Here is a 57671-nt window from a genome sequence, read left to right as displayed (position 1 = left end):
ATGGTGGATATCCTGATGCGTCGCCGCCAGAACAACCCGCTGCTGACCGGGGAAGCCGGGGTCGGGAAAACGGCCGTCGTTGAAGGGCTGGCGCTGCGTATTGCCGACGGCGACGTTCCGGAGCCGCTGCAAAATATTCAGCTGTGGCTGCTGGATATCGGCATGCTGCAGGCAGGCGCAGGCATGAAAGGCGAGTTCGAGGCCCGTCTGCAGGCGTTAATCAATGAAGTGCAGTCCAGCGCCACGCCAATTATTCTGTTTATCGATGAGATCCACACCCTGATTGGCGCAGGCGGTCAGCAGGGGACCGGCGATGCGGCGAACCTGCTGAAGCCTGCCCTGGCGCGCGGACAGCTGCGCACCATTGGTGCCACCACCTGGGCGGAATACAAAGAGTACATCGAGAAAGACCCGGCGCTGACCCGTCGTTTCCAGACGGTGCAGGTCCACGAGCCGGACGAAGCGAAAGCCATTCTGATGCTGCGCAGCACCGTGTCGCCGCTGGAGACGCACCACCAGGTGCTGCTGCTCGACGAAGCGGTCAGCGCGGCGGTGAAGCTGTCGCATCGTTACATCCCGGCGCGTCAGCTGCCGGATAAAGCCGTTGCGCTGCTCGACACCGCCTGCGCCCGCGTTGCGGTCAGCCAGAGCGCGCCGCCTGCGCAGCTGGAAGACTGCCTGCGCCACCTTGCCGCGCTGGACGTGGAGATTGAGATCGCTGAGCGCGAAGCGCGCGTGGGAGCCGGCGACGCCGAGCGCGTGACCGCTTTACTCGCCGAACGCGACGCGTATGAGACAAAACGCGAAGCCCTGGCCCAGCGCTGGGAAGAAGAGCGCAGCCTGGTGCAGGAGATTATCCGCCTGCGCGCGGCGCTGTTCGCGGCGGGCGATGACGATAGCGCCGAGCTGCGCGGCCAGCTGGCGGAACAGCAGCAGGCGCTGAACGCCCTGCAGGGCGATGAGCCGCTGCTGTTTGCGGCTGTGGATGAAAACGTGGTTGCCGCGGTGGTCTCTGACTGGACCGGGATCCCGCTGGGCCGGATGGTGAAAAACGAGATCGACGCGGTACTCAACCTCGCCGACACGCTGAACCAGCGCGTTATCGGCCAGCGTCACGGTCTGGATCTCATTGCCCGCCGCGTGAAAACCTCGCGGGCGAAGCTGGACGATCCCAACAAACCGGTGGGCGTCTTTATGCTGTGCGGCCCGTCCGGGGTCGGTAAAACCGAAACCGCGCTGGCGCTCGCGGAATCCCTGTACGGCGGCGAGCAGAACGTTATCACCATCAACATGAGTGAGTTCCAGGAAGCGCACACCGTTTCCACCTTAAAAGGTGCGCCTCCGGGGTACGTAGGGTATGGTGAAGGCGGCGTGTTGACCGAGGCCGTGCGCCGCCGCCCGTACAGCGTGGTGCTGCTGGACGAAATTGAAAAAGCGCACCCGGACGTCCACGAGATCTTCTTCCAGGTCTTTGATAAAGGCTGGATGGAAGACGGCGAGGGGCGCCACATCGATTTCCGGAACACCATCATTATTCTGACCTCCAACGTCGGCACCGACCTGATTAGCGCCATGTGCGCCGATCCGGAGCTGATGCCGGAGCCTGATGCGTTAAGCGGCGCCCTGCGCCAGCCGCTGCTGGAGGTCTTCCCACCGGCGCTGCTGGGCCGCCTGCTGGTGGTGCCGTACTACCCGCTCAGCGACGAGATGCTGGGGCAGATTGTTCGCCTGCAGCTCAAGCGCATTCAGCGTCGTCTGGAAGAGAATCACAGCATTATTTCTGAATTTGACGACAGCGTAGTGGAACAGATTGTTCAGCGCTGTACCGAGGTGGAGTCCGGCGGTCGCATGGTGGATGCTATTCTGACCAACACCTTGCTGCCTCAGATGAGCCAGATCTTACTTACCGCCAGCCGCAGCGACGAGCAGTACCGACGTCTGCACGTCACCTGCGAGCAGGGCGAGTTTCACTGTCAGTTTGCCGCGTAATAATCATCAAGAGAACTGTAAAAGATGACGGATAATGATAACAATCGGACTGTCCCAAACGCGCTCCCGGTCGGGTACCGCTTCAACGAGTTTGAAATCAAAGAGGTGATCGGCGGCGGCGGTTTTGGCATCGTCTATCGCGCGTGGGATCACCAGCTCGAACGCACTATCGCTATCAAAGAATTTATGCCTTCCTCGCTCGCCGTGCGCGGCGACGACATGACCCTTGTGCTGCGCAGCGAGCGCTTTGGCAAAGCGTTTTCCGCAGGCCTGAACAGCTTTATTCAGGAGGCGCGTCTGCTGGCGCGCTTTAACCACCCGAACCTGCTGCACGTCCTGCGTTTCTGGGTGCAAAACGACACGGCCTACATGGGGACGCTGTTTTACAGCGGGACCACGCTTTCGCGCCTGCGCGAGGAAAAGCCGGAGCTGATCAACGAGGCCTGGATCCGCCGCACGCTGCCGATGCTGTTCGGTGCGATCAAGACCATCCACAACGAAGGCTATCTGCACCGCGACATCTCGCTGGATAACATTCAGATCCAGGATAACGGCCTGCCGGTGCTGCTTGATTTCGGCTCCGCGCGCCGCACCATCGGTAACCTCTCCGATGAAACGGAAACCATGCTGCGCCCGGGCTTTGCGCCGATCGAGCAGTACACCGACGATAACGAAAGCGAGCAGGGCCCGTGGACGGATATTTACGCCCTCGGCGCGGTGCTGCGTACCCTGATTGTGGGGTCTCCGCCGCCGGTCAGCGTGGTGCGCTCGATTCAGGATACCTGCAAACCGCTGGTGGAAATCATGCCGCAGGGCTATTCCATTCCGCTGCTGCAGGCCATCGACCGCGCGCTGGCGCTGCACATGGAGGACCGTCCGCAGTCAATCGACGAGTTCGCCGCGCTGATAGAGATGCCGGTCGCAGGGATCAACGACGTGCTGACGGCGAAAAAGCCCGGCACGATGCTGGTTCCGGTCGAAGACGAAAAACCGGCTTCGCTGCTCGACTGGCGCCGCTACAAGATCCCTGGCATGGTTGCCGCAGGCGTGCTGGTGGGTATTGTCGCCGGGGCGATGCTGTTCAGCGGCGGTAACGATGCTCCCGAGCAGGCAGCACAGGCACCGGCAGAGACGCGTTCGACTGAAACCGCCGCACAGGCGCCGGACGTGAAGCCGGAAACGGCGAAGGTTAACGAGCAGGCGACGGCCCAGCAGACTCCGCCGCCTGTGGAGAGCCCTGTTGCGCTGGTCTATATCCGCATCCTCGACGGCGAAACGCTGAAAGTGAACGGCGAGCCAAAAGCGCTGCGTCCGGCGACCAACGGCTATGCATCGCTCAAGCTGCCGGCCGGTGAGGTGAAGATTGAACTCCAGGGCAACGGAAGAACGCGTGGCCAGACGCTGGATATCACCAAGCCGGGCACCTGGCTGGTGAACCCTTAGAATTACGCTCAGTCACAGATGCGAACCTCTTTTCTGAATCGCATAAGCTAGATGGAATAAAGATTATGCTCAACCGAATTACCGTTCAGCTCCCGGTGGAGGGGCTTCTGTTCTGGAAACTGACGGGCCGCGAGGCGATGTCCGAGTCGTTCGCGCTGACGCTGACCGTGCTCGGCACGGACGCGCGCATTGACCGCAGCAAGCTGCTGGGCCAGCCGGTCACGGTGACCATCCCGACGCAGAACCTGCTGACGTCCCGCTATGTTAACGGCAAAATTACCCGCGTGGCGGTCAGCGCCGTCGAACTGACGGGCACCCGCTATGCGGTGTACCAGCTGACGGTTGAGCCGGACCTGTGGCCGATGAAGCGCGACCGTAACCTGCGTATCTTCCAGGGGCAGACGGTGCCGCAGATTGTCAAAACCCTGCTTGGCGAGCATCAGGTCAACGTTGAGGATAAGCTCACCGGCAGCTACCGGGTGTGGGACTACTGCGTGCAGTATCAGGAGTCGAGCCTGGACTTCATCAGCCGCCTGATGGAGCTGGAGGGGATTGCCTATCACTTCAGCCACGAGGCGGACAAACACACCCTGGTGCTCACCGACGCCGCCACGCAGCATCAGCCGTTCAGCGGCTATGAGGTTATTCCTTACCATCAGACGCCGTCAGGCGGCAGTACGGACGAAGAGGGCATCAGCCAGTGGGCGCTGGAGGACAGCGTGACGCCGGGAATTTACAGCCTCGACGACTATGACTTCCGCAAGCCGAACGCGTGGCTGTTCCAGGCCCAGCAGAACCCGGCGTCGCCGAAGCCGGGCAGCATCGACGTGTACGACTGGCCGGGTCGCTTTGTGGACAAAGGCCACGGGGAGTTTTATGCCCGCATCCGCCAGGAGCGCTGGCAGGTGGAGCATCAGCAGATTCAGGCCACCGCCACGGCGGCGGGGATTGCGCCAGGGCACACCTTCACCTTAACCAACGCGCCGTTCTTCAGCGACAACGGCGAGTATCTGGTGACGGCGGCGGGTTACCACTTCGAAGAGAACCGCTACGCCAGCGGCGAGGGGGAAACCATTCACCGCACCGATTTTACGGTCATCCCGTCGGCGGTGGTGTACCGTCCGGCGCAGACCACGGCGTGGCCGCGCACCTACGGCCCGCAGACCGCGAAAGTGGTGGGGCCGAAGGGCGAGAGTATCTGGACGGACAAATACGGCCGCGTGAAGGTGAAGTTTCACTGGGACCGCCTGGCGAAGGGCGATGACACCAGCTCCTGCTGGGTGCGCGTGTCGAGCGCGTGGGCGGGCCAGGGCTACGGCGGGGTGCAGATCCCGCGCGTCGGCGATGAGGTGGTGGTGGACTTTATCAACGGCGATCCGGATCGTCCGATTATTACCGGGCGCGTGTACAACGACGCGAGCATGCCGCCGTGGGCGCTGCCTGCCGCGGCGACGCAGATGGGCTTTATGAGCCGCACGAAAGACGGTTCAGTCGACAATGCCAACGCCCTGCGGTTTGAGGATAAAGCGGGCGCAGAGCAGGTGTGGATCCAGGCCGAGCGCAACATGGACACCAGTGTTAAGAACGATGAAACGCACAGCGTCGGCGGGGCGCGCAGCCATTACGTGAAGAAAAATGAACTGCACCGCGTGGAAGCGAACCAGACCCAGGCCGTGAAAGGTGGAACCGAGATCCTGACGGGGAAAGGCAAGCTGGATGCAGCGGTGGAGCAGTATGTGATTGCTTCCGGGACGAAGCTGCGGCTGGTCTCCGGTGAAAGCGCGATTGAACTGAATGCTAACGGCAAGATTAACCTGATCGGCAAAGAGTTTAACTTCTTCGTGGAAGGGGATGGGTATATCACCACGGGCGGTAAGCTGCACCTGAATACGTCGGGAACCAAGCCGGGCACTACAGCACCGGGTTCTGGGCATAAAGGGGATATTGATGCGGCGGTGCAGGAGAAATTTGCGCCGGGAAAGGAGAGTAAGGCTGGTGTGGCTGCCAGCGCACCTGCCGAAACTTCTAAAAACGCTACGCCTCAAGCATCCAATGTTCCTTCAAGCGGATATGGAAAGGATGTTGATAGTCTTGTCGATAAATCACCTACTATGAAAAATGACATAGCTACGTTAAAGAAACGAGGCTGGACATTTGAAGAAGGTGAAGCAGGCAAGGGGACGTTTGCCAATCGTCAAAAGCGCGTTATTACCGTTGATAAAAATGAGCTCGGTAACCCGAATGCAGTCGTTCAGTCTCTGTCACATGAAAGTGGTCACGCTTTATATGAACCCAACATTGATTTTTCTTCGCGCGACGCCTATCTGAACAGCACACTCAGTGATGAAGGCGCTGCAACGTTGAACAATATCCGGGTCCAACGCGAAATCATAGCCAACAAGGGCGGGGATATCGGTATTGCGGGCAATCCGGTAAATCAGACACAATATAATCGTATCTATGATTCTCTCGAACGTGGGGCTATAAAGGAAAGTGAAGCGCGTACGCAGATAGGCCGTATCTTTGGCAAAGGCGAACAAACGTCCACCACGGGGCAATATTACGAAGATTATTATGGCGGTTGGTATGATAAAAATTATCCATAGTCTAAAAACGGGTGCGGTGCTTGCGGCTTTATTAACGACGGGAATGGCAGGAGGTAACATGCAGAAACAGGATCTTTGGCAGTTCATTGCAAAAATGAGCGCATCACTCAAAACGTTGTCCGTTAACAGTCTGGATAACGCTCCGTTGTCATTCAGGCTAACGAAACAGAATGAATATATCAATTTCTACAATGCCGACGATATCAAACTGGCGGATGGAACGAACATTACTGCAATTGATTTACGTTTAAGTAAAGAAAGTGACGGTATGGCACCGTTACTGAATTTTTCACCGTCCGGCCAGTGCATCACTCTCGACACTGTTAAAAAACATTATCCGCAACTGACGTTAACTGATTATCCACGAGGCCGTTCGGAGAACGAAGTGACCAGTTATACAGCGCCAAAGGATATGAATGGACAAAAGGTAAGCTTCAGTTTCACGGTAAAAAAACCTGACTGCTTGGGTGGGGTCGCAATTAGCGCTGACTAAAAATGCTTATTTCATTACTCACCGCTTTTTAAAGTGGTGAGTAGCATAATATTTATCCAGCAAATGACGATTAACGTGAAAAAACGCCTTTCTGTCTCTCTTTTTTTTACTCTCATGTCTACCTTTCTGAGCAGTTATGAAGTAGTGGCTCAGACTATGCCGCCCATTCTGGCTAAAGAGGATTTTTCTCTGCAGATAAAAGACCAGATTGTGGCACTGGGCGATAGATGGACTTCTGAGGTTGCGCGTAAAATTGCAGTTTCTGTGGAAGGTAGTTTTGTCGGTGAGGTTCCTTTTGACGGAACGAACTATAAATTCTACCAGCATCAGAAGACTGGTTTAAAAATATTCAGTTCCAATCTCTGGTGGGATAAAACCGAGCGAAGTGTTGACGATTATATTGTGGCGCAGATAACGCTAACTACTCCGGATGGCAAAACAGTTCGCGGGATCCATATTGGTTCAACAATAAATGAACTTGATAAAGCTTATGGTGGTGGCCATGTCGAAAATGACTCCGGGGAGCAGTGGGTTTCGTATGAATTGGGTAAGAAATTACTCTCTTTTGAGGTTAAGGACAGTAAGGTTGTAAAAATAACAATGAATTACGATAATGGTTCTTCAGAGTGACTTATGACCAAAAAATATCTTGCAGTCGTATTGTTCACCGCTTTATTGACAGGCGTCGTTGAAACGTCAACAGCGCTTGAATTATCGCAATACAATAAGCTTGATACGGTAAGTCGCATCGTTAACGATAGCGAAGTGAAAGACAATCTCAGGAAGACGCTGGGAAATCATTACCAGACCTTTATTGATAACTTTGATGTCTTCGGTGAACCGCATACCACCACAGGTGGAGGATTGTTTGTCGAAGGCTGGCTAAAGGATCTCTACCAGGAGAATGCGTCAGCGCTGGTCATCAATCCTGACGGCAAAATCTTTGCGGCCTGGGTGGTTCCGGAGTCGGACGTTATTCATTACCAGTCTTCTGATAATAGCCCGGTTATTCATGCCGATATTCAGCAATGGGCCGCCAGATTCAATGCGATGCATTTTGCAACGAACAGCCAATCAGGCCTCGCGTTTGACGGAGAATGGGCTGGCGAATACGAGAACGACTCAACGTTAACCCTGCGGTTAGCTGAATCAGGCAACCATATCACCGGGACTTATTGCTATATCACCCAGAGAGGAAATCGCATAGATTGCCCGGAAGATGATGAGCGTAATCTTAGCGGTACGATCGCAGGCAATCGTGCCAACGTTGAGTTCAACTCATTGTTTGGCGACGTAGGCGGACGGGCTGTTCTGGAAATAAAGGGGAGTGAAATGGAATGGCGCTTAGTTACTCCTCCTCATAAAGGAAATTATTATGCTCCGCTGCGTTATACGTTACGTAAAGCCGCTTCGGTTCATAGCGCTGAAACCAGAAATCTCGACACCGAAACGTTCTCTATTTCGCTGATAAATACGTGCGGTCATTTTGATAGCGAATGTGACCAGATGGCTTATCTCGGCGTGCGTAAAAGCGATAACAGTACGATCTCCTTAAGGGGAAAAACGTTGCACGACTTCGCAGGTAAAATAATCGGCTCAACGTACAAGAATGGCGAGACCGTTTACACCGTGACGTATGCACCCGCGAAATTGGTTGTCAGCAAAGGCAGCCATGTTTTAGTCGAACAGTCAGGTCAATGGCGTAAATAATAAAACAGCCAGCCAGAGGGCCAGCATGGATTGCCCTTTTTGTTTCTCACAATATTAATCATCCCGAGTTCACTTATGAAATACACCCTCCAGGAAGGTTCGTTTTCCCTTTTTCCTGCTGCCTGGCAGGATAACAGCATGAATATTATTCGCGATGACGAAAGCGGGCTGTCCGTGGTGGTCAGCCGCGGCGTTATCCCCGATGGGGGCGACTATGAACAAGAGTTCCACCGCCAGTGGGATGTGCTGCGTCCTCAGATGGGCGAAATTGCCCAGAGCGAATTCCGGAACGTAAAAGCCGGGCCTGACGGAAAAATTAACGGACTGGAAGTTGAGACCACCTTTGACCGTAACGGGCAGCGCCTGTGGCAAAAACAGCTGGCCGTGCAGACGCCGGGTAAACCGGTATTGATGATTTTTACCCTCTCGGCACTCAGGGCATTCACCGAAGAGGACGAGGTGCGCTGGAGCGCGCTTAAGCAGAGTCTGACGCTAAACGACAACCGGAATGTGTAAGGCATGAGCGATAACAACGCGGCCCGTAAGGGCGACGAGATTATTCACTCCAGCATTTTTGCTGACATCACCAGCATTGTGGCGGAAGGTGCCGCCTATGCGGTGATCGGCGCGGCGGTAGGCGCAGCAGCAACCGTAGCGGCGCCATTGCTGGGGGCGGGGGCAGCCGCAGCGGGCGTGGCAGCAATTGGATCCAGCTGTCTGTTAAGTGGGATTATCGGTGGCGTGCTGGCGAACGTCGCGGGGATCACCGACGATATCAGCAACGCCGCTGAGGGGTTAGGTAATGCGCTTTTCCCGCCGTCGCCCGCGGGTAAAATCACTACCGGTTCCAGTAACGTTCTCACCAACGCAATCCCCGCCGCGCGCGCGGCAGGCACGCTGACGCCCGCCGATACGCCGTCTCCTGAGCCGCAGTCGCCGGGCAGCTTTGCCGATTACGCGGGCATGCTGCTTTCCGCAGCCGGACAGTTTGGCAGCGAAATGTGGCAGCCGAGCGTGGCCTCTGCCGCCGCGGGAACCTCGCCGCTGGAAGAAGACAAGGTGGCGTGCGAAAAGCACTCCGGGCCGCAGTATCTGGCGGAAGGCTCTAAAAGCGTCTTCATCAACGGGCAGCCCGCGGTGCGCGCCAAAGATCGCACCACCTGCGAAGGCACCGTTTCCGACGACGTCTCCCCGAACGTGATCATCGGCGGCGACACGCTCACGGTTCGCGATATCAAAAGCGGTAAAACGCCGGGTCTGGCGCTGGGGATGATTGCGCTCTCACTGCTGCGCGGGCGTCCGGGTAAGATCCTGAAAAACATGCCCTGCGCGCTGGCGGCGGCCGGCGGCGGGATGCTGGCCGATATGGCAGTGAATGCGGTGTTTGGCTCCTCGCACCCGGTTCACGCCGCCACCGGCGTGAAGGTGCTGAATGACGACGACGAGCTCGACTTCTCGCTGCCGGGGCGCTTTCCGCTTCGCTGGCAGCGCAGCTACAACAGCCTGACCACCCGGGAAGGGCTGTTCGGTCTGGGCTGGGCAACCACCTTTGACAGCTATCTCACGCTGGAAGACAACAACGCCACCTGGTTCGACGAAACCGGGCGCGAGCTGAGCTTCGAGCTGCCGCCGGTCGAGCGCGCGTTTTACAGCATCAGCGAAGGCATTATCATCCGCCGCAATGAGAACGGCGACGTGGCGATTGCCGACGATGACGGCGCGGTGTGGCGTCTGTATAAACCGACCCGGGCGAATCCATCTATCCTGCGTCTGGCCTCCCTCAGCGACGAATACGGCAACGCGCTGCTGACGGAGTGGGACGAGCACGGCAGGCTGGTCGGCCTTCACGACGAGCCGCGGGCGATAGACGTCACCCTGCGCTACGAAGATGAACGTTTCCCGCAGCGCGTTACCGCAGCCAGCCATTTCGACGGCAGCCAGACATGGCCGCTGATGCAGTGGGGCTACGACGCGCGCGGCCAGCTGGCGAGCGCGACGGATGCCTCCGGCGTGGTGACGCGTGAATACCGCTATAACGAGCACGGGCTGATGGTCTGGCACCGGATGCCGGGCGGTCTGGAGAGCGAATACCGCTGGAAAAAATTCGATCACTGGCGCGTGGTGGAAAACCGCACCAGCACCGGCGACGGGTGCCGCTTTAGCTACGATTTAGCCGCCGGGCTGACGACCGTCGAGCACTACGACGGCCAGACGCGCCGCCACTACTGGAACGCGCAGAATCTGATTGTCCGCTACGTTGACGAGCGCGGTGAAAACTGGCGCTACGAGTGGGACGAGAACGAGCTTCTGACGCGCCGCATCGATCCGCTCGGCAATGCCGTTACCTTCGTCTACGACGAGATGGGCAACCGGGTTCAGGAGATCGATGCCGACGGCAATACCCGCACCACCGCCTGGCTGGAGCACCGCGCGCTTCCCGCGGCCATTATCGAAGCCGACGGCAGCGCCACCCGGTTCTGGTACGACGAACATCACGGGCTTAAGCGCGTGGTGGACCCGATGGGGCAGACCACGCAGCTACGCCGGGACGAGTTCGGCCAGGTCGTTGAAGAGGTCGATGCCGCCGGAAACAGCCGCTACCAGGAGTACAACGAGGCCGGGCAGATTGTTCGTTCGACGGACTGTTCCGGGCGTATTACCCTCTACCGCTACCATCCGCTGGGCTGGCTGCTGGCCGAGACTGGCGCCGACGGGGAAGAGACGCGATATCGCTACGACGCCGCAGGGCGTCCGGTGCAGCTCGATCGCCCGGAAGGCTGGACGGAATCGCTCAAATGGAACGAACGCGGCCTGCCGGTGAAGCATGCGGGCGCCGACGGTAAGGAAAGTGAGTTCAGATACGATGAGGCAGGGCGATTAACCGCGACGCGTAATACCCAGGGTGAAGAGGTCCGTCGCCGCTGGGACAGCCGCGGGCGTCTGATTGCCCTGGAAAACGAAAACGGCGAAGCGTATCAGTTCCGCTGGGGCGCGGACTCGCTGCTGCTGGAAGAGGTGGGGCTCGATGGCGTAGCCTCGCAGTATCGCTATGACGCCTGCGGACGCACGATAGCACGCACGTTTGCCACCGGTCATCCTGAGGCCATCACCCATGCCTTCGCCTGGAGCGCGAGCGGCCAGCTGGTCGCCCGCACCACGCCGGAGGGGCAGACACGCTATCACTACACGCCGTCCGGGCTGTTAAGCCGGATTGGGCTGCATCCTGCGCTTGCAGCCGACGCGTGGACCACCGCGGCAGAGCAGGAGCTGGCCTTTGAGTATGACGCGCTTGGTCGCGTGACGCGCGAGGCGGGCGAGCACGGCGAGCTGGCGTGGGAGTATGACGCGCTGGGCAACCGGACCTCTATCACGCTTCCCGATGGCCGCGAGCTCAAGCAGTTTTACTACGGCAGCGGGCATCTGCTCAGCATTGCTCTCGATAAGCTGTCGGTCTCCGACTTTACCCGCGACGAACTCCACCGGGAGACCAGCCGCACTCAGGGGCTGCTGACCACCCGCAGCGAATACGATCGTCTTGGGCGACTGCATCGCCGGGACGTCTTTACCGGCAATGCCCAACGCCCGTCGCCGCGCCGCTGGTCCCGCCGCTGGGATTACGACTACCGCAATAACCTGGTGCGGGAAGAGCGGGACGATAACCCGTTCAGCTGGTACCGCTGGCAGTACGACAGCGCCGGGCGCCTGCTCGTTCAGGACGGGACGCTGCCCGGACAGGAGCAGTGGCGCTGGGACGCTGCCGGTAACCCGCTCGAAGGTTCTGCTGAGAAGGTCACGCACAACCGCCTGACGCAGATGAACGGCATTCGCTGGCGCTATGACATCCACGGCCGCACCGTTGAGAAGGATAATGGCCAGACCCGCTGGCACTACCGCTACGACGGTGAACATCGCCTGACGGAGGTTATCAGCCAGCCGCGGGACCGCAACAAGCCGCAGACGCAGGTCAGCTTCCGCTACGATCCGCTCGGGCGACGCATCAGCAAAACGCGACGCCAGATGCTGGGCGGCCAGCCAACCGGCAAGCCGGTTACCACCCGGTTTGTCTGGGAAGGGTTCCGCCTGCTGCAGGAGTTGCACGGGGATGTGCCGCTCACCTACGTCTACAGCGATCAGGACAGCTACGACCCGCTGGCGCGCATTGACGGCGTGGAAGCGCCGGAGATCTTCTGGTTCCACTGCCATCCCAACGGCACTCCGGAGCGGATGACGGATATCGAAGGGCAGGTACGCTGGGAAGGGGTGAACAGCGCCTGGGGCAAGCTGCTGCGGGAAAGCGAGACGCAGGTATCAGGATATTCTCAGAACCTGCGCATGCAGGGGCAATACCTAGACCGTGAGACAGGGCTGCACTACAATCTGTTCCGGTATTATGACCCGGACTGCGGGCGGTTTACGCAGCATGACCCGATAGGGTTGGCGGGGGGGATTAACTTATATAAATATACTGTTAACCCTCTTACCTGGATAGATCCTCTGGGTTTAGCTGGTTGCACTTTAACAAAATCGAAGTCAAAAAATTACGAATACGTTTTGAAATTGAAACGCTCTGAATATCCTGCAACGTTTGGTCACATATCAGACGCGATCGATTTAGGACATGCAAAGGTTGTAACAATCCAACGAGGCTCTGCGAAAGCTAACAGGAAAACGAGTCTAAAAAATATCAAAACAAAGCCTGGTTATGATCGTGATGAATGGCCTATGGCGATGTTTAAAGAAGGCGGTGATGGCGCTAGCGTAAGATATATAGATCCTAGTGATAACCGTGGTGCAGGTTCAAGTATTGGTAATGTTTTATCAGAACTGCCAGATGGAACAAGAATAAAAGTCGAGGTAATATAATGAGTGATAAGAGCATGCAAACAGTAGATCTACTTATTTCGCATAGTCAAATATTGTTACGATCCCGAGATTATGACGAAAAGCTGAGTCAGTGGGGAAAAGGTAATGTTTCTCAAGGTGCTGTTCTACACAAGGATTATGTTATATTCGATCCATTACCAGAGGACGCGTTTGGAGCAAACGTCAATATCAAAATAGAGAATGCTTTTAAAATGGATGAAAATGCTCAGCGCTGTATTGTTGTGCCATTTTTCATTACGGATAAAGATAAGCTGCAAATCGCTTCTGCAACTGAGAAATTCGATTTAAATATAGATGTGAACGATAAGGTTTATTCACTCTTTTATGAGATTTGTGAAGGAGATGAAATTTACTATAATTTCACTCTTGTGCCGGCAAAAGAAGCTATTGCTGCTAAGTTTTTGCTAGATGACCCTTGGGGAGGAATAAAAGATCATCCTCTCAAAGAAGGGGTTTTTTAAATTTAATATTAACCTGGAAATTTATCTCGGAAAAAAATCCACGCCTTGGCGTGGATTTTTTTTCATTCAAAACAAATCAGACGTTAAATAAGAAGTTCATCACATCGCCATCTTTAACGATGTAATCTTTCCCTTCCGCACGCATCTTGCCTGCTTCTTTCGCGCCTTGCTCACCCTTGTAGGTGATAAAGTCTTCAAACGCGATAGTCTGCGCACGAATAAAGCCTTTCTCAAAGTCGGTGTGGATCTTACCGGCCGCCTGAGGCGCAGTCGCACCCACAGGAATCGTCCACGCACGCACTTCCTTCACGCCAGCGGTGAAGTAGGTCTGCAGGTTCAGCAGCTCATAGCCCGCGCGAATTACGCGGTTCAGGCCCGGCTCTTCCAGACCCAGCTCGGCCATGAACTCTTCACGGTCGGCGTCGTCCAGCTCGGCGATGTCGGATTCAACGGCAGCGCAAACCGCCACAACTACAGAACCTTCAGCCGCTGCGATTTCGCGCACTTTATCCAGGTACGGATTGTTCTCGAAACCGTCTTCGTTAACGTTGGCAATGTACATGGTTGGCTTCAGGGTCAGGAAGCTCAGGTATTTGATCGCCGCCTTGTCTTCTTCTGTCAGGTTTTTCAGCGCGCGCAGCATGCCCGCGTTTTCCAGCTGTGGCAGACATTTTTCCAGCGCAGCCAGTTCTGCTTTCGCGTCCTTGTCGCCGCCTTTGGCTTTCTTCTGCACGCGGTGAATCGCGCGTTCGCAGGTGTCGAGGTCAGAGAGCGCCAGCTCGGTGTTGATGACTTCGATGTCGTCAGCCGGATCCACTTTGTTGTTTACGTGGATGATGTTGTCGTTCTCGAAGCAGCGCACAACGTGGCCGATCGCTTCGGTTTCACGAATGTTGGTCAGGAACTGGTTACCCAGGCCTTCACCTTTGGATGCGCCTTTTACCAGGCCCGCGATGTCCACGAATTCCATGGTGGTTGGCAGAATGCGCTGCGGCTTCACGATTTCCGCGAGCTGGTCCAGACGCGGGTCCGGCATTGGCACAACGCCGGTGTTAGGTTCGATGGTACAGAACGGGAAGTTCGCCGCTTCGATACCCGCTTTGGTAAGCGCGTTAAACAGGGTGGATTTGCCCACGTTTGGCAGACCGACGATACCGCATTTGAATCCCATTTCTAAATCACCTTAATATCTTGATAATCAATCCGTTAACGTTAACCGACTGATGAAAAGTAAATAACTACGCCTATTATACACGTAACCCGCATGACGCGCGGTAAAAAAGCCGTATCGGGCGGATTATTGCGCTTTGAAAGCGTGCAAGCGGTTTGTCGCTTTGGTTAACCCATCTTTCAGCCAGATTTCGGTGCAGCGCGCCGCTTCGTCTACCGCCTCGTCAATCAGTTTCTGCTCAGAAACCGGGGGTTTACCGAGTACGAAACCGACAACTTTGTTTTTATCGCCCGGATGGCCGATTCCTACGCGCAAACGGTAGAAATTCGGGTTATTGCCCAGCTTGCTGATGATGTCTTTAAGACCGTTATGGCCGCCGTGCCCGCCGCCCAGTTTGAATTTTGCCACGCCGGGCGGGAGATCCAGCTCATCGTGGGCCACCAGAATTTCATCCGGATTGATGCGATAAAACGTTGCCATTGCCGCCACGGCTTTACCGCTCAGGTTCATAAAGGTGGTGGGCACCAGTAAACGAACATCCGCGCCAGCAAGGTTGATACGCGAGGTATACCCGAAGAATTTAGGTTCTTCACGCAGGGGAGCACGTAACCGCTCGGCCAGCAGATCGACGTACCATGCCCCGGCGTTGTGGCGGGTGGCCGCATATTCTGCGCCCGGGTTGGCGAGGCCGACAATCAGTTTAATCGTCACGATTCAATTCCTAATGGGTTCCAGATCTGGCGCGTAGTTTACTGTCTGGCGCGCCGCTTGACAAAATTCTGCGATCTTCTCATCGAAATACGAATAATTTCTGATTTGAACAATTAGAATTTCAAGCTGTTCAAAGTCTTATTTGTAAACTTTTGTTTGGGAGTTATCTGTAATTGTGATCATTCACGCAACTCATAAAAGGGGCGTTGTCTATACTTTACACACAAGGATTAGGGGCTTTTCCCCTGACAACCCAAAGTTCCGGAGGTGACACATGAAACGCAAAAACGCTTCGTTACTCGGTAACGTGCTGATGGGATTGGGGCTGTTCGTGATGGTAGCCGGCGTGGGTTATTCAATTTTAAACCAGTTACCGCAGCTTGACCTCCCGCAATACTTTGCGCATGGCGCGATATTGAGCATCTTCGTTGGTGCGGTATTGTGGCTGGCAGGGGCTCGCGTGAGCGGCCATGAGGAAGTCTGTGACAAATACTGGTGGGTGCGCCACTACGATAAACGCTGTCGTCGCGACCAGCATAAGCACAGCTAGTGCTACGATAAAGAACACCGAAACGGCTCCCGAGGGAGTCGTTTTTTTTGCATCAAGGGTTGACCCTCACGTAACGTAAGGCTCCAGAGTGGCGCCACTGGCAAAGAAAAAGGAGCAGTTATGTTGATTCAGGTGGGTGAGCTGGCGAAACGTGCCGGGATCACCGTGCGGACATTGCACCACTATGAGCAAACAGGGTTGTTGCTGCCTTCAGCCAGAAGCGCGGCAGGTTACCGGCTTTACAACCTGGCGGATGTCCAGCGTCTGCACATGATCCAGGCGCTGGCAAAAGCGGGGCTGGAACTTGCTGAAATCAGGGATTTCCTGGAACAGGAGTCGCTGTCGTTAACCGAGTTACTCGATGCGCAAATCACGCTGCTGGATAAACAGCTGCGCAGCATACATACGCTGCGCGACCGTCTGGTGGAGCTGCGGACCGGGCTTATCGACGATGCGACGCCGGATCTGGAATCCTGGCTACAGACTCTGGAGTTAATGAATATGTACGATCGCTGGTTTAGCAAAGAAGAGTTACAGCAGCTGCCGTTTGCGGTGCAGAAGGATGCGCTGACGGCTATCTGGTCGGGGCTGGTTGCAGAGGCCAAAACGCTTCTGGAGCAACATGTACCCGTTACGGACGCGCGAGCCATGGACCTGGCGACGCGCTGGATGGAACGCCTGGAGCAGGACACGGCAGGCAAGCCGGAATTTCTCACCCGGCTGAACGAGATGCACAGCGTTGAACCGCAGATGCAGGTGCAGACCGGTATCACGCCGGAGATGACGGATTACATCACGCGCGCGTTTGCGGAATCTAAGCTCAGCATATGGGAGAAGTATCTCACTGCCGAAGAGATGGCCTTTACCCGGGCACACTACTTTGACCGCATGATGGAGTGGCCGCCGCTGGTGGCGAAACTGCATCAGGCGCAGCGGGAAAATAGCGATCCTGCCTCGGAGGAGGCGCAAAAGCTGGCTGAAAACTGGCTGGTATTGTTCCAGTCTTACGCGGGCACCAGCCCGGAGACCCAGCAAAAGTTTCGCACTGCCATGCAACAGGAGGCGCACCTGATGAAAGGTACATGGATGACCCCTGCCGTGATTGCATGGCTCCAGCAGGCGATCGGGGTGATGATGCAGAGACGTTTCTCTGCATCAGGTCACTCACAGATCCGCTAACGCAGCTTCACGGTTAGGGTAGAAGGAGAGTCGGCCAGGGATAGGCTGCACGCCCGCGCGCGCCATGGTGCGCAGCGGCTGAAACTCCAGGTTACTCACCCGCAGCTCACAGCCTTCCGGCAGACGTGCCACAAAGCGCTGGAAGGCATCCAGGCCGCCTGCATCCAGCACGGGTACGGCATCCCACTTCAGCACCACAACCCGTTTGCCCGCGATGCGGGATTCCAGATCGCTAAACAAACCTTCCGCCGCGGCGAAGAACAGCGGGCCAATCACGCGCAGCACCAGCACATCGTCAGGCACTTCGACGTTAACCGGGGAAAGGCGCGTCATCTGCGCGATGCGGCGCATAAACAGCAAGGACGCCAGCACGATCCCGACGCTGATGGCGATAACCATGTCGAACAGCACGGTCAGCGACATGCAGATCAGCATCACGATGATGTCGTCTTTCGGCGCGCGACGCAGCAGGTTCACCACCTTATGCGCCTCGCTCATGTTCCAGGCCACCATCAGCAGCAGGGCGGCCATGGCGGAAAGCGGCAGCCAGGAGAGCAGCGGGGCGAGGATCAGCAGGGCGAGGATCACCAGCACGGAGTGGATGACCGCCGAAACGGGTGAGGTTGCCCCCGCGCGCACGTTGGCAGCAGAACGGGCGATGGCTGCCGTTGCGGTAATACCGCCGAAGAACGGCGCGACGAGGTTGCCTAACCCCTGACCGACCAGCTCGCTGTTGGCTTTGTGTTTGGTGCCGGTCATACCGTCCAGAACGACTGCGCAAAGCAGGGATTCAATTGCCCCCAGCATCGCCATAGAGAACGCGGCGGGAAGCAGGGCACGCAGGGAATCCCAGCTTAGGGTGAAGCTGGAGCCGGGCATGTCCCACGGCAGCACCAGCTGCGGCAACAGTTGCGGAATGCCGCTACCCTGTGAACCGTCCGCCAGAACATAGTGGAACTGCGAGCCGATAGTCGCGACATGGCCACCGAACATATTGACGATGGCCATCACCGCGCAACCCAGCAGCAGCGCGGGAAGGTGTCCCGGCAGACGAATCCCCAGACGAGGCCAGACGATCAGCGTGCCCAGCGTCACAATCCCAATGGCGGCGTCGCCCAGGTTGGCCGTCGGCAGCGCCATAAACAGCGCCCCCACTTTTTGCAGGTAGTGCTCCGGTACGTGGGGCATCTGCAGGCCGAGGAAGTCCTTGATCTGCATGGTTCCGATGGTGATACCAATCCCCGAGGTGAACCCCAGCGTCACGGAAAGGGGGATGTACTCGATCAGCCGCCCGAAGCGGGCCAGGCCAAACAGAATCAAAAAGACGCCGGACATCAGGGTGGCGACCAGCAGGCCTGCCAGACCAAACTGCTGCGAAACCGGGTAGAGGATCACCACGAAGGCGGCGGTCGGGCCGGAAACGCTGAAGCGTGAGCCGCCCGTCAGGGCAATGACGATCCCGGCAACGGCCGAGGTGTACAGGCCGTACTGCGGCGCAACGCCGCTGCCAATCGCCAGCGCCATCGCCAGCGGGATGGCGATAATGCCGACCGTGATCCCGGCAATCAGGTCACGTACAAAGCGTGACGAGGTGTACTTCTCTTTCCAGCAGGCGTCGATGAGGGCGCGAAAGGGCAGAACATGTGAGGAGGTTACGTTTTTCACAATTATCTATCATCCGTATGCGCATCATCTGTCATGTGAATGGCAGGTGAAGGAGGCATTAATCATACAAATAAAACCCAGAGACAAAAAAACCCGCCGCAGCGGGTTTTTCGGCCGTGTTCGATTAGTGTTCGAACATTGCTGAGATTGATTCTTCGTTGCTGATACGACGAATCGCTTCGGCCAGCATCCCGGACAGGGTCAACGTACGCACGTTTGGCAGTGCTTTGATCTCGTCGCTCAGTGGAATGGTATCGCATACCACCACTTCGTCAATGACGGAGTTGCGCAGGTTGTTTACCGCGTTACCGGAGAAGATCGGGTGAGTCGCGTAAGCGAACACGCGCTTAGCACCACGCTCTTTCAGCGCTTCAGCTGCTTTACACAGCGTACCGCCGGTATCGATCATGTCGTCAACCAGCACGCAGTCACGGCCAGCAACATCACCGATGATGTGCATCACCTGAGAAACGTTAGCGCGCGGACGGCGTTTGTCGATGATCGCCATGTCGGTATCGTTCAGCAGCTTAGCGATAGCGCGGGCACGTACCACGCCGCCGATGTCCGGAGAAACCACGATTGGGTTATCCAGGTTCAGCTGCAGCATGTCTTCCAGCAGGATTGGGCTGCCGAATACGTTATCAACCGGGACGTCGAAGAAGCCCTGGATCTGCTCTGCGTGCAGGTCAACGGTCAGTACGCGGTCAACGCCGACGCTGGACAGGAAGTCAGCAACAACTTTAGCGGTGATTGGTACACGCGCGGAACGGACGCGACGGTCCTGACGGGCATAGCCGAAGTAAGGGATTACAGCAGTGATACGGCCTGCGGAAGCGCGACGCAGGGCGTCGACCATAACAACCAATTCCATCAGGTTGTCGTTCGTTGGAGCACAGGTGGACTGGATGATGAAAATATCACCACCGCGTACATTTTCGTTAATTTGTACGCTGACTTCGCCGTCGCTAAAGCGACCTACGGCGGCGTCGCCGAGGGAAGTGTACAGGCGGTTGGCAATACGTTGTGCTAGTTCCGGGGTGGCGTTACCAGCAAAAAGCTTCATATCAGGCACGAGAAGAACCTCAGGCATGCGTCCAGTGGTGGATAGCGTTCGCCGCAAACTGTGCGGGCCAGGCGAAGGCTATCCAGGCGGTGTATTAAAGAGCGCGATGCAACGTCTGGAACAGGGTGACGTTGTCACCGAAACTCAGTCTGCGCCAGAATGGTCTGCTGTAGTGGGGAGGTGTTCATCCCGCGTGCTACAAAACCATGCAGCCAAACCGGCGCTTGCTCAAGCACCTGACGAGCGGCGGATTCGGTGTCAAATTCAGCAAAGACACAGGCTCCTGTACCAGTCAGGCGCGACGGCGCGTATTCTAACAGCCAGGAAAGCACCGCATCAACCTCGCGAAAACGTTTTCTTGCGATATCCTCGCAATCGTTGCTGAATTCACAATTTAATAACGTTTCTATTGACCGAACCGGGGTATTCCTTTTCAGGTCAGGATCTTTAAAGATGACCGGTGTCGGAATACTTACGCCAGGGTGGGCAACCAGATACCACTTCTCCGGCGGTTCAGCCGGGTAGAGGATCTCACCCACGCCTTCAGCAAAGGCCGCATGACCGCGCACAAACACCGGGACATCCGCCCCCAGCGTCAGGCCCAGGGCGGCCAGTTCGTCCTTCGACAGCCCGCATCCCCAGAGGTGGTTCAGCGCAACCAGCACGGTGGCGGCGTTGGATGAGCCGCCGCCCAGACCGCCGCCCATCGGCAGGCGTTTCTCGATACGGATATCTGCTCCGCTTCCCGCGGGCAGACGGCCCGATTCCGCCGCGGCTTTCATCAGCAGACGCGCTGCGCGCACGATCAGGTTGTCTTCATGCGCCACGCCTTCGACCGGCGTTAGCAGGCAAATCTGCCCGTCCTGGCGCAGTTCAATGGAGATCGTGTCGCCATAGTCAATAAACTGAAACAGCGTCTGCAGGGTGTGATAACCGTCAGCACGCTGGCCGGTGATGTATAAAAACAGGTTCAGCTTTGCCGGAGAAGGCCAGTGGGTCATCATTTAACGATCCAGTTGTCCATTTTAAGCTTGATGCGCTGGCTGCCCTGGGTCAGCTCCATGTTTGATGGCAGCGACGGTTTACTCTTGCTGTCATAGGCGCTGTACACCACTTTCCAGGTTTTGCCGTTCTGCGTGTAGTTCACCTGGCTCAGACGGTACTGGTCATCAAGGGTGTAGTCAGTTGCCTCGCCCGGCAGGCCAAGGATCCACTGGCGCAGGCTGTTGAGCGGGATAGGCATCCCGGTCAGCTTGCCAATCATCTCTTCGGCATCGGTCGCGGTATAGTGCTGGCCTTTGTTATCGGTGATCTGCGCTTCGCCCGGTTTGGCGATAAGCTCCAGCTCGGTGCTGCCCAGCGGGTTCAGCAGCAGCAGGCGGTAGTTGTCCTGCCCCGTCTGCTGCCAGAAGAAGCGGGCATAAACCTTTTGTTCGTCAGAGAGATAAGCGAAAGCGCCGCGGGTCTGGTACTGGTTCAAATTACGGACGTCCTGCTGGTGCTGACGCCACTGCGGTGAATCAGGGCTTTTGCCCGGGCCTTTTGGTTGGGTGACGGTACACGCGGTCAGAACCAGTGCTGCCAGCGGCAGCAGGCGAATCAGTCGGGTCATAATGAGGACAAATCCTTGAGATACGTTGCAGTTATAACTGTTAATGCTAGCGTCGAAGGGGGCTACCGTCTACGTTCAAATTATCTCAAAGGGTTGTGTAACCTATTACTCCGAAAGGAGGCAGTCCCTTTTATTGATCTCGCGCATCCTGTATGATGCGTTCTGCTAACCTTATTAACGCTGGTACTACTCCCGCTCAACATGACCCTATTAGCACTCGGCATCAACCACAAAACGGCTCCGGTTTCGCTGCGAGAACGCGTGACGTTTTCGCCGGATACGCTTGACCTGGCGCTGGACAGCCTGCTTGCACAGCCTATGGTGCAGGGTGGCGTGGTGCTCTCGACGTGCAACCGTACCGAGCTGTATTTAAGCGTGGAAGAGCAGGACAACCTGCACGAAGCGCTGATCCGCTGGCTATGCGACTACCACAACCTCAATGAAGACGAGCTGCGCAACAGCCTGTACTGGCATCAGGACAACGATGCCGTCAGCCATCTGATGCGCGTCGCCAGCGGGCTGGATTCGCTGGTGCTGGGCGAGCCGCAAATTCTGGGTCAGGTGAAAAAAGCGTTTGCGGATTCGCAAAAAGGGCATCTGAAGGCCAGCGAGCTGGAGCGCATGTTCCAGAAGTCGTTCTCCGTGGCGAAGCGTGTGCGAACAGAAACCGACATTGGTGCCAGTGCGGTTTCTGTTGCTTTCGCGGCCTGCACCCTTGCACGCCAAATCTTTGAATCCCTTTCTACCGTCACCGTGATGCTGGTGGGGGCGGGCGAAACCATCGAACTTGTGGCGCGCCATCTGCGCGAGCATAAAGTGAAAAAGATGATTATCGCTAACCGCACCCGCGAACGCGCGCAGGTGCTGGCGGATGAAGTGGGTGCAGAGGTGGTTGCCCTGAGCGACATCGATGAACGCCTGAAAGAGGCTGACATTATTATCAGCTCAACCGCCAGCCCGCTGCCGATTATCGGAAAAGGGATGGTGGAGCGTGCGCTGAAGTCCCGCCGTAATCAGCCGATGCTGCTGGTGGATATCGCCGTCCCGCGCGATGTTGAGCCGGAAGTGGGAAAGCTGCCTAACGCCTATCTCTACAGCGTGGATGACCTGCAAAGCATCATTTCGCACAACCTTGCCCAGCGTAAAGCGGCGGCGGTTCAGGCGGAAACCATCGTTGAGCAGGAAACCAGTGAGTTTATGGCCTGGCTGCGCGCGCAAAGCGTCAGCGAGACCATCCGCGAGTACCGCGGGCAGGCGGAGCAGGTGCGTGATGACCTGACTGCCAAAGCGTTAGCAGCCCTTGAACAGGGCGGCGACGCAAACGCGATTATGCAGGATCTGGCGTGGAAACTGACCAACCGCCTGATCCATGCACCAACCAAATCTCTTCAGCAGGCTGCCCGTGACGGGGATGATGAACGCCTGACTATTCTGCGCAACAGCCTCGGGCTGGAATAGCGCCCTATACCCATTTTCTAAGACAAGGTGCACTTACGCCTATGAAGCCTTCTATCGTCGCTAAACTGGAAGCTCTGCACGAGCGCCATGAAGAAGTACAGGCGCTGCTCGGGGATGCCGGGACCATTGCGGACCAGGAACGTTTTCGCGCGCTCTCGCGTGAATACGCGCAGTTAAGTGATGTTTCTAAATGCTTTACCGACTGGCGACAGGTTCAGGAAGATATCGAAACCGCGCAGATGATGCTCGACGATCCTGAAATGCGCGAGATGGCGCAGGAAGAGTTGCAGGATGCGAAAGCGCGTTCTGAAGAGATGGAGCAGCAGCTTCAGGTGCTTCTGCTGCCGAAAGATCCGGACGACGAGCGTAACGCGTTTGTGGAAGTGCGCGCCGGTACCGGCGGTGACGAAGCGGCTCTGTTTGCCGGGGATCTGTTCCGCATGTACAGCCGCTACGCCGAATCGCGTCGCTGGCGCGTGGAGATCATGAGCGCCAACGAAGGCGAACATGGTGGCTACAAAGAGGTTATCGCCAAGATCAGCGGCGACGGCGTGTACGGTCGTCTCAAGTTTGAATCCGGCGGTCACCGCGTGCAGCGCGTGCCGGCCACCGAATCTCAGGGCCGCATTCACACCTCCGCCTGTACGGTTGCGGTGATGCCTGAGCTGCCGGAAGCTGAACTGCCGGACATCAATCCTGCAGACCTGCGTATTGATACGTTCCGCTCCTCTGGCGCGGGCGGTCAGCACGTTAACACCACCGACTCCGCCATCCGTATTACCCACCTGCCGACCGGCATCGTCGTCGAATGTCAGGACGAGCGTTCGCAGCACAAAAACAAAGCCAAAGCGTTGTCCGTGCTGGGCGCGCGTATCCACGCAGCTGAAATGGCGAAGCGCCAGCAGGCGGAAGCGTCTACGCGCCGTAACCTGCTGGGCAGCGGCGATCGCAGCGACCGTAACCGCACCTACAACTTCCCGCAGGGGCGCGTAACCGATCACCGCATCAACCTGACGCTGTACCGTCTAGACGAGGTTATGGAAGGGAAGCTGGATATGCTGATTGAGCCTATCGTGCAGGAATACCAGGCCGACCAGCTGGCGGCGCTGTCAGAGCAGGACTAATGGATTTTCAGCGCTGGTTACGTGAGGCGGCCGGTGAGCTTTCAGAAAGCGAAAGCCCGAAACGCGACGCCGAGATTTTGCTTGAGCACGTGACGGGTAAAGCCCGCACGTATCTGCTGGCTTTTGGCGAAACCGAACTGACCGCGGAACAGGAAGCGCAGCTCGGCGCGCTGCTTGCCCGCCGTAAAACCGGCGAGCCGGTGGCGCATCTGGTCGGTGAGCGTGAGTTCTGGTCGTTGCCGCTGTACGTCTCGGCGGCGACGCTGATCCCGCGTCCGGACACCGAGTGTCTGGTGGAGCAGGCTCTGGCGCGTTTACCTGCGGCGGCCTGCAGCATTCTCGATCTCGGTACCGGCACCGGGGCTATCGCGCTGGCGCTGGCCACCGAACGGCCCGACTGCGCGGTGACGGCGGTGGATGTGATGACCGACGCGGTGGCGCTGGCGCAGCGTAACGTGGAACGTCTTGGGGTCCGCAACGTGACGGTGCTGCAAAGCAGCTGGTTTGCCGCGCTGGAGAATCGCTCATTTGCGATGATTGTCAGCAATCCTCCCTATATCGACGAACATGACCCGCACCTTGCGCAGGGAGACGTGCGCTTCGAACCGCTGACGGCGCTCGTGGCCGCCAACGCGGGATTAGCCGATCTCGAACACATTGTGACAACGTCACGGAAGCATTTGCTTCCCGGCGGCTGGCTGCTGGTGGAGCATGGCTGGACGCAGGGAGAGGCCGTTCGGGCACTGTTTACGCAAGCTGGCTACGCCGCTGTCGAAACCTGCCGCGACTACGGCGGCAACGAACGCCTGACGCTGGGGCAGCGGCTATGAGCCTGTTTACCGTGCTCATTACCGTCCACCTCATTTCCGTTGCGCTGACCGTCAGCTTTTTCATCGTCCGTTACTGGTGGCGCTACAGCAACAATCCGCTGATGGATGCCCGCTGGGTGCGTATCGCACCGCACTGCATCGACACGCTATTGCTCCTTTCCGGTGCCGGGCTCATGTGGAAGACCGGCTATCTGCCATTTACTGATAAAGGTGCATGGCTGACTGAAAAGCTGTTTGGCGTTATCATCTACATCGTTTTGGGTTTTATCGCGCTTGGGCGTCGTCGTCCGCGCAGCCAGCAGGTCGGTTTTATCGCCTTTCTGCTGGGTCTGGTGGTGCTGTACATCATCATTAAACTCGCCACCACAAGAATACCGTTACTGGGGTAAGTCATGAGGTCCTTAGCCGATTTCGAATTTAATAAAGTGCCGCTTTGCGATGGCATGATCCTGATTTCTGAGATGATTCGCGACGATTTTACGTCGCAGTTTGTCTACGATGAGCTGGAGAATCTGGTCAGCCTGGCGCGTGAAGAGATTAATCAGGCTCGCCCGCAAGACTGGCAATTAGAGAAGCTGCTGGAGCTTTTCTACGGCGAATGGGGTTTCTGCGACACGCGGGGCGTGTATCGCCTGTCTGACGCGTTATGGCTGGACCAGGTCTTAAAAAATCGTCAGGGCAGCGCCGTGGCGCTGGGCTCTATTTTGCTGTGGGTCGCGCACCGTCTGGATATTCCGCTGGTCCCGGTCATTTTCCCGACGCAGATGATCCTGCGTGCTGAGTGGCTGGACGGCGAAATGTGGCTCATTAATCCTTTCAACGGCGACACGCTGGATGAACATACGCTGGACGTGTGGCTGAAAGGCAATATCAGCCCGGTGGCTGAACTGTTCAACGAAGATCTCGACGAGGCGGATAACGCGGAAGTGATCCGCAAGCTGCTGGATACGCTGAAGTCTGCGTTAATGGAAGAGCGTCAGATGGAGCTGGCGTTGCGCGCCAGCGAAGTGCTGCTGCAGTTCAACCCGGAAGACCCGTACGAAATTCGCGATCGCGGGCTGATCTACGCGCAGCTCGACTGTGAGCACGTGGCGCTGAATGATTTGAATTATTTCGTTGAGCAGTGTCCGGAAGATCCCATTAGCGAAATGATTCGTGCGCAGATCAACGCGATCTCGCACAAACAAATTACACTGCATTAATCTTAATTCCGATTCACACCTGAATAAGGCGATCCTATGAAACAAAAAGTGGTTAGCATTGGTGATATCAAGGTAGCAAACGACCTGCCGTTCGTACTGTTTGGCGGCATGAACGTGCTGGAATCCCGCGATCTCGCCATGCGTATCTGCGAACACTACGTGACCGTGACCCAGAAGCTGGGCATCCCGTACGTGTTTAAGGCCTCTTTTGACAAAGCCAACCGCTCCTCCATCAACTCTTACCGTGGCCCGGGCCTGGAAGAGGGAATGAAAATTTTCCAGGAGCTGAAGCAGACCTTTGGCGTGAAAGTGATCACCGACGTGCATGAAGCCTCACAGGCGCAGCCGGTGGCAGACGTGGTGGACGTGATTCAGCTCCCGGCGTTCCTCGCTCGCCAGACTGACCTGGTTGCGGCGATGGCGAAAACCGGCGCCGTTATCAACGTGAAGAAACCACAGTTCGTCAGCCCAGGCCAGATGGGCAACATCGTCGATAAATTTATCGAAGGCGGCAACGATCAGGTCATCCTGTGCGACCGCGGCGCAAACTTCGGCTACGACAACCTGGTTGTGGATATGCTGGGCTTCAGCGTAATGAAAAATGTCTCCGGCCAGTCTCCGGTGATTTTCGACGTGACCCACGCCCTGCAGTGCCGCGACCCGTTCGGCGCCGCGTCCGGCGGCCGTCGCGCTCAGGTGACCGAGCTGGCGCGCGCCGGCATGGCGACCGGCCTGGCCGGCCTGTTCATTGAAGCGCACCCGGATCCGGCTAACGCGAAATGCGACGGCCCATCCGCGCTGCCGCTGGACAAGCTGGAGCCGTTCCTGAAGCAGATCAAAGCGATTGACGATCTGGTGAAGAGCTTCGACGAACTGGATACCAGCAACTAATAAAAAAACCCGCTTCGGCGGGTTTTTTATGGGGCATATTGCCGGGTGGCGCTGCGCTTACCCGGCCTACAAAACCCGTAGGCCCTGCAAGCGAAGCGTCGCTGGGCAAAAAGGCTACGCAAAAATTGTCATTAAATACGCAATAAACAACGCCATATGCGCCGCGCCGTTCAGCACGTTGGTGCGCCCGGTTGAGAAAGAAATCTGGCACAGCAGCAACGAGGCGACCATCACAATCATCTCCGGCGCGCCCAGCGCAAACTGCAGCTCGTTGCCCGTCATAAAGGCAATCAGCGTCACCACCGGTACGGTAAGTGAAATCGTCGCCAGTACGGAGCCGAAGAACAGGTTCATTGCGCGCTGCACCTGATTATTCAACACCGCTTTCAGCGCGCCCAGCCCTTCAGGGGACAGGATCAGCAGCGCCACCAGGAAGCCGGTAAACGCCACCGGCGCGTTCAGCTCGGTTAACAGCGTCTCCAGCGGGTTAGCGTTCATCTTGGTGACGGCAATCACCGCAATCAGATGCACGATCAGCCAAACCGTATGCCACGCGCTGCTGTGGGCCGACGGCTTGCCGTGGTGCGGGTCATCATCGTCGCCGTCGTCTTCATGCTCGTACACAAACAGGCTCTGGTGCGTTTTGGTCTGAATCAACAGGAACACGCCGTACATGGCGGCGGAAATCAGTGCAACCAGCAGCGCCTGCCCGGTGGAAAAGTTTGCACCCGGCAGCGCCATCGGGAAGACCAGCACGATAATCGCCAGCGGGAAGAGGGCGATAAGATACTGTTTAATGCCGAACAGGTTCATATACTGGGTCGCAAATTTGCGCCCGCCCAGCAGCAGAGAGAAGCCTACCAGGCCGCCCGTCACAATCATAATGATCGAATAGAGCGTGTCGCGCATCAGCGTCGGCGCGGCATCGCCGGTCGCCATAAGCGCGGAAATCAGGCTGACTTCGAGAATAACAACGGAAAGGCTGAGAATTAACGATCCGTACGGCTCGCCCAGACGGTGGGCCAGGACGTCCGCATGGCGAACAACGCTAAATGCGCTGGTTAAGATGCCGACCAGGGCAAGAATATTGATACCAACCACCACTGGCAGTGACTGACTGCTTCCCCAGAAGAGCAGCACAGCCAGTGCCAGAACCGGGAAAATGAGCGACGTCTCCTTGTGGCGGGTCTTTACCGCCTCGTGTGTTGCTGTCATGTGCTTCTCCATCAATGCAGGTGCTTGTAATTATAGATAGATTTTTGAGGTCATTAAATTAACAGATCTCTGTTAAATACCCTTTATTTTTTACTTAATTTTACCCTTTGTCATTATTTTCATTGATGATGGTTATAATTTATATTCTTTGTTGGTTACTCATTAAATAACAATAAATTAAAAATGTAATGCATTCATAAATTATTGCCGGGTGGCACCATGGCGTATCGTCGTCCACACTTATCTCTTTAACCAAAAGAGAGGTTAGTGATGCCCTATAAAGCGAAACGCGAATTACCGGATAACGTGCAAAACGTGCTGCCCGCTCACGCGCAGGATATCTACAAAGAGGCGTTCAACAGCGCCTGGGATCAGTACAAAGACAAGGACGATCGCCGGGATGATGCCAGCCGTGAAGAGACGGCCCACAAAGTCGCCTGGGCCGCAGTAAAACATGAATATGAGAAAGGAGACGACGATAAATGGCATAAAAAGAAATAGCCGTGAAATGATTCGCTGCCTTCATTTTGACTTTTCAGGCGGTTGAACTTCCGTTGTATTGCAACTGGTCCGCTAATTGCTTATCGTTATTCGACTGCTGGCAAAATGACCAGCAAAAAATGCCGGGAAGGCGAATTACAGATGTCGCAAGGAAGCATGCAGTGGCGGAGGTGGAAAGTGTTAACGCGTGATTTCTTAATGAAGGCAGATTGTAAGACGGCATTTGGTGCTATTGAGGAATCGCTTCTCTGGTCAGCTGAACAACTTGCGGCGTCACTCGCTGCCACGCTTGCCTGCCGCCCGGATGATGGCCCGGTATGGATTTTTGGCTACGGCTCCCTGATGTGGAACCCGGCTCTGGAATTTGTCGAATCGGCAACGGGAACGCTGCCTGGCTGGCATCGCGCATTTTGCCTGCGCCTGACGGCCGGACGCGGCAGCGCGTGCCAGCCCGGGCGCATGCTTGCACTGAAAGAGGGCGGGCGCACCACGGGCGTGGCGTATCGCCTGCCGGATGCCACGCTGGAAGAGGAGCTCACGCTGCTCTGGAAGCGCGAGATGATCACCGGCTGCTATATGCCGAGCTGGTGCAAGCTGGAACTGGACGACGGACGCACCGTCAACGCGCTGGTGTTTATTATGGACCCGCGCCATCCGCTGTATGAAGCGGATACCCGCACGCAGGTGATTGCCCCGTTGATTGCCGCCGCCAGCGGGCCTCTGGGCACCAACGCGCAGTATCTCTTCTCCCTCGATCAGGAGCTGACGCGCCTCGGCATGAAGGACGATTGTCTGAATGAGCTGGTGGTGAAGGTGAAGGCGCTGCTGGAAGGGAACCCGCTCAACAGCGCGCTGCGACCGGGTTTTGCCTGACAATACGCCCGGCTTGCCGGGCGTTTAAACTTATGCTGCCACGTAGCTGACGGAATGCTCCAGCGACTGGCTGTGGCTATCGATCAGCACATCCCACGTGCCGGTATACGGCACGGTAAGCCAGGCCTTATCGTCCTGTACGGTGAGAATATCCGCCTGGGACTGTTTTTGTGCTTTCGAACTCATCAGATGAATACGACAGCGTTCTGAGCAACGCACCACTACCGTATCCCCGCCAAACAGTTTCAAACTTGTTTTTACCAGTGCCATTTTTTACCCCGTAGTCTTAAACAACGCTCTCCCTGCTGCCATATCCGAGCGTGATGTTGTTCACAATTCACTCATGGCATAACACCAAAGGGGAGGGGGTGGGATGCTGATTTTGATCAAAAAATGGCATAACGATTAAACAAAAATGACAAAATTCCTCAAAATTTACGCTGGCGCGCGTTTTACCCGCTAAACGCGCGCCGGAAGAAGATTAAATGCGGAAATGCCCGGCTGTTTCAGCAAGGTCGCCCGCCTGGCTCTGCAGGGCACCCGCGGCAGCGGCGGATTCCACCACCAGCTCGGCGTTCTGCTGAACCATTCTGTCGAGATGGGTCACCGCGTGGTTGATCTCATGAATCCCTTTCATCTGCTCGCTGGTGGCGATGGAGATTTCGCGCATGATGCCAGAGACGCTGCCGATGCTGGAGCGGATCTCATCCATGCTTTCCCCCGCCAGATGCACGTAGCGGGAGCCGGTTGCCACGCTGTCGGTGGTGGAGTCAATCAGCGATTTGATCTCTTTCGCCGCCTGAGCGCTACGGCTCGCCAGGTTACGCACTTCACCTGCTACGACGGCAAACCCGCGCCCCTGCTCACCCGCACGCGCCGCCTCGACGGAGGCGTTCAGCGCCAGAATGTTGGTCTGGAAAGCAATGCCGTCAATCACGCTGGTGATATCGCCAATTTTTGCCGACGCGACTTCAATGGACTGCATGGTGCTGATCGCCTGCGATACCACCTCGCCGCCGCGCGCCGCGGCCGCTGAGGCCTTGCTCGCCTGGTCGTTCGCTTCTGCCGCCGATTCATTCGACTGCGTCACGGAGGCGGTGATCTGCTCCACGGCGCTGGCCGTCTCGCGCAGGCTGGATGCCGCCTGCTCGGTACGTCCGGAAAGATCCTGGTTACCTGCGGCAATCTCCTGCGCGGCGTTTTTCACCGATTCGCTGGCGTCACGGAGCTGCACCATCACCACCGACAGCTTATCGCTGAAGGCGTTAAAGGCCTGCGCAATTTGCGCGACCTCATCCTCGCCGTTATCCGGCAGGCGCTGGGACAGATCGTTAGTGCCGTGAGCAATGTTGTGCATCGCGTCGCGAATGTCGGACAAACGCTTGAGCAGGCGGGCAATCAGGAAATGCACAATCGCCGCGCTCAGGAGTGCGAGGATCACCAGCGAAATCCCCGAGGCTTTAAGCAAGGAACGCATGCCGGAGGTGGCGTCACCGCTGTCGAGCGCGATGACTAACAGCCAGTTTGTGCCCGTCACGGCTGTCGCCACGAAGGTTTTTTCCGCGTCGTTCAGCGTTCCGTCGACGGGGTTACCGCTTTTCAGCGCAGCAAAATCAATGCCTTTGATCGTCTCACCAAACGGTTTCAGCGTGAGGGCCGGATCGTTAGCGGCAATCACGCTGCCGTCGCTGTTCAGAAGCAGCCCGCTGCTGGCCGGAGTTGGATGGATCCCGCGCACGTTAGCCACCACGCTGTCCATCGCCACATCGCCCGCCACGACCGCTTTGAGCGTGCCATTTTCTTTCACCGGCACCGCAAAGGTTACCACCAGTTTACCGGTCCCCGCGTCAACGTAGGGCGCGGTGACAACCGGACCGTCCGTGCTGACCACCTGCTGATACCACGGGCGAATAGTCGGGTCATAGTCCGCCGGAACGCCCGCCGGTTCAGAGAATTTCGCCGTTTTGCTGGCGTAGCCAACATAGACGTTGGTGAATCCACCCGCCTGCGCAAGCTGTTTAAACACCGGAACCGGGTCGTCATTCAGCGCAACGGTCTGCGCGGAGGCGATCACCGTCATCTTGCTTTTTACCCAGTCGGCAATCGCCATGTTATGGCTGGCGCTGGTGCTGGTCAGGATATCGCGCTGGGACTGCTGGTTATCCTGGCGCGTGACCTGGAAGTTAATAACGGTATTAAGGAGAAGGGCGACGACCAGACAGCCTGCCGTCGCCGCGATGATGCGTGCACGAATCGATCTGAACATAAGTGAAATACCTGCTGTGTTGTTTCCATGCCTATCGGCAACCCCGCAGGTAAACTTGATGCTGAAACCGCGTCCATAAGAAAATAATATTTTTACTGGTTTATTATTAAAAAGTTAATACTTTATCGGCGGACAGCGTCCACTCGGCCAGCTCAACCAGCGTACCAATCTCTACGCCATCAATCAGCGGCAGACCGGTAATGCCGCGGCCGTCGGTGCAGGTCTTGCACAGCTTCACCGGCACGTTTTGCGCGGTGAGGATCTCCAGCATCTGCTGAATGTTATAGCCTTCTGCCGGTTTTTGACCCTTCAGCCCCGCGGTGACCGCGTCCGACATTAAAAAGAGTCGTAACGCCAGGTCGCTCTCTTTTTCACGCAGCGCAATCGCCAGGCGCAGGCTGTTAAAAAGGGATTCGCTGCCGTAAGCCGCACCGTTGGCGACGATCACAATTTTTTGCATGTTGACTCCTGTTCTTATAAAGGCACGAATATTGCTTAGCTTTCCCGAGTTTCGCTGTTCTGGAGAGTAAGCATGACATTAATGGCTGGCATTTCGCCAGGCGCTGCTGAATGGCTCGAGCGCGCAAGAATGATGCGCCGGGAGCAGCTCAGCAAGCTGGCACAGCTTGGCGTGCTTGTGCACGGCATTAGCCAACTGGTGCATATGTTACAGTGCGAGCGTGGGGCGTCCAACGTCTGGCTCTGCTCACAGGGTAAGCTCTACGCCCCCGAATGCAAAGCCAGCCGGGCGCTGGTGGATGAAAACCTCGCTGCACTTTATGACATTCTTGAAAAACAGTCGCCGATCCCGGGAAGTACCGTCTGTGAACGTATCGGCGGCGCGCTTCAGTGCCTTGATATGCTTCCCGCGCTGCGCGACGGTGTTATTCAGCAAACGGTAACGGCGCCGCAGGCGATGGAACACTACTCCCGCATGCTCCGCCATCTGCTCAGTATCGTGCCGCAGCTCAATGACAGCATTGACGATCCGCAAATCGCCGGGCGTTTTGTTGCCCTTTATAGCCTGATGCAGGGGAAAGAACTGGCGGGACAGGAACGGGCCCTGGGGGCGATTGGCTTCACGCAGGGCTTTTTCGATGATGTGACTCGCCAGAGGCTGGTTGACCGCATCGACGGGCAGCAGGCCTGCTTTGAAATTTTTCTCTCACACAGCTCCGCTGACGTCCAGACCACCTTTTCTCTCCACTGCCAGCCCGATCGTGAAACGGAGCAACTCCGGCGCGTAGCCTGTACTCGCCAGCCTGCCGCGGATGATGGCCTTACCGCTCTGGCCTGGTTTGCTCTGCAAACCGCGCGCCTTGAGCATCTGCGCACGCTGGAGGAGAGGCTCATCGCCGAACTGATGACGGCGGTGGACGAGCGTATTTACCGTAACGATGAGTACGTGCCTCCCGCCGATGAGCAGGACGACCCGCTGATACAGTATCCGGAAAAACCGTTGCTCACCCTGGTGCGCCAGCAGGCACGCGAGATAGAACAGCTCTCGCGCCAGCTTGCATCGCTGCGCGATACGCTTGAAGAGCGCAAAGTCATTGATAAAGCGAAAAGCGTGCTGATGACCCACCAGAATATGAGTGAGGAACAGGCCTGGACGGCGCTGCGCAAAATGGCGATGGACAAAAACCAAAGGATGGTGGATATCGCCCGCGCGCTGCTGATGGTGAAGAATTTATGGCAGGTAACACCAAAGGAGTAGCTGCACGGTTAGCGGGCATTTTGTGCCTGATTAAGGTGCGTGCAGGCGAGGGGAGTTCGGTTAGCGCCCCGGAAACTGCGGGTTAAAACCTGGCATTCACTTTGCATTATCGGATTAACCATTTTTGACGATGCGCCAACGGCGGCGCATGCGTCTTCGGGATAAAGGCGTCCACTGGTGCTTCGGCATCGTGGGCGCTTTTTTTTGGTTTTTTTTCAGGAGTGGTCATGGCGGATTTGTCGAGACGGCGTTTTTTGCAGGCCAGCGTGCTGGCGAGTGGCGCAATGCTGTTACCGGGTATCATGCAGGCCGCATGGGCGGCAGGCTCGGATAAACCGGAGCAGGAAACGGTGCGCATCGGGTTTATCCCGCTGACCGACTGCGCCCCGGTGGTTATCGCGGCGCTGAAAGGCTTTGATAAAAAATACGGTATTACCATCGTGCCCACCAAAGAGGCGAGCTGGGCGGCGGTGCGCGACAAGCTGGTGGCGGGCGAACTCGATGCCGCGCACATTCTCTACGGCCTGCTGTACGGCCTGGAGCTGGGCATCGCCGGCAAGCCGCAGCAGATGGCGAACCTAATGACGCTCAATCAGAACGGCCAGGCGATTACGCTTTCCAGCGATCTGGCGGAGAAGGGCGTACGAGACCTTGACGGGCTGAAAAAGCTCATTGGGCAGCAGGCGCCCGGCACCTACACCTTCGCGCACACCTTCCCGACCGGGACGCACGCCATGTGGCTCTACTACTGGCTGTCCAGCGCGGGCATTAACCCCTTTGACGACGTGCGCACGGTGGTGGTGCCGCCGCCGCAGATGGTGATGAACATGCGCATTGGCAACATGGTTGGCTTTTGCGTCGGCGAGCCGTGGAACGCCCGGGCCATCAACGACCGCATCGGTTTTACCGCCGCCACGTCGCAGTCTATCTGGGCCGATCATCCGGAAAAAATCCTCGGTACGCGCCGCGACTGGGTGGAGAAAAACCCGCACACCGCGCGGGCGCTGGTGAGCGCGGTACTGGAGGCGGCGCGCTGGATCGAAGCCTCCCCGGAAAACAAACGCGAGACCGCGCAGATCCTCTCGCGCCGGGCGTGGCTCAACTGCAAGGAACAGTATCTCACCGGACGCATGCTCGGCGATTACGACAACGGCCTGGGCCAGCGCTGGCAGGACGCGCACCCGATCCGCTTCTTCAACGAGGGGGCCGTCAGCTACCCGTATCTCTCCGACGGCATGTGGTTCTTAACCCAGTTCCGCCGCTGGGGCTTGCTCAAATCCGCGCCGGACTACGCGGGCATCGCGCAGCGCATTAACCAGACCGCGGTCTGGCAGGATGCCGCCACGGCGGTGGGGGGCATCAGCACACCGACTTCACCATTACGCAGCAGCACATTGATGGACGGCACCGTCTGGAACGGTACCGATCCGGAAGGATACGCCAGCCGTTTCGCCATTCACCGTAAAGGGGCCTGATTATGCAGCATCTGCAAAAAACGAATTCACACGAGACGCCGGAGAGTGGGGAGGTGATTGTCCTGCCTCCGGTGCAGGTTCGCCGCCGTACGCCGACGTTTGCGCGTCGGATTAACGCGATCCTCCAGCGCATCATTCCGGCGTTACTCGGTCTGGGACTGCTGGTGGTGCTCTGGCAGCTGGCGGCGATTAACAGCAAAGGTTTCCCGACGCCGCTCAGCACGCTCGATTCCGCCATCACCCTGTTTGCCGATCCGTTTTATCGTGACGGGCCTAACGATATGGGCATCGGCTGGAACGTGCTCGCCTCATTACAGCGCGTGGCGGTGGGCTTTGGCCTGGCCGCGCTCGCCGGGATCCCGCTCGGCTTCCTGATTGGTCGCTTCACCTTTTTCTCTCGCATGTTCGGCCCGCTGATCGCGCTGTTACGCCCGGTTAGCCCGCTGGCCTGGCTGCCCATCGGCCTGCTGCTGTTCCAGAAAGCGGAGCCCGCGTCGAGCTGGACCATTTTCATCTGCTCCATCTGGCCGATGGTGATCAACACCGCCGAAGGCGTACGCCGCATTCCGCAGGACTACCTCAACGTGGCCCGGGTGCTGCAGCTTTCCGAGTGGACCATCATGCGCCGCATTCTCTTCCCGGCGGTGCTGCCCGCGGTGCTGACCGGGGTACGTCTCTCCATCGGCATCGCCTGGCTGGTGATCGTCGCCGCCGAGATGCTCACCGGAGGTTTAGGGATCGGCTTCTGGATCTGGAACGAGTGGAACAACCTCAACGTCGAAAACATTCTCATCGCCATCGTCATCATTGGCGTGGTCGGGCTGCTGCTGGAGCAGGGGCTGATGCTGATCGCCCGTCGCTTTAGCTGGCAGGAAAAATAAGGAGCGAACATGAAACCATTAATTCAGGTCCAGGCCGTGAGCCAGCGTTTTTCCACCGCCAGCGGCGAGTTTCTTGCGCTGCAAAACGTCTCTTTTGATATCCACGAGGGCGAAACCGTCAGCCTGATCGGGCACTCCGGCTGCGGCAAATCGACGCTGCTGAACCTCATCGCCGGTATTACCCTGCCGACGGAAGGCGGGCTGATCTGCGACAACCGTGAAATCGCCGGGCCGGGTCCGGAACGTGCGGTGGTCTTCCAGAACCATTCGCTGCTGCCGTGGCTCACCTGCTTCGACAACGTGGCCCTGGCGGTCGATCACGTGTTTCGCCACAGCATGAGCAAGGCGGAGCGCAGGGAGTGGATCGAGCACAACCTCGACCGCGTGCAGATGGGGCACGCCCTGCACAAGCGACCGGGGGAGATCTCCGGCGGCATGAAGCAGCGCGTCGGTATTGCCCGCGCGCTGGCGATGAAGCCGAAAGTCCTGCTGATGGATGAACCCTTCGGCGCGCTCGACGCCCTGACGCGCGCGCATCTGCAGGACTCGGTGATGCAGATCCAGCAGGCGCTGAACACCACCATCGTGCTCATTACCCACGACGTGGACGAGGCGGTGCTGCTCTCCGATCGCGTGCTGATGATGACCAACGGCCCGGCGGCCACCGTCGGGGAGATCCTGCGCGTGGACCTGCCGCGCCCGCGCAACCGGGTGCAGCTGGCCGACGACAGCCGCTATCACCACATGCGCCAGCAGATCCTCCATTTCCTCTATGAAAAGCAGCCGAAAGCGGCGTAACGAGGGGTTTTGATGCGACTGGTCATTATCGGAAATGGCATGGCGGCCACGCGGCTGATTGCCGCGCTCACCGGGCGTGCTGCCGGTCGTTTCGCTATCACCGTCATCGGTGACGAGCCGGAGCATGCCTATAACCGCATCCAGCTTTCGCCGGTGCTGGGCGGTGAAAAGCAGGCTGCAGACATCTGTCTGCAGGATGACGACTGGTACCAGTCGCGCGGCGTGACGGTGCTGCGGGGTGAAAAGGCGATCGCCGTGAACGTGGACGCGCGGGAAGTGCAAACCACCGCCCGCACGCTGGGCTGGGATGCGCTGGTGTTTGCCACCGGATCAACGCCCTTTATTCCGCCAATCCCCGGCTGCGATGCGCCGCATGTGTTCACGTTCCGCACCCTGGAGGATACGCGGGCCATTCGGACGATCGCCGGTCCGGCGGTGGTGCTGGGCGGCGGCGTGCTCGGGGTTGAGACGGCGGCAGCGCTGGCGCGCTCAGGTGACAACGTCACGTTGGTTCATCGCGGTCCGTGGCTGATGGAGCAGCAGCTGGATCGGCAGGCGGGAATGCTGCTGGAAGAGGCGCTGGCGGCGCGGGGCGTGCGCTGTGAGCTCGCCTCGGGCATCGCAGCGGTGAGCGGGAATAGCGTGACGCTGCTCAACGGGCGCCGCGTCGTCGCCGCTCGCGTGGTGCTGGCGACCGGCGTGCAGCCCAGCGTCGCGCTGGCGCAGGCCAGCGGCATTCGCTGCGCGCGCGGCATCGTGGTGGATCACCAGATGCAAACCTCCGAACCGAACGTCTACGCCATCGGCGAGTGCTGCGAAATTGACGGGCAGACGTTTGGCCTGGTCGCCCCCTGCCTGGCGCAGGCGGAGATCCTCGCCGCGCGGCTGGCCGGGGACGCCACCGCGCCGTTTACCCTGACCGACAGCGGGATGCGCCTCAAGGTCACCGGCGTGGAGCTGTTCAGCCTCGGCCGTGCGGCGGAGCAGGAGGGCGACGTGGTCTGGAGCGCATGGGATCCGCTGACCCGTCACTATCGTCGTTTATTGATCCATCAGGGGGCGCTGGCTGGCGCGCTGCTGATGGGCGACTGCCGCAGCGCGGCAACGTTTACCGATTTACTGGCAACGGCTGCGCCCGCCCACGCGGACTGGCTGTTCGATCGTTTCACTACGCAACCGCAGGTTGCAGGACAGAATGCTATGACAAAACCTACTCTGGTGGTGGTTGGGCACGGTATGGTCGGCCATCATTTCCTCGAAGACTGCGTTAAGCGCAATCTGCATCAGCAGTATCAGATCGTTGTCTTTGGCGAGGAGCGCTATGCCGCCTACGACCGTGTGCATTTGTCGGAATATTTTGGCGGCCGCAGCGCGGCGTCGCTCTCGCTGGTGGAGGGGGATTTCTTTGCTGACAGCGGCATTGAGCTGCGCCTGTCGCAGCAGATCGTCGCTATCGATCGCGATGCGCGTGTGGTGCGTACCGCCAGCGGGCATGAGACCCACTGGGACAAGCTGGTGCTGGCGACCGGCTCATACCCGTTCGTTCCGCCCGTGCCGGGCAACGATTTGCCGGGCTGTTTTGTCTACCGCACCCTTGACGACCTGGACAACATTGCTGCACATGCGGCGGGCTCGCGCCGCGGCGTGGTGATTGGCGGCGGCCTGCTCGGACTGGAGGCGGCGAATGCCCTGAAGCAGCTCGGGCTGGAAACCCACGTGGTGGAGTTTGCGCCCAACCTGATGGCGGTCCAGCTCGACAACGACGGCGCGGCGATGCTGCGCAAGAAAATCGAGGCGCTGGGCGTCGGCGTTCACACCAGTAAAGCCACGACGGAGATCGCCACCGCGGACGGCGGGCTGGTGCTGCGCTTTGCCGATGGCGAACAGCTGGAAACGGACATGGTGGTCTTTTCGGCGGGCATCCGTCCGCAGGACGCGCTGGCGCGCAGCAGCGGGCTGGCTATCGGCGAACGCGGCGGGATCTGCATTGACGACGGCTGCCAGACCTCCGATCCGGACGTGCTGGCCATCGGCGAATGCGCCCTGTGGGAGGGGAAAATCTTCGGGCTGGTCGCGCCCGGCTATCAGATGGCGCGCGTGGCCGCCGCCGCGCTGGCGGGAGAGGATAAAACCTTCACCGGCGCGGATATGAGCACTAAGCTCAAGCTGCTCGGCGTGGACGTGGCCTCGTTCGGCGACGCCCACGGGCGCACCCCGGGGGCGCTGAGCTACCAGTGGACGCACGGCCCGCAGCAAATCTACAAGAAAATCGTGGTCAGCCACGACGGCAAAACGCTGCTCGGCGGCGTGCTGGTGGGCGATGCCAGCGAATACGCCACGCTGGTGCAGATGATGCTTAACGGCATCAGCCTGCCGAAAGAGCCGGAAACGCTCATTTTACCCGCGTCGTCAGGCAGCGCGCCAAAAGCGCTCGGCGTGGCGGCGCTGCCGGAAAGCGCGCAGATCTGTTCGTGTCATAACGTCAGTAAAGGCGATATTTGCCGGGCGGTGAGCGCGGGCGCGGCGGATATCGGCGCCGTTAAGCAGTGCACCAAAGCGGCGACCGGCTGCGGCGGATGTAGCGCGCTGGTAAAGCAGGTGATGGAGTTCCAGCTGGCGGAGCAGGGCGTGGAGGTGAAAAAGGACATCTGCGAGCACTTCCCGTACTCGCGCCAGGAGATTTACCACCTCGTGCGCGTCAACCATATCCGCACCTTTGACCAGCTTATCAGCCGCTACGGACAGGGGCACGGATGCGAGATCTGCAAGCCGCTGGTGGGATCGGTGCTCGCCTCCTGCTGGAACGAGTATCTGCTGAAACCGGCGCACCTGCCGCTGCAGGATACCAACGACCGCTACTTCGCCAACATCCAGAAGGACGGCACATACTCCATCGTGCCGCGCATGCCCGCAGGGGAAGTGACTGCCGACGGGCTGATTGCCATCGGGCAGATTGCGAAACGCTACAGCCTGTACAGCAAAATTACCGGCGGACAGCGTATCGATCTTTTCGGCGCCACTCTGGAACAGCTGCCGGCGATCTGGCAGGCGCTGGTGGAGGCCGGGTTTGAAACCGGACACGCCTACGGTAAATCCCTGCGCACGGTGAAATCCTGCGTCGGCTCGACCTGGTGCCGCTACGGCGTGCAGGACTCCACCGGCCTCGCGGTCCGGCTGGAGCACCGCTACAAGGGCCTGCGCGCGCCGCACAAAATCAAAATGGCGGTCTCAGGCTGCACCCGCGAGTGCGCGGAGGCGCAGAGCAAAGACGTGGGGGTGATTGCCACCGATAAGGGCTGGAACCTCTATCTGTGCGGCAACGGCGGGATGAAGCCGCGCCACGCGGATCTCTTCGCCAGCGATCTGGACGACGAAACGCTGATCCGCACCGTCGACCGTTTCCTGATGTTTTACATCCGCACGGCGGATCGCCTGCAGCGCACCAGCACCTGGATGGACAACCTGGAAGGCGGCCTCGACTATCTGCGGGAGGTGATCCTCAACGACAGCCTCGGTATCGCCCACGAGCTGGAGCAGGAGATGGCCCGGGTGGTGGAAACCTACCAGTGCGAATGGCAAACCACGCTCAGCGATCCCAGCCGCCTGGCGCTGTTCCGCACGACGGTGAACGAGACCGCGCCGGATGAAAGCAAGCGCTGGCAGGAAATTTGCGGCATCGACGATATCCCCGAGCAGGCGGGCATCGGCGCGCGGCTTGGACGTAAGCCGATTGCGCTGTTCCGCTTTGGTAAAACCGTTTACGCCCTCGACGATCGGGAGCCGGGCGGCGATGCGAACGTGCTTTCACGCGGCATTCTTGGCGATGCGGCGGGCGAGCCGGTGGTGATTTCACCGCTCTACAAGCAGCGCATTCGCCTGCGCGACGGCTGTCAGGTAGAGAACGGCGAACCCGCGGTGCGCGCGTGGCCAGTGAAGATTGAAAACGGCAAGGTGTGGGTTGGCAGCGACGCCCTGGTAATGCGTGCGGAGGCCTCATGACGGAAACCCGGACAACGTGCCCCTACTGCGGGGTGGGCTGCGGCGTGGTCGCCCGCGTGGAAGGTGAAGCGGTCAGCGTTCATGGGGATAAAACCCATCCTGCGAACCTGGGGCGCCTGTGCGTGAAAGGATCGGCTCTGGGGGAAACGACGGGCTTACAGGGGCGGCTTTTGCGCCCGGTCGTTGACGGCCTTGAGGTGGACTGGGCGCAGGCGCTGAGCGCGGCAGGAGAGCGCCTGCGGGAGATTATCGATAAATGGGGGCCGCAGGCGGTGGCGTTTTACGCCTCCGGCCAGCTGTTGACCGAGGATTACTATGCCGCCAACAAGCTGATGAAAGGGTTTATCGGCGCGGCAAACATCGATACCAACTCCCGGCTCTGCATGTCCTCGGCTGTGGTGGGCTACAAGCGCGCCTTTGGCGAAGACGTGGTGCCGTGCGGCTACGAGGATGTGGAAAACAGCGATCTGGTGGTGCTGGCTGGCTCGAACGCGGCCTGGACGCATCCGGTGCTCTATCAGCGGCTGGTGCAGGCGAAGCACGACAACCCGCGGATCAAGGTGGTGGTAATCGATCCCCGCAGAACCGCCACCTGTGATATTGCTGACCTGCATCTGGCGCTCGCCCCCGGCAGCGACGCCGGGCTGTTTGTCGGTCTGCTTAATGTGATTCAGGGAACGGATGAGTGGCCCGTTGAGCGCGTGGCGGCGTTTTGCGGCCTCTCGCCGCAGGATATAGGCACCTTTTACGACTGGTTTATGACGGCGCCCCGGGCCATCACGCTCTACACCATGGGGATCAACCAGTCCGCCAGCGGCAGCGACAAGTGTAACGCCATCATTAACGTTCATCTTGCCAGCGGGAAGTTCAACCGTCCGGGCTGCGGCCCGTTTTCGCTGACCGGACAGCCAAACGCGATGGGCGGACGGGAAGTGGGCGGGCTGGCTAACCAGCTGGCGGCGCACATGAACTTTGAGCCGGACGATCTCTCGCGGGTGGCGCGTTTCTGGGGAACGGAACGGCTGGCGCAGACGCCGGGCCTGATGGCGGTGGAGCTGTTTGACGCCATTGCCCGCGGCGAGGTGAAGGCGGTGTGGATCATGGGCACTAACCCCGCCGTGTCGCTTCCGGACAGCCACGCGGTGTGTCAGGCGCTGGCGAACTGCCCGCTGGTGATGGTTTCTGAGGTGATGAAGTATACCGATACCAGCCGGTTCGCCCATATCCGTTTTCCGGCGCTGGGCTGGGGGGAGAAGGACGGGACGGTGACAAACTCGGAACGCCGCATTTCGCGCCAGCGCGCGTTTCTGCCCGCGCCGGGCGAGGCGAAGCCGGACTGGTGGATCGTCGCGCAGATGGCGAAACGGCTGGGCTACGGCGAGGCCTTTGCCTGGCAACATCCGCACGAGATTTTTTGCGAACATGCGGCGCTGACGGCCTTTGAAAATGACGGCGCGCGGGCATTGAGTCTTCATGAACTGGCTGCGCTAACCCGCGAGGAGTGGGATCAGCTTGAGCCTTATCAGTGGCCGACGGGGAGTTTTCCGCGCCGAAACATCGTTCCCGTTATCCCTCTGTCGCACGGCGCGACGGTCAGCGCCTTATACCCGCTGATTCTCAACTCGGGGCGCATCCGCGATCAGTGGCATACTATGACCCGAACGGGATACGTGGCGAGGCTGATGCAGCATATCGCCGAACCGTTTGTTGAGGTTAGCCCGGCAGACGCCGTTCGGTTTTCCCTGTGCGACGGCCAGCTGGCGCGCATCAGCTCGCCGCGCGGCGTGATGGTGGCAAGAGTGCGAATCAGCGACGGGATACGGGAAGGCGAGGCGTTTGCCCCGATGCACTGGAACGCCGGGTTTGCCCGCCAGGGAAAGGTGAATGCGCTGGTGGAAGGGCGCTGCGATCCGGTTTCGGGCCAGCCGGAGAGTAAACAAACCGCCGTCAGGATCCTGCCCTGGCAGCCCGCCTGGCAGGGGGAACTCTATGCCCGGGAATGGCCGGAAATGCCCTCTTCGGCTTACTGGTGGCGTAAAGCCTCACGCCTGACGGTGGCGGGCGATCAACCGCTGCTGCCGTGGGTAATGGAATACGCCAGCGCTCGTGGCTGGCAGCTGCAGGTTGCGCAAACCGGCGAACGCAGCAGCGTGCTGGCCTGGCATGAAGGCCAGCTGATGCTGGGCTTCTGGGAGGGCACCGCGTTACCGGCGCTGGCGCATGCGGTGATTGAAGCCGCTTTTCAATCCCCACCCGTGCTTCTCGCAGAACGCCACGCCTTGTTGAACGGGCAGAGCGTCGGGAAGGCGGCGGATCCGGGACGCATCATCTGCAGCTGTTTCAGCGTCGGGGAGAATGCGATACGGGAGGCGATCGTCGGCGGGTGTGATTCCGTCACCGCGCTGGGGGCGACGCTGCGCTGCGGTACGAACTGTGGCTCCTGCGTGCCGGAGCTGAAAGGGCTGTTTCAGGATAATCCTGAAATGTCCGCCAGAACTGCATTTCAAGGCTTATCGCGTTAACATAATAGGAGTTTATTCATAAACACAGGTTCTTATTTACGACGTTGATGGCTGTATCGTCCCGCATTCGTTTGCTGTTATTACTCTCCCTTGTTACGGTCGGAGCCGTTCACGGTGCGCCGAATTCCTTTATCCAGCAGGCGCAAAATCCCTTTGATAATAATGGGGATAGTTTGCCCGACCTCGGCATGGCGGCGCCAACGGGCGAGGGGGAAAAACACCTGGCCGAAATGGCGAAAGCCTTCGGTGAAGCCAGCATGACCGACAACGGCCTGACAACGGGCGAGCAGGCGCGTCAGTTTGCGTTTGGCCAGGTGCGCGACGCGGTGAGCGGCGAAGTGAACCAGCAGATTGAGTCCTGGCTTTCGCCCTGGGGGAACGCCAGCGTGAACTTGCTGGTGGATAACGACGGCAAATTTAACGGCAGCAGCGGGAACTGGTTTATCCCCTGGAACGATAACAACCGTTACCTGAGCTGGAGCCAGCTTGGCCTGACCCAGCAGGCGGATGGCCTGGTCAGTAACGCCGGAATAGGCCAGCGCTGGGTCGCCGGGAAATGGCTGCTGGGTTACAACACGTTTTACGATAACCTGCTGGACGAAAACCTGCAGCGTGCCGGGCTGGGCGCGGAAGCGTGGGGGGAAAATCTGCGTCTGTCAGCCAACTATTATCAGCCCTTTGCTGGCTGGCGCGATCGCTCTGACGTCCAGGAGCAGCGCATGGCGCGCGGCTATGACGTCACCGCTAAAGCCTGGCTGCCGTGGTTCCATCATCTCAATACCAGCGTGAGCTTCGAGCAATACTTCGGCGATAACGTCGACCTCTTCAACAGCGGAACCGGCTATCACAATCCGGTGGCGGTGAATCTGGGGCTTAACTATACCCCCGTGCCGCTGGTCACCCTGACCGCCGCGCACAAGCAGGGCGAAAGTGGCGCGAGCCAGAATAACCTCGGGCTGAAGCTCAACTATCGCTTTGGCGTGCCGCTGGTGAAGCAGCTTTCCGCCGGTGAAGTCGCCGCCACGCGTTCCCTGCGCGGAAGCCGCTACGACTCGCCGGAGCGCAATAGCCTGCCGGTGATGGAGTTCCGCCAGCGTAAAACGCTGTCCGTCTGGCTGGCGACGCCGCCGTGGGATCTGAAAGGGGGCGAGACCGTTATGCTGAAGCTTCAGGTTCGCAGCGCGCACGGCATTCGTGAGATCCACTGGCAGGGGGATACGCAGGCGCTGAGCCTGACGTCGCCGTCCAAAAGCAACAGCAGCGACGGCTGGAGTGTAATTATGCCTGCCTGGGATGACAGTGAAGGGGCGACAAACCGCTGGCACCTGTCGGCGGTGGTGGAAGATGAGAAAGGCCAGCGCGTCTCGTCCAATGAGATCGTGCTGACCGTCGTGCAGCCGCTGGTCGCATTGCCGGACAACGACCCGCGCTGGAAGCTTCTGCCGGAGGAGTAATCCTTAAAAAATGCGTTCCTGATGCACCCACACCGCGGCTTCAACGCGGGATTTGAGCTTCATTTTCTTCAGCATATGCTTCACGTGCACCTTGACCGTGCTTTCGGTGATGTCCAGGCGGCGGGCGATCATTTTGTTCGGCAGCCCCTGGGCAATGAGTTTGAGAATATCGCGCTCGCGCGGGGTTAACTGGCTGACGTCACGGTCAGAGGTGGCGCGATTGGCGCGCAGGCTGGCGGCCAGCACCGGCGTTAAGGCTTCGCTGAGAACCATCTCGCCCGCCGCGGCCTGCTGCAGCGCCTTAAGCAAGTCTTCCGGCTCCATATCCTTGAGCAGATAACCATCCGCCCCGCGCTTCAGCGCCGTGACCACATCCTCTTCATGATTCGACACGCTAAAGACGACGATGCGCCCGGAAAGGGATTTTTCCCGCAGCTTGTCGAGAGTTTCCAGACCGTTCATGCCGGGCATATTCAGATCGAGCAGGATCAGATCGGGATCGAGGGATTCGGCAAGCTCAATGCCCTGTTCACCGTTGCTGGCTTCGCCAACCACGGTGATATCGGGCGCCATGCTGACCAGCTGTTTCACGCCAGTACGCAGCATCGGATGGTCGTCGATCAACAGGATGGATGCCGGTTCCTGATTAGTCATGGGTTTCTCCTTGAGCAGTTGTAAGCGGTTTTTCGGGAATAAAGGTGACGACAACTTCCGTGCCACCCGTCTCTCTCCGGCGAACCTGGCAATCACCGCGCAGGCTTTGGGCGCGGTCTCGCATAATAATTAAACCATAGTGGTTAGTGCGTTCGGCATTTTCCGGCACGCCGCGGCCGTTGTCGTGAACCGTGAGCTTCACCTGATTGCTGTGCTGGCTGACGGTGACCGTTACCGCCGTCGCCCCGGAATGTTTAAGCACGTTGCTCAGCGCTTCACGGGCGATCTGCAGTACATGTATGGCCTGGTGGGAGGGGACAAACCGCGGCGGCAGCTGGTAGTCCAGCTTCACCGGGAACCCCAGCCGGGCGCTAAATTCGTGACAGCTGGCCTCCAGCGCCGGACGCAGGCCCGGCTCGGCCAGCTGCAGACGGAAGGTGGTCAGCAGCTCGCGAAGCTGTATCCAGGAGGTGTTCAGCTCGTTGCGGATCTGGCTGAGCAGCTGCTTGTTGCTTTCGGGCATCTCCGCATCCTGCATCTGCAGGCAGCTCACCTGCATTTTCATACAGGAGAGCGACTGGGCGATCGAGTCGTGAAGCTCGCGGGCGATGGTCGCGCGCTCTTCCATGACGATCAGCTGCTGCTGCTTTTCCTGATGCCTGTCGAGCGCCAGCGTGGCCGTTAGCTGTTCGACCAGCGTATCGACCAGCTGCTGCTGGTCGTGGCTCAGGTGACGCCCGGCTGGCAGCGTTGCCAGCAGAATACCGTACTGGGTGTGGCTGTCGGTCAGGCGCCACTTCAGGGTAGTGCCGCCGGACGTCAGCGGCGGCAGGCCGCGAGGGCAAAGATGGCAGCCTTTGTCATCGCAGGACATATCCGACTGACAGGTAAATTCCTGATGGTTATCTTCGTCTTCCACGTCGTAGACGCGCAGCTCAAGGTCATGAAGGAGGGTCAGATTTTGCAGGCCGTTCAGCACCGGAGAGAGGCGTTCGCATAGCGGCACCTGCATGTGCAGACGACGGTTGGCCTGCCACAGGAAGGAGAGGATCTCGTTTTTCTGCTCCAGTCCGGCCGTTTTTTCCTGAACGCGCTGTTCCAGCACCGCGTAGCTCTCGGAGAGCTCTGCAGACATGGTGTTGAGCGCCTGACCGAGCATGGCCATCTCGTTGCGCCCGCTGATGTGCGTGCGCTGGGTAAAATCGCGTGCGGTCACCGCGCGGGCCATTGCCAGCAGCTGTTTCCACGGGTTCAGCAGCCGCGCACGAAGCCAGACGATGGTGAAGATCAGCAGCAGCCCCATAAACAGCGCCATGGCGCGGTGCACCATCACCACCCGGTCGATGCGTAATTCGGTGGTTTGGTCGAAAGAGGAGACCAGCGCATCGATGCGTGAGACGAACCCCGCCACGTCCTGCGCAACGGTTTCCGTGCTGCGCGCCTGTTTCAGCCCGGGCTCCAGCTGGGTGTGCCAGTAGCCCTGAAGGGCTTTAAGCTGATATTGCTGACCGGCGCGGATGGCGGCGTTTTCCAGTTCGGGGCTGAAGACCGTGCGCTCCATTTCATCAATCAGGGGCCGATCGTCCTGTGTCAGGGGAACCGACGCCAGCAGGCGATAACTCTGCATGCGTAGCGAGCCTGCCTCGTTGATGGCATGCGCATTACCCTGTACGCCCTGTACCAGCCAGCCGGAGATCGCCATGCCGGTCACGCCGATGGCGGTGGACAGCAAAACGATAAGGGCTAGCTGATTCACGAGCGTCAGCGGAGATAAACATCTTTTTAACATAGAGGTGGCGTGCTCCTGACGTGGCCTGCTTGCAGGAATGGCGCTATTCTGGTGCATACCCTGGAGTATACCCATACCAATAAAGGATTACCCCTAAATTGCCAACGGAGTAGGGGGAAGGAGGTGGGGGTAGTCTGGAACCGTCAGTGCCGTGAAAAACCACGTCTTTTTTACCGAATTAGCCTACTCACTAAGGGTGAGGCCTTATTTTACGCCGCAAATCCTCCCACTTTTCCTTTGATTTATATCAACTTACCGCCGCCCTAAAACCCTAATGTTTGCAGCATCATTCGAGAATCAGAGGTGTCTATGAGTCACTCATCCGCTCCCGAAAGGGAAAATGGTGCCGTTATTACAGACTGGCGTCCAGAGGATCCGGCGTTCTGGCAACAGCGCGGCCATCGTGTAGCAAGCCGGAATCTGTGGATTTCCGTGCCGTGTTTGTTATTAGCGTTTTGCGTATGGATGTTGTTTAGCGCGGTGGCGGTCAACCTGCCCAAAGTCGGGTTTACGTTTACGACCGATCAGCTGTTTATGCTGACCGCGCTGCCGTCGCTGTCAGGCGCGCTGCTGCGTGTGCCTTACGCGTTTATGGTGCCGGTGTTTGGCGGTCGTCGCTGGACGGCGTTCAGTACGGGCATCATGATCGTCCCCTGCGTCTGGCTCGGCTTCGCGGTGCAGGATACCTCTACGCCGTTCAGCGTGTTCGTGATTATTTCCCTGCTGTGCGGTTTTGCGGGTGCGAACTTCGCCTCCAGCATGGCGAACATCAGCTTCTTCTTCCCGAAAGCGAAGCAGGGCGGTGCGCTGGGCATTAACGGCGGCCTGGGGAATATGGGCGTCAGCGTGATGCAGCTGATTGCCCCGCTGGCGATCTCTGTTTCTATTTTCGCGGCCTTTGGCGGCGGTGGCGTTGAGCAGGCGGATGGTTCTTCCCTCTATCTGCAGAACGCCGCCTGGATCTGGGTGCCTTTCCTGGTGGTCTTCACCCTCGCAGCCTGGTTCTTTATGAATGACCTGTCCGCGTCGAAGGCGTCGCTGAGCGAACAGCTGCCGGTGCTGAAGCGTGGACACCTCTGGGTGATGGCGCTGCTGTATCTGGCTACCTTCGGTTCGTTTATCGGCTTCTCTGCGGGCTTCGCGATGCTGTCGAAAACGCAGTTCCCGGAGATTCAAATCCTGCACTTTGCCTTCTTCGGACCGTTTATCGGTGCCCTGGCGCGTTCGCTGGGCGGTATGGTCTCTGACCGTCTCGGCGGTACCCGCGTGACGCTGGTGAACTTCGTCGTGATGGCGGTCTTCTGCGCGCTGCTGTTTCTCACTCTGCCCGTCGACGGGCAGGGCGGTAACTTCATCGCCTTCTTCGGCGTGTTTATGGTGCTGTTCCTGACGGCCGGTCTGGGGAGTGCCTCTACCTTCCAGATGATCTCCGTGATCTTCCGTAAGCTGACGATGGATCGGGTGAAGGCGCAGGGCGGGAGCGAAGAGCAGGCCATGCGCGAAGCGGCGACGGATACGGCCGCGGCGCTGGGCTTTATCTCTGCCATCGGCGCGATTGGCGGCTTCTTTATCCCGAAAGCGTTCGGTATCTCTCTGGACCTGACCGGCTCACCGGCCGGTGCCATGAAAGTCTTCCTCGTCTTCTATATCGCCTGCGTTGTGATTACGTGGCTGGTATATGGCCGAAATACCAAGAAAAATAAGTAAGTGTGATTATCCGTTTACGCGGCCTTCGGGCCGCGTTTTTTTTGCCAGCATAATAGTTACAACATGCTTACGGCTTTTACGGCAGACGCCTGCGGTGACACTGTGATCGCCATCGCTTTGCAGGTGGCTCTACCCCTTAATACCTGAGATGTTAAATTTTGACTGGCTTTTTGTACGATAAAATAAAAATAACTCTATATTTCATGATGATATGAAAATTTTGAAGATACCGCTTTGGTGGTATTTGGTGTAACCCCTCGCCTGAAAGTCCCTCCTCGTCTTGATCGTTATCAATTCTCCCCCTCTTTCAGGGCGTTACCTTCGCTGCAAATCAGCAATGTCGATTTAGAGAGCCACAGGCTCCACACAGGAGATACCCGATGAGCAAATTTTTGGACCGGTTTCGCTACTTCAAACAGAAGGGTGAAACTTTTGCCGATGGGCACGGCCAGGTTCTGGATACCAACCGGGACTGGGAAGACGGTTACCGCCAGCGCTGGCAGCATGACAAAGTCGTCCGTTCGACCCACGGCGTGAACTGTACCGGTTCATGCAGCTGGAAGATTTTCGTTAAAAACGGTCTGGTGACCTGGGAAATGCAGCAGACCGACTATCCGCGCACCCGCCCGGATATGCCAAACCACGAACCGCGCGGCTGCCCGCGTGGTGCCAGCTACTCCTGGTATCTCTACAGCGCTAACCGTCTGAAATACCCGCTGATGCGCAAGCGCCTGATGAAAATGTGGCGTGAGGCGAAAGTGCAGCACAGCGATCCGGTGGATGCCTGGGCGTCCATCATCGAAGACGCTGACAAAGCAAAAAGCTTCAAGCAGGCTCGCGGTCGCGGCGGTTTCGTTCGCTCCTCGTGGAAAGAGGTAAACGAGCTGATTGCCGCCTCCAACGTCTACACCGTCAAAACCTACGGTCCTGACCGCGTGGCGGGCTTCTCGCCAATTCCGGCGATGTCGATGGTCTCTTACGCTTCCGGGGCGCGCTATCTGTCTCTAATCGGCGGTACCTGCCTGAGCTTCTACGACTGGTACTGCGACCTGCCGCCTGCGTCTCCGCAGACCTGGGGCGAGCAGACCGACGTGCCGGAGTCCGCGGACTGGTACAACTCCAGCTATATCATCGCCTGGGGCTCAAACGTACCTCAGACCCGTACGCCGGACGCGCACTTCTTTACCGAAGTCCGTTACAAAGGCACCAAAACCGTAGCAGTGACCCCTGACTACGCGGAAATCGCCAAGCTTTGCGATCTGTGGCTGGCGCCGAAACAGGGTACCGACGCCGCGATGGCGATGGCGATGGGCCACGTCATGCTGCGTGAATTCCATCTTGATAAGCCAAGCCAGTACTTCACCGACTACGTTCGCCGCTACACCGACATGCCGATGCTGGTCATGCTGGAAGAGCGTGAGGGCTACTATGCCGCGGGCCGCACGCTGCGCGCAGCCGATCTGGTGGATTCGCTGGGCCAGGAAAACAACCCTGAGTGGAAAACCGTTGCGTATAACAGCAACGGCGAGCTGGTGGCGCCAAACGGCTCTATCGGCTTCCGCTGGGGCGAGAAGGGCAAGTGGAACCTTGAGCAACGCAACGGTACGACCGGTGAAGAGACGGAGCTGCGCCTGAGCATGCTGGGCAGCCAGGACGAGATCGCTGAAGTCGGGTTCCCGTACTTCGGCGGTGAAGGTTCAGAGCACTTCAACAAGGTTGAACTGAAAAACGTTCTGATGCACAAACTGCCGGTTAAGCGCCTGCAGCTGGCCGACGGCTCTACCGCGCTGGTCACCACCGTTTATGACCTGACCATGGCGAACTACGGTCTGGAGCGCGGTCTGGGCGATGAAAACTGCGCAACCGGCTATGACGACGTGAAGGCCTACACCCCGGCCTGGGCGGAACAGATTACCGGCGTGCCTCGCGCGCACATTACCCGTATCGCACGTGAGTTTGCAGAAAACGCGGACAAAACGCACGGCCGTTCGATGATCATCGTCGGCGCGGGTCTGAACCACTGGTATCACCTCGATATGAACTATCGCGGTCTGATCAACATGCTGATCTTCTGCGGCTGCGTCGGTCAGAGCGGCGGCGGCTGGGCGCACTACGTGGGCCAGGAAAAACTGCGTCCGCAGACCGGCTGGCAGCCGCTGGCGTTTGCCCTCGACTGGCAGCGTCCGGCACGCCATATGAACAGCACCTCCTACTTCTATAACCACTCCAGCCAGTGGCGCTACGAGACGGTTACCGCGCAGGAGCTGCTGTCGCCGATGGCGGATAAATCCCGCTACAGCGGCCACCTGATTGACTTCAACGTGCGTGCGGAACGCATGGGCTGGCTGCCGTCTGCGCCGCAGCTGGGCACTAACCCGCTGCGCATTGCGGAAGCGGCGAAGAAGGCGGGCATGTCACCGGTGGATTACACCGTGAAATCCCTGAAGGATGGCTCTATCCGCTTCGCGGCAGAACAGCCGGAGAACGGTAAAAACCACCCGCGCAACCTGTTCATCTGGCGCTCCAACCTGCTGGGCTCGTCCGGTAAAGGCCACGAGTACATGCTGAAATACCTGCTCGGTACCGAAAACGGTATCCAGGGGAAAGATCTCGGCAAGCAGGGCGGCGTGAAGCCGGAAGAGGTCGAGTGGAAAGATAACGGCCTCGACGGCAAGCTGGATCTGGTGGTGACGCTCGACTTCCGTCTGTCCAGCACCTGCCTGTACTCCGACATCGTGCTGCCAACCGCGACCTGGTACGAAAAAGACGACATGAATACCTCGGATATGCATCCGTTTATTCATCCGCTGTCTGCGGCCGTTGACCCGGCGTGGGAATCGAAAAGCGACTGGGATATCTACAAAGACATCGCGAAGAAATTCTCCGAAGTCTGCGTAGGGCACCTCGGTAAAGAGACCGACGTGGTGACGCTGCCAATCCAGCACGACTCCGCCGCCGAACTGGCGCAGCCGCTGGACGTGAAGGACTGGAAAAAAGGTGAATGCGACCTGATCCCGGGCGTAACCGCGCCGCACATTATTCCGGTTGAACGCGACTATCCGGCAACCTACGAGCGCTTTACCTCTATCGGCCCGCTGATGGAGAAAATCGGTAACGGCGGGAAAGGGATCGCCTGGAACACCCAGAGCGAGATGGATCTGCTGCGCAAGCTCAACTACACCAAAGCGGACGGCCCGGCGAAAGGCCAGCCCATGCTGAACACGGCGATTGATGCGGCAGAGATGATCCTGACCCTGGCCCCGGAAACCAACGGCCACGTTGCGGTGAAAGCCTGGGCGGCGCTGAGCGAGTTCACCGGCCGCGACCATACGCACCTGGCGACGAATAAAGAGGAAGAGAAAATCCGCTTCCGCGATATTCAGGCGCAGCCGCGCAAGATTATCTCCAGCCCGACCTGGTCTGGTCTGGAAGATGAGCACGTGTCCTATAACGCGGGCTACACCAACGTTCACGAGCTGATCCCATGGCGCACCCTGTCAGGCCGTCAGTCGCTGTATCAGGATCACCAGTGGATGCGCGACTTCGGTGAAAGCCTGCTGGTCTACCGTCCGCCAATCGACACCCGCTCCGTGAAAGCGGTGATGGGCGCGAAATCGAACGGTAACCCTGAGAAGGCGCTGAACTTCCTGACGCCGCACCAGAAGTGGGGCATTCACTCCACCTACAGCGACAACCTGCTGATGCTGACCCTGTCTCGCGGCGGTCCGATTGTCTGGATGAGCGAAACGGACGCCAAAGATCTGGGTATCGAAGATAACGACTGGATCGAAGTGTTCAACAGCAACGGTGCCCTGACGGCGCGTGCGGTGGTGAGCCAGCGCGTACCGGCCGGGATGACCATGATGTACCACGCGCAGGAACGTATCGTTAACCTGCCGGGGTCAGAAATTACCGAGCAGCGCGGCGGGATCCACAACTCCGTGACCCGTATTACGCCGAAGCCGACCCACATGATCGGTGGCTATGCGCAGCTGGCCTACGGCTTTAACTACTACGGCACCGTAGGATCGAACCGCGATGAGTTCGTGGTGGTACGTAAGATGAAGAATATTAACTGGTTAGACGGCGAAGGTAATGACCAGGTACAGGAGAGCGTAAAATGAAAATTCGTTCACAAGTCGGCATGGTGCTGAATCTGGATAAATGCATCGGCTGTCATACCTGCTCGGTCACCTGTAAAAACGTCTGGACCAGCCGTGAAGGTATGGAGTACGCCTGGTTCAACAACGTGGAAAGCAAGCCGGGCACCGGCTTCCCGACCGACTGGGAAAACCAGGAGAAATGGAAGGGCGGCTGGATCCGTAAAATCAACGGCAAGCTGCAGCCGCGCATGGGTAACCGCGCGATGCTGCTGGGTAAAATCTTCGCTAACCCGCACCTGCCGGGCATCGACGATTACTACGAGCCGTTTGACTACGACTACCAGAACCTGCACAACGCGCCGGAAAGCAAGCACCAGCCGATCGCTCGTCCGCGCTCGCTGATCACCGGTCAGCGCATGGACAAGATCACCAGCGGTCCAAACTGGGAGGAGATTCTGGGCGGCGAGTTCGAGAAGCGCGCCAAAGACCAGAACTTCGAGAACATGCAGAAGGCGATGTACGGCCAGTTCGAAAATACCTTCATGATGTATCTGCCGCGCCTGTGCGAGCACTGCCTTAACCCGGCGTGCGTGGCGACCTGCCCAAGCGGCGCTATCTACAAGCGTGAAGAAGATGGCATCGTGCTGATCGACCAGGACAAGTGCCGCGGCTGGCGTATGTGCATCACCGGCTGCCCGTACAAAAAAATCTACTTCAACTGGAAGAGCGGTAAATCTGAGAAGTGCATCTTCTGCTACCCGCGTATCGAAGCCGGAATGCCGACCGTCTGCTCAGAAAGCTGCGTAGGCCGTATTCGCTACCTCGGCGTGCTGCTGTATGACGCGGACGCGATTGAAAATGCCGCGAGCACCGAGCACGAGAAAGATCTGTATCAGCGTCAGCTGGACGTCTTCCTCGATCCGAACGATCCGAAGGTGATTGAGCAGGCGCTGAAGGACGGCGTGCCGCAGAGCGTGATTGACGCGGCGCAGCAGTCACCGGTGTACAAAATGGCAATGGACTGGAAGCTCGCGCTGCCGCTGCACCCGGAATACCGCACCCTGCCGATGGTCTGGTACGTGCCGCCGCTGTCGCCGATTCAGTCCGCGGCTGACGCGGGCGAACTGGGCAGCAACGGCATCCTGCCGGACGTGGAAAGCCTGCGTATTCCGGTTCAGTACCTGGCGAACCTGTTGACCGCCGGGGACACCCAGCCGGTACTGCTCGCGCTGAAGCGTATGCTGGCGATGCGTCACTTCAAACGCGCGGAAACCGTAGACGGCGTGATCGATACCCGCGCGCTGGAAGAGGTTGGTCTGACCGAAGCGCAGGCGCAGGAGATGTACCGCTATCTGGCGATTGCCAACTACGAAGACCGTTTCGTGGTGCCGAGCAGCCACCGCGAGCTGGCCCGTGAAGCCTTCCCGGAAAAAAATGGCTGTGGCTTTACCTTTGGCGACGGTTGCCACGGGTCAGACAGCAAATTCAACCTGTTCAACAGCCGCCGCATCGATGCCATGGATGTGACCAGCAAAACGGAGCCGCACCAATGATTGAACTCGTCATTGTTTCGCGTCTGCTCGAGTACCCGGATGCTGCGCTTGCGCAGCATCAGCGGGAACTCTTTGATGCACTCGCGTCATCTGAAAACCTGGATAAAGACGATGCCCAGACGCTGGGTGTTTTCCTCCGCGATCTGCTGGCGCGCGACCTTCTGGATGCCCAGTCGGACTACAGCCAGCTGTTTGACCGGGGGCGTGCGACCTCGCTGCTGCTGTTTGAACACGTTCACGGTGAGTCCCGTGACCGCGGGCAGGCGATGGTCGACCTGATGGCCCAGTACGAACAGCACGGCCTGCAGCTCGACAGCCGCGAGCTGCCGGATCATCTGCCGCTGTATCTGGAGTACCTGGCGCAGCTGCCGAAAGAAGAGGCGCTGGGCGGTCTGCAGGACATCGCGCCGATCCTGGCGCTGCTCGGCGCGCGTCTTCAGCAGCGCGAGAGCCGCTATGCTGTTCTGTTCGATCTGCTGGTGAAGCTGGCCAACGCCGCGGTCGACAGTGAAAAAGTGGCGGAGAAAATCGCGGATGAAGCCCGCGATGATACCCCACAGGCGCTGGATGCGGTCTGGGAAGAAGAGCAGGTGAAATTCTTTGCTGACCAGAACTGCGGCGAGTCTGAAATCTCCGCTCACCAGCGTCGCTTTGCCGGCGCGGTTGCCCCGCAATATTTGAATATCTCTAACGGAGGACGGCACTAATGCACTTCCTGAATATGTTCTTCTTTGACATTTACCCGTATATCGCGGGCACCGTGTTCCTGGTGGGAAGCTGGCTGCGTTACGACTACGGCCAGTACACCTGGCGTGCCGCCTCCAGCCAGATGCTGGATCGTAAAGGGATGCATGTGGGCTCTAACCTGTTTCACATCGGTATTCTGGGGATTTTTGCCGGTCACTTCCTGGGGATGCTGACGCCGCACTGGATGTATGAAGCGTGGCTACCGATCGAGGTGAAGCAGAAGATGGCGATGATCGCCGGCGGTGCCTGCGGCGTGATGACTCTGGTGGGGGGCCTGCTGCTGCTGAAACGTCGTCTGTTCAGCCCGCGCGTGCGTGCGACCACGACCGCAGCGGATATTCTGATCCTCTCCCTGCTGATGGTGCAGTGCGCGCTGGGCCTGCTGACCATTCCGTTCTCGGCGCAGCATATGGACGGGAGCGAAATGATGAAGCTCGTCGGCTGGGCGCAGTCCGTGGTGACCTTCCACGGCGGAGCCTCCGCGCACCTGGACGGCGTAGCGTTTATCTTCCGCGTTCACCTGGTGCTGGGGATGACGCTGTTTGTGCTGTTCCCGTTCTCACGTCTGGTGCATATCTGGAGCGCGCCGGTGGAGTACCTGACGCGCAAATACCAGATTGTGCGTGCCCGTCGCTAATTCGCCGTTTTGATACCAACCCCGCATTCGCGGGGTTTTTTTTCGCCCCAGCCCAGGTTATTGCCCGCGGCAGCAAACAGGATCAGCGCGCCGCCCGCCAGCTGCGTCAGGTTCAGCGAGTGTCCGAACACCAGATTATCGACAACGATCGCCACCACCGGATAGATAAACGACAGGGAGCCGGTAATGGGCGTAGGCAGCTTCTGGATCGCGCTGTAGAGCAGCTGGTACATAATGCCGGTATGGACGATGCCCAGCGTCAGCAGGATCGGCCAGGGAAAATCACCGGAAAATGACGGCATGCTGGCAAACGGCAAAAGCATCACGACGCCCGTCAGCACCTGGATAAAGGCAATATGCTGCGGCGCAACGGATCTGAGCTTGCGGGCAATAATGGCCGTGACCGCATAGAAGAAAGCCGCGGCCATCGCCAGGCCGATTCCGGCGAGCCATTCACTGCCGTGCGCGCCGGTCAGCTCGCTGGAGAGCAAGATCACCACGCCGCCGAAGGCGAGGAACAGCCAGCCCCATTTCACCAGGCTAACGCGCTCACCTAAAAACATCCCCATTAAGACCAGCATAAACGGCTGGGTGTTATAGACCACGGTAGAAAGACCAATCGAGATCCGTTCATAGGCCGCGAAGAGCAGCAGCCAGTTCACCACGAGCGCTACGCCGCCGAGAATGGCCAGCAGCAGCGTGGTGCGGGTGAGGGGACTGAAGGGCTTTTGACTTGCCCGGATAAAAATAAAAAGCGCTATTGCCCCGATAAGACAGCGCCAGAACACCACTTCCGTCACCGGCAGACCGCTGAGTAATACAAACGCACCGATAGAGCCGGAAATTAACATCGCCAGGCTCATTTGCCAGACGCCTTTATGGAAATCACGCATCATCCACCTCCTGATTGTATGTCACTATTGTCGAAAATCGCTGTCGGGTTTTACAGGGATGAGATAAGGTGAAATGCAGTGATGGCTTTTTAAAATTAGGTGAAAACGATGGAATACCTTCTCGATGATATCGACCGTCAAATTTTAGCCTGTCTGGTCGAGGATGCGCGCATGTCTTTGAAGGTGCTCAGCGGACGCATCGGTCTGACTTCCCCCAGCACGGCAGAACGCCTGAAGAGGCTGGAAGAGCGCGGTGTGATTCAGGGGTATGGCGCACGGGTGAATCTGGCGGCGCTGGGGTATACGCTGCAGGCGCTGGTGCGCGTGCGTCCTTTGCCGGGGTTGTTGCATAAGGTGGATAAATACATTCAGGCGATGCCGGAGTGTATAGAGAGCGACAAAGTCACCGGGGAAGATTGCTTTGTGATTAGGCTGGTGGTGCGATCGATAGAGCAGCTGGATGTGCTGCTGGACGGCCTGGCGGAGCATGCCCAGTGCAATACGTCGATTGTGAAGAGTTCGCCGGTGAAGCGTCGTTTGCCGCCGATGTAGGCTTCTGGCTTCTGTCTTCTGTCGCCGGGTGGCGGCTGCGCCTTACCCGGCCTACAAAGGCGGATTCGGTTCAGTTTTATAATGATTTTTTGGATTATTTGAAAGTGATGGTGGTGGGGGAAGGATTACTCGGCGCGTTGCGCCTCGCCCTTCGGGTCGTTGCCTGCGGCAACGCTTTCTCGCTACGCTCGAATCGAACCTTGGTCGAAGCTTCTCATCCTTCCCCGTTACGGAAATGCATGATGCCTGGTGCGAACAGAGGGTTTAGCGTCATTTGAAGGTGATGGTGGTGG

Annotated in this window: 45 protein-coding genes and 1 other RNA gene (1 of these 46 only partly in view); 32 read left to right on the top strand and 14 right to left on the bottom strand. The window is 58.4% G+C overall.

Annotation, left to right across the window (positions count from 1 at the left end; translation table 11 throughout):
• From tssH to comJ, 9 genes are all read left to right on the top strand, one after another.
• Window positions 1-1989 carry the 3' portion of a type VI secretion system ATPase TssH gene (gene tssH, locus QMN93_RS01355; protein WP_193139430.1) on the top strand. Its footprint begins 627 nt before the window's first position, so only the last 1989 of its 2616 coding nucleotides appear in the window; its start codon lies off the left edge, out of view; it ends in the stop codon at window positions 1987-1989.
• A gap of 24 nt (window positions 1990-2013) precedes the next feature.
• Complete coding sequence (locus tag QMN93_RS01350; RefSeq protein WP_193139428.1) at window positions 2014-3432, top strand: serine/threonine-protein kinase; 1419 nt, start codon at window positions 2014-2016, stop codon at window positions 3430-3432.
• Window positions 3433-3497: 65 nt separating this feature from the next.
• A complete protein-coding gene (locus tag QMN93_RS01345) occupies window positions 3498-6038 on the top strand; it encodes a type VI secretion system Vgr family protein (RefSeq protein ID WP_193139426.1) in 2541 nt (846 codons plus the stop codon).
• Window positions 6019-6531, top strand: coding sequence for a hypothetical protein (locus QMN93_RS01340; RefSeq protein ID WP_064672676.1), 513 nt, complete (start codon window positions 6019-6021; stop codon window positions 6529-6531). The genes QMN93_RS01345 and QMN93_RS01340 overlap by 20 nt, the downstream gene beginning before the upstream one ends.
• A 75-nt stretch (window positions 6532-6606) precedes the next feature.
• Entirely contained in the window at window positions 6607-7161 is a 555-nt protein-coding gene (locus tag QMN93_RS01335) for a hypothetical protein (protein ID WP_073000758.1), read from the top strand.
• Window positions 7162-7164: 3 nt separating this feature from the next.
• Window positions 7165-8241: a hypothetical protein gene (locus tag QMN93_RS01330; protein ID WP_064672674.1), complete on the top strand. Its 1077-nt coding sequence runs from the start codon at window positions 7165-7167 to the stop codon at window positions 8239-8241.
• Between the two features lie 75 nt (window positions 8242-8316).
• Window positions 8317-8757, top strand: a complete 441-nt coding sequence (locus tag QMN93_RS01325; protein ID WP_064672673.1) for a DcrB-related protein — start codon at window positions 8317-8319, stop codon at window positions 8755-8757.
• A gap of 3 nt (window positions 8758-8760) precedes the next feature.
• Entirely contained in the window at window positions 8761-13104 is a 4344-nt protein-coding gene (locus QMN93_RS01320; RefSeq protein WP_226852643.1) for an RHS repeat-associated core domain-containing protein, read from the top strand.
• The gene (comJ, locus tag QMN93_RS01315) at window positions 13104-13586 is read left to right on the top strand and encodes a competence protein ComJ (RefSeq protein ID WP_193139423.1); all 483 of its coding nucleotides are present in this window, start codon (window positions 13104-13106) and stop codon (window positions 13584-13586) included. The genes QMN93_RS01320 and comJ overlap by 1 nt, the downstream gene beginning before the upstream one ends.
• Before the next feature lie 76 nt (window positions 13587-13662).
• On the opposite strand, the gene ychF is transcribed toward comJ, so the two are convergent.
• Together ychF and pth are read right to left on the bottom strand one after the other, a co-directional pair.
• Window positions 13663-14757, bottom strand: coding sequence for a redox-regulated ATPase YchF (gene ychF, locus QMN93_RS01310; protein ID WP_023312134.1), 1095 nt, complete (start codon window positions 14755-14757; stop codon window positions 13663-13665).
• Window positions 14758-14883: 126 nt separating this feature from the next.
• Window positions 14884-15468 carry an aminoacyl-tRNA hydrolase gene (gene pth / locus QMN93_RS01305; RefSeq protein WP_193139421.1) on the bottom strand — a complete coding sequence of 195 codons (585 nt, stop codon included), beginning with the start codon at window positions 15466-15468 and terminating at the stop codon, window positions 14884-14886.
• A 274-nt stretch (window positions 15469-15742) separates the two neighbouring features.
• Between pth and ychH the strand changes: the two genes are divergently transcribed.
• Window positions 15743-16018, top strand: coding sequence for a stress-induced protein YchH (gene ychH, locus QMN93_RS01300; RefSeq protein WP_032656663.1), 276 nt, complete (start codon window positions 15743-15745; stop codon window positions 16016-16018).
• A 120-nt stretch (window positions 16019-16138) separates the two neighbouring features.
• Window positions 16139-17197: a MerR family transcriptional regulator gene (locus tag QMN93_RS01295; protein ID WP_193139420.1), complete on the top strand. Its 1059-nt coding sequence runs from the start codon at window positions 16139-16141 to the stop codon at window positions 17195-17197.
• Here the strand turns inward: QMN93_RS01295 and dauA are convergent.
• From dauA to lolB, 4 genes are all read right to left on the bottom strand, one after another.
• On the bottom strand, window positions 17183-18862 hold the full coding sequence (gene dauA, locus QMN93_RS01290; RefSeq protein ID WP_193139418.1) for a C4-dicarboxylic acid transporter DauA: 1680 nt from the start codon (window positions 18860-18862) through the stop codon (window positions 17183-17185). The genes QMN93_RS01295 and dauA overlap by 15 nt on opposite strands.
• Window positions 18863-18986: 124 nt before the next feature.
• Window positions 18987-19934: a ribose-phosphate diphosphokinase gene (prs, locus tag QMN93_RS01285; protein WP_003856663.1), complete on the bottom strand. Its 948-nt coding sequence runs from the start codon at window positions 19932-19934 to the stop codon at window positions 18987-18989.
• A gap of 125 nt (window positions 19935-20059) precedes the next feature.
• Window positions 20060-20929 carry a 4-(cytidine 5'-diphospho)-2-C-methyl-D-erythritol kinase gene (gene ispE / locus QMN93_RS01280; protein WP_064672668.1) on the bottom strand — a complete coding sequence of 290 codons (870 nt, stop codon included), beginning with the start codon at window positions 20927-20929 and terminating at the stop codon, window positions 20060-20062.
• Window positions 20926-21537 (bottom strand): lipoprotein insertase outer membrane protein LolB, encoded by a 612-nt coding sequence (lolB, locus tag QMN93_RS01275; protein WP_023312128.1) that lies wholly within the window; start codon window positions 21535-21537, stop codon window positions 20926-20928. The genes ispE and lolB overlap by 4 nt, the downstream gene beginning before the upstream one ends.
• A 201-nt stretch (window positions 21538-21738) precedes the next feature.
• On the opposite strand from lolB, the gene hemA reads away from it, so the two are divergent.
• The 6 genes from hemA to kdsA are packed head-to-tail and all read left to right on the top strand — an operon-like array spanning window position 21739 to window position 27042.
• Window positions 21739-22995, top strand: coding sequence for a glutamyl-tRNA reductase (gene hemA, locus QMN93_RS01270; RefSeq protein ID WP_023335999.1), 1257 nt, complete (start codon window positions 21739-21741; stop codon window positions 22993-22995).
• A gap of 41 nt (window positions 22996-23036) precedes the next feature.
• On the top strand, window positions 23037-24119 hold the full coding sequence (gene prfA / locus QMN93_RS01265; protein WP_023335998.1) for a peptide chain release factor 1: 1083 nt from the start codon (window positions 23037-23039) through the stop codon (window positions 24117-24119).
• The gene (gene prmC, locus QMN93_RS01260) at window positions 24119-24949 is read left to right on the top strand and encodes a peptide chain release factor N(5)-glutamine methyltransferase (RefSeq protein WP_182383690.1); all 831 of its coding nucleotides are present in this window, start codon (window positions 24119-24121) and stop codon (window positions 24947-24949) included. The genes prfA and prmC overlap by 1 nt, the downstream gene beginning before the upstream one ends.
• Window positions 24946-25338, top strand: a complete 393-nt coding sequence (gene sirB2 / locus QMN93_RS01255; protein ID WP_029741602.1) for an invasion regulator SirB2 — start codon at window positions 24946-24948, stop codon at window positions 25336-25338. Before prmC ends, sirB2 begins: the two co-directional genes overlap by 4 nt.
• 3 nt (window positions 25339-25341) lie before the next feature.
• Window positions 25342-26151 (top strand): invasion regulator SirB1, encoded by an 810-nt coding sequence (sirB1, locus tag QMN93_RS01250; protein WP_023312124.1) that lies wholly within the window; start codon window positions 25342-25344, stop codon window positions 26149-26151.
• Between the two features lie 36 nt (window positions 26152-26187).
• A complete protein-coding gene (gene kdsA / locus QMN93_RS01245) occupies window positions 26188-27042 on the top strand; it encodes a 3-deoxy-8-phosphooctulonate synthase (protein WP_023335996.1) in 855 nt (284 codons plus the stop codon).
• Window positions 27043-27156: 114 nt separating this feature from the next.
• Here the strand turns inward: kdsA and chaA are convergent, their stop codons facing one another.
• Window positions 27157-28257, bottom strand: coding sequence for a sodium-potassium/proton antiporter ChaA (gene chaA, locus QMN93_RS01240; protein WP_023312122.1), 1101 nt, complete (start codon window positions 28255-28257; stop codon window positions 27157-27159).
• Window positions 28258-28527: 270 nt separating this feature from the next.
• Between chaA and chaB the strand changes: the two genes are divergently transcribed.
• Entirely contained in the window at window positions 28528-28758 is a 231-nt protein-coding gene (gene chaB, locus QMN93_RS01235; protein WP_023312121.1) for a putative cation transport regulator ChaB, read from the top strand.
• Between the two features lie 177 nt (window positions 28759-28935).
• The gene (locus QMN93_RS01230; protein ID WP_193139410.1) at window positions 28936-29631 is read left to right on the top strand and encodes a gamma-glutamylcyclotransferase; all 696 of its coding nucleotides are present in this window, start codon (window positions 28936-28938) and stop codon (window positions 29629-29631) included.
• 30 nt (window positions 29632-29661) lie between these two features.
• On the opposite strand, the gene QMN93_RS01225 is transcribed toward QMN93_RS01230, so the two are convergent.
• The 3 genes from QMN93_RS01225 to QMN93_RS01215 all read right to left on the bottom strand — a co-directional run bounded on the left by QMN93_RS01225 (window position 29662) and on the right by QMN93_RS01215 (window position 32357).
• A complete protein-coding gene (locus QMN93_RS01225; protein WP_010432930.1) occupies window positions 29662-29901 on the bottom strand; it encodes a DUF1883 domain-containing protein in 240 nt (79 codons plus the stop codon).
• A 211-nt stretch (window positions 29902-30112) separates the two neighbouring features.
• Window positions 30113-31897 carry a methyl-accepting chemotaxis protein gene (locus QMN93_RS01220; RefSeq protein ID WP_182383689.1) on the bottom strand — a complete coding sequence of 595 codons (1785 nt, stop codon included), beginning with the start codon at window positions 31895-31897 and terminating at the stop codon, window positions 30113-30115.
• 106 nt (window positions 31898-32003) lie between these two features.
• Window positions 32004-32357, bottom strand: coding sequence for a DsrE/DsrF/TusD sulfur relay family protein (locus QMN93_RS01215; protein ID WP_008499522.1), 354 nt, complete (start codon window positions 32355-32357; stop codon window positions 32004-32006).
• Window positions 32358-32429: 72 nt separating this feature from the next.
• Between QMN93_RS01215 and nasR the strand changes: the two genes are divergently transcribed.
• From nasR to QMN93_RS01180, 7 genes are all read left to right on the top strand, one after another.
• On the top strand, window positions 32430-33614 hold the full coding sequence (nasR, locus tag QMN93_RS01210) for a nitrate regulatory protein NasR (RefSeq protein WP_193139408.1): 1185 nt from the start codon (window positions 32430-32432) through the stop codon (window positions 33612-33614).
• Between the two features lie 227 nt (window positions 33615-33841).
• Window positions 33842-35089, top strand: coding sequence for a CmpA/NrtA family ABC transporter substrate-binding protein (locus QMN93_RS01205; RefSeq protein ID WP_182383687.1), 1248 nt, complete (start codon window positions 33842-33844; stop codon window positions 35087-35089).
• A 2-nt stretch (window positions 35090-35091) separates the two neighbouring features.
• A complete protein-coding gene (ntrB, locus tag QMN93_RS01200) occupies window positions 35092-35970 on the top strand; it encodes a nitrate ABC transporter permease (RefSeq protein ID WP_064672662.1) in 879 nt (292 codons plus the stop codon).
• 9 nt (window positions 35971-35979) lie between these two features.
• On the top strand, window positions 35980-36768 hold the full coding sequence (locus QMN93_RS01195) for an ABC transporter ATP-binding protein (RefSeq protein ID WP_033145769.1): 789 nt from the start codon (window positions 35980-35982) through the stop codon (window positions 36766-36768).
• Between the two features lie 12 nt (window positions 36769-36780).
• Entirely contained in the window at window positions 36781-40767 is a 3987-nt protein-coding gene (gene nirB, locus QMN93_RS01190) for a nitrite reductase large subunit NirB (RefSeq protein WP_182383686.1), read from the top strand.
• The gene (locus QMN93_RS01185) at window positions 40764-43289 is read left to right on the top strand and encodes a nitrate reductase (protein WP_182383685.1); all 2526 of its coding nucleotides are present in this window, start codon (window positions 40764-40766) and stop codon (window positions 43287-43289) included. The genes nirB and QMN93_RS01185 overlap by 4 nt, the downstream gene beginning before the upstream one ends.
• Before the next feature lie 47 nt (window positions 43290-43336).
• A complete protein-coding gene (locus tag QMN93_RS01180) occupies window positions 43337-44743 on the top strand; it encodes a YchO/YchP family invasin (protein WP_182383684.1) in 1407 nt (468 codons plus the stop codon).
• A gap of 3 nt (window positions 44744-44746) precedes the next feature.
• Here QMN93_RS01180 and narL read toward each other — a convergent pair whose 3' ends face one another.
• Both narL and narX read right to left on the bottom strand, forming a co-directional pair.
• Complete coding sequence (gene narL, locus QMN93_RS01175) at window positions 44747-45397, bottom strand: two-component system response regulator NarL (protein ID WP_008499531.1); 651 nt, start codon at window positions 45395-45397, stop codon at window positions 44747-44749.
• Window positions 45390-47186, bottom strand: a complete 1797-nt coding sequence (gene narX, locus QMN93_RS01170) for a nitrate/nitrite two-component system sensor histidine kinase NarX (protein ID WP_182383683.1) — start codon at window positions 47184-47186, stop codon at window positions 45390-45392. Before narX ends, narL begins: the two co-directional genes overlap by 8 nt.
• 309 nt (window positions 47187-47495) lie before the next feature.
• Between narX and QMN93_RS01165 the strand changes: the two genes are divergently transcribed.
• The 5 genes from QMN93_RS01165 to narI all read left to right on the top strand — a co-directional run bounded on the left by QMN93_RS01165 (window position 47496) and on the right by narI (window position 55933).
• Window positions 47496-48893: a NarK family nitrate/nitrite MFS transporter gene (locus tag QMN93_RS01165; protein WP_033145765.1), complete on the top strand. Its 1398-nt coding sequence runs from the start codon at window positions 47496-47498 to the stop codon at window positions 48891-48893.
• Between the two features lie 380 nt (window positions 48894-49273).
• A complete protein-coding gene (locus QMN93_RS01160) occupies window positions 49274-53017 on the top strand; it encodes a nitrate reductase subunit alpha (RefSeq protein WP_064672659.1) in 3744 nt (1247 codons plus the stop codon).
• Window positions 53014-54549: a nitrate reductase subunit beta gene (narH, locus tag QMN93_RS01155; RefSeq protein ID WP_039263580.1), complete on the top strand. Its 1536-nt coding sequence runs from the start codon at window positions 53014-53016 to the stop codon at window positions 54547-54549. The genes QMN93_RS01160 and narH overlap by 4 nt, the downstream gene beginning before the upstream one ends.
• Window positions 54546-55256, top strand: a complete 711-nt coding sequence (gene narJ / locus QMN93_RS01150) for a nitrate reductase molybdenum cofactor assembly chaperone (RefSeq protein ID WP_193139402.1) — start codon at window positions 54546-54548, stop codon at window positions 55254-55256. Before narH ends, narJ begins: the two co-directional genes overlap by 4 nt.
• A complete protein-coding gene (gene narI / locus QMN93_RS01145; protein ID WP_023312107.1) occupies window positions 55256-55933 on the top strand; it encodes a respiratory nitrate reductase subunit gamma in 678 nt (225 codons plus the stop codon). Before narJ ends, narI begins: the two co-directional genes overlap by 1 nt.
• On the opposite strand, the gene QMN93_RS01140 is transcribed toward narI, so the two are convergent.
• Entirely contained in the window at window positions 55930-56826 is an 897-nt protein-coding gene (locus QMN93_RS01140; protein WP_069302958.1) for a DMT family transporter, read from the bottom strand. The two genes, narI and QMN93_RS01140, sit on opposite strands and share 4 nt — an antisense overlap.
• A gap of 108 nt (window positions 56827-56934) precedes the next feature.
• Here QMN93_RS01140 and QMN93_RS01135 point away from each other — a divergent pair, with 108 nt between their 5' ends.
• Window positions 56935-57378, top strand: a complete 444-nt coding sequence (locus tag QMN93_RS01135; protein ID WP_029740417.1) for an Lrp/AsnC family transcriptional regulator — start codon at window positions 56935-56937, stop codon at window positions 57376-57378.
• A gap of 108 nt (window positions 57379-57486) precedes the next feature.
• On the opposite strand, the gene QMN93_RS01130 is transcribed toward QMN93_RS01135, so the two are convergent.
• Window positions 57487-57617: non-coding RNA, RtT sRNA (locus QMN93_RS01130), on the bottom strand.
• Window positions 57618-57671 lie beyond the last annotated feature (54 nt).

Origin of the sequence: Enterobacter sp. R-1.6.2, from assembly GCF_035064085.1 — a bacterium.
Lineage (GTDB): Bacteria > Pseudomonadota > Gammaproteobacteria > Enterobacterales > Enterobacteriaceae > Enterobacter > Enterobacter asburiae_B.
Note: the sequence above shows the minus strand (reverse complement) of the source record. Positions and strands in the feature narration are given on the sequence as shown.

Excerpts from the sequence above, each read along its gene's own strand:
- QMN93_RS01350 (WP_193139428.1), top strand. The coding sequence starts at position 2,014 with ATGACGGATAATGATAACAATCGGACTGTCCCAAACGCGCTCCCGGTC.
- QMN93_RS01345 (WP_193139426.1), top strand. The coding sequence starts at position 3,498 with ATGCTCAACCGAATTACCGTTCAGCTCCCGGTGGAGGGGCTTCTGTTC.
- QMN93_RS01340 (WP_064672676.1), top strand. The coding sequence starts at position 6,019 with ATGATAAAAATTATCCATAGTCTAAAAACGGGTGCGGTGCTTGCGGCT.
- QMN93_RS01330 (WP_064672674.1), top strand. The coding sequence starts at position 7,165 with ATGACCAAAAAATATCTTGCAGTCGTATTGTTCACCGCTTTATTGACA.
- QMN93_RS01325 (WP_064672673.1), top strand. The coding sequence starts at position 8,317 with ATGAAATACACCCTCCAGGAAGGTTCGTTTTCCCTTTTTCCTGCTGCC.
- QMN93_RS01320 (WP_226852643.1), top strand. The coding sequence starts at position 8,761 with ATGAGCGATAACAACGCGGCCCGTAAGGGCGACGAGATTATTCACTCC.
- comJ (WP_193139423.1), top strand. The coding sequence starts at position 13,104 with ATGAGTGATAAGAGCATGCAAACAGTAGATCTACTTATTTCGCATAGT.
- ychF (WP_023312134.1), bottom strand. The coding sequence starts at position 14,757 with ATGGGATTCAAATGCGGTATCGTCGGTCTGCCAAACGTGGGCAAATCC.
- ychH (WP_032656663.1), top strand. The coding sequence starts at position 15,743 with ATGAAACGCAAAAACGCTTCGTTACTCGGTAACGTGCTGATGGGATTG.
- QMN93_RS01295 (WP_193139420.1), top strand. The coding sequence starts at position 16,139 with ATGTTGATTCAGGTGGGTGAGCTGGCGAAACGTGCCGGGATCACCGTG.
- ispE (WP_064672668.1), bottom strand. The coding sequence starts at position 20,929 with ATGATGACCCACTGGCCTTCTCCGGCAAAGCTGAACCTGTTTTTATAC.
- lolB (WP_023312128.1), bottom strand. The coding sequence starts at position 21,537 with ATGACCCGACTGATTCGCCTGCTGCCGCTGGCAGCACTGGTTCTGACC.
- hemA (WP_023335999.1), top strand. The coding sequence starts at position 21,739 with ATGACCCTATTAGCACTCGGCATCAACCACAAAACGGCTCCGGTTTCG.
- prfA (WP_023335998.1), top strand. The coding sequence starts at position 23,037 with ATGAAGCCTTCTATCGTCGCTAAACTGGAAGCTCTGCACGAGCGCCAT.
- prmC (WP_182383690.1), top strand. The coding sequence starts at position 24,119 with ATGGATTTTCAGCGCTGGTTACGTGAGGCGGCCGGTGAGCTTTCAGAA.
- sirB2 (WP_029741602.1), top strand. The coding sequence starts at position 24,946 with ATGAGCCTGTTTACCGTGCTCATTACCGTCCACCTCATTTCCGTTGCG.
- sirB1 (WP_023312124.1), top strand. The coding sequence starts at position 25,342 with ATGAGGTCCTTAGCCGATTTCGAATTTAATAAAGTGCCGCTTTGCGAT.
- kdsA (WP_023335996.1), top strand. The coding sequence starts at position 26,188 with ATGAAACAAAAAGTGGTTAGCATTGGTGATATCAAGGTAGCAAACGAC.
- chaA (WP_023312122.1), bottom strand. The coding sequence starts at position 28,257 with ATGACAGCAACACACGAGGCGGTAAAGACCCGCCACAAGGAGACGTCG.
- chaB (WP_023312121.1), top strand. The coding sequence starts at position 28,528 with ATGCCCTATAAAGCGAAACGCGAATTACCGGATAACGTGCAAAACGTG.
- QMN93_RS01225 (WP_010432930.1), bottom strand. The coding sequence starts at position 29,901 with ATGGCACTGGTAAAAACAAGTTTGAAACTGTTTGGCGGGGATACGGTA.
- QMN93_RS01220 (WP_182383689.1), bottom strand. The coding sequence starts at position 31,897 with ATGTTCAGATCGATTCGTGCACGCATCATCGCGGCGACGGCAGGCTGT.
- QMN93_RS01215 (WP_008499522.1), bottom strand. The coding sequence starts at position 32,357 with ATGCAAAAAATTGTGATCGTCGCCAACGGTGCGGCTTACGGCAGCGAA.
- nasR (WP_193139408.1), top strand. The coding sequence starts at position 32,430 with ATGACATTAATGGCTGGCATTTCGCCAGGCGCTGCTGAATGGCTCGAG.
- QMN93_RS01205 (WP_182383687.1), top strand. The coding sequence starts at position 33,842 with ATGGCGGATTTGTCGAGACGGCGTTTTTTGCAGGCCAGCGTGCTGGCG.
- ntrB (WP_064672662.1), top strand. The coding sequence starts at position 35,092 with ATGCAGCATCTGCAAAAAACGAATTCACACGAGACGCCGGAGAGTGGG.
- QMN93_RS01195 (WP_033145769.1), top strand. The coding sequence starts at position 35,980 with ATGAAACCATTAATTCAGGTCCAGGCCGTGAGCCAGCGTTTTTCCACC.
- nirB (WP_182383686.1), top strand. The coding sequence starts at position 36,781 with ATGCGACTGGTCATTATCGGAAATGGCATGGCGGCCACGCGGCTGATT.
- QMN93_RS01185 (WP_182383685.1), top strand. The coding sequence starts at position 40,764 with ATGACGGAAACCCGGACAACGTGCCCCTACTGCGGGGTGGGCTGCGGC.
- QMN93_RS01180 (WP_182383684.1), top strand. The coding sequence starts at position 43,337 with ATGGCTGTATCGTCCCGCATTCGTTTGCTGTTATTACTCTCCCTTGTT.
- narL (WP_008499531.1), bottom strand. The coding sequence starts at position 45,397 with ATGACTAATCAGGAACCGGCATCCATCCTGTTGATCGACGACCATCCG.
- narX (WP_182383683.1), bottom strand. The coding sequence starts at position 47,186 with ATGTTAAAAAGATGTTTATCTCCGCTGACGCTCGTGAATCAGCTAGCC.
- QMN93_RS01165 (WP_033145765.1), top strand. The coding sequence starts at position 47,496 with ATGAGTCACTCATCCGCTCCCGAAAGGGAAAATGGTGCCGTTATTACA.
- QMN93_RS01160 (WP_064672659.1), top strand. The coding sequence starts at position 49,274 with ATGAGCAAATTTTTGGACCGGTTTCGCTACTTCAAACAGAAGGGTGAA.
- narH (WP_039263580.1), top strand. The coding sequence starts at position 53,014 with ATGAAAATTCGTTCACAAGTCGGCATGGTGCTGAATCTGGATAAATGC.
- narJ (WP_193139402.1), top strand. The coding sequence starts at position 54,546 with ATGATTGAACTCGTCATTGTTTCGCGTCTGCTCGAGTACCCGGATGCT.
- narI (WP_023312107.1), top strand. The coding sequence starts at position 55,256 with ATGCACTTCCTGAATATGTTCTTCTTTGACATTTACCCGTATATCGCG.
- QMN93_RS01140 (WP_069302958.1), bottom strand. The coding sequence starts at position 56,826 with ATGCGTGATTTCCATAAAGGCGTCTGGCAAATGAGCCTGGCGATGTTA.
- QMN93_RS01135 (WP_029740417.1), top strand. The coding sequence starts at position 56,935 with ATGGAATACCTTCTCGATGATATCGACCGTCAAATTTTAGCCTGTCTG.